Source organism: Flavobacterium aquidurense (assembly GCF_001404985.1).
Lineage (GTDB): Bacteria > Bacteroidota > Bacteroidia > Flavobacteriales > Flavobacteriaceae > Flavobacterium > Flavobacterium aquidurense_B.
In genome coordinates, this window is sequence record NZ_JRLF01000006.1 from 1 (window position 1) to 57,671 (window position 57,671).

General features: G+C 31.2%; 48 protein-coding genes (1 of these 48 running past the window's edge). 27 read left to right on the top strand and 21 right to left on the bottom strand.

All coding sequences use genetic code 11. The annotated features are described in order from the left end of the window. Positions 1-384: 384 nt before the first annotated feature. The gene (locus RC62_RS01590) at positions 385-819 is read left to right on the top strand and encodes a 3-methyl-2-oxobutanoate hydroxymethyltransferase (RefSeq protein WP_055091950.1); all 435 of its coding nucleotides are present in this window, start codon (positions 385-387) and stop codon (positions 817-819) included. A 3-nt stretch (positions 820-822) separates the two neighbouring features. On the opposite strand, the gene RC62_RS01595 is transcribed toward RC62_RS01590, so the two are convergent. Together RC62_RS01595 and RC62_RS01600 are read right to left on the bottom strand one after the other, a co-directional pair. Next, entirely contained in the window at positions 823-1,467 is a 645-nt protein-coding gene (locus tag RC62_RS01595; RefSeq protein ID WP_055091952.1) for an endonuclease III domain-containing protein, read from the bottom strand. A 45-nt stretch (positions 1,468-1,512) separates the two neighbouring features. Then, the gene (locus RC62_RS01600) at positions 1,513-2,379 is read right to left on the bottom strand and encodes an alpha/beta hydrolase (RefSeq protein ID WP_055091954.1); all 867 of its coding nucleotides are present in this window, start codon (positions 2,377-2,379) and stop codon (positions 1,513-1,515) included. 136 nt (positions 2,380-2,515) lie between these two features. Here RC62_RS01600 and RC62_RS01605 point away from each other — a divergent pair, with 136 nt between their 5' ends. The 6 genes from RC62_RS01605 (at position 2,516) to RC62_RS01630 (ending at position 12,154) form a co-directional block, all read left to right on the top strand. After that, entirely contained in the window at positions 2,516-3,943 is a 1,428-nt protein-coding gene (locus RC62_RS01605; RefSeq protein WP_055091956.1) for a glycogen synthase, read from the top strand. Next, entirely contained in the window at positions 3,933-5,213 is a 1,281-nt protein-coding gene (locus tag RC62_RS01610) for a glucose-1-phosphate adenylyltransferase (RefSeq protein ID WP_055091957.1), read from the top strand. The genes RC62_RS01605 and RC62_RS01610 overlap by 11 nt, the downstream gene beginning before the upstream one ends. A 36-nt stretch (positions 5,214-5,249) precedes the next feature. Beyond that, complete coding sequence (gene glgB, locus RC62_RS01615; RefSeq protein ID WP_055091959.1) at positions 5,250-7,154, top strand: 1,4-alpha-glucan branching protein GlgB; 1,905 nt, start codon at positions 5,250-5,252, stop codon at positions 7,152-7,154. 201 nt (positions 7,155-7,355) lie between these two features. Continuing rightward, positions 7,356-9,755 (top strand): glycoside hydrolase family 31 protein, encoded by a 2,400-nt coding sequence (locus RC62_RS01620; protein WP_055091961.1) that lies wholly within the window; start codon positions 7,356-7,358, stop codon positions 9,753-9,755. A gap of 85 nt (positions 9,756-9,840) precedes the next feature. Next, complete coding sequence (locus tag RC62_RS01625) at positions 9,841-10,653, top strand: M48 family metallopeptidase (protein WP_055091963.1); 813 nt, start codon at positions 9,841-9,843, stop codon at positions 10,651-10,653. Positions 10,654-10,834: 181 nt separating this feature from the next. Continuing rightward, positions 10,835-12,154 (top strand): MFS transporter, encoded by a 1,320-nt coding sequence (locus RC62_RS01630; protein ID WP_055091965.1) that lies wholly within the window; start codon positions 10,835-10,837, stop codon positions 12,152-12,154. A gap of 111 nt (positions 12,155-12,265) precedes the next feature. Here RC62_RS01630 and RC62_RS01635 read toward each other — a convergent pair whose 3' ends face one another. From RC62_RS01635 to RC62_RS01650, 4 genes are read right to left on the bottom strand one after another with little or no spacing between them, the layout of a single operon-like run. Beyond that, positions 12,266-12,994: a head GIN domain-containing protein gene (locus RC62_RS01635; protein ID WP_055091967.1), complete on the bottom strand. Its 729-nt coding sequence runs from the start codon at positions 12,992-12,994 to the stop codon at positions 12,266-12,268. A 41-nt stretch (positions 12,995-13,035) separates the two neighbouring features. Further along, complete coding sequence (locus tag RC62_RS01640) at positions 13,036-14,097, bottom strand: hypothetical protein (RefSeq protein ID WP_055091969.1); 1,062 nt, start codon at positions 14,095-14,097, stop codon at positions 13,036-13,038. Then, positions 14,081-14,620: a hypothetical protein gene (locus RC62_RS01645; protein ID WP_055091971.1), complete on the bottom strand. Its 540-nt coding sequence runs from the start codon at positions 14,618-14,620 to the stop codon at positions 14,081-14,083. Before RC62_RS01645 ends, RC62_RS01640 begins: the two co-directional genes overlap by 17 nt. Next, positions 14,617-15,171, bottom strand: coding sequence for an RNA polymerase sigma factor (locus RC62_RS01650; RefSeq protein WP_055091972.1), 555 nt, complete (start codon positions 15,169-15,171; stop codon positions 14,617-14,619). Before RC62_RS01650 ends, RC62_RS01645 begins: the two co-directional genes overlap by 4 nt. A 286-nt stretch (positions 15,172-15,457) precedes the next feature. Here RC62_RS01650 and lon point away from each other — a divergent pair, with 286 nt between their 5' ends. The 7 genes from lon to RC62_RS01685 all read left to right on the top strand — a co-directional run bounded on the left by lon (position 15,458) and on the right by RC62_RS01685 (position 23,465). Further along, positions 15,458-17,911 carry an endopeptidase La gene (gene lon / locus RC62_RS01655; protein WP_055091974.1) on the top strand — a complete coding sequence of 818 codons (2,454 nt, stop codon included), beginning with the start codon at positions 15,458-15,460 and terminating at the stop codon, positions 17,909-17,911. A 217-nt stretch (positions 17,912-18,128) separates the two neighbouring features. After that, positions 18,129-19,148, top strand: a complete 1,020-nt coding sequence (gene porQ, locus RC62_RS01660) for a type IX secretion system protein PorQ (RefSeq protein WP_055091977.1) — start codon at positions 18,129-18,131, stop codon at positions 19,146-19,148. Positions 19,149-19,152: 4 nt separating this feature from the next. Beyond that, a complete protein-coding gene (locus RC62_RS01665) occupies positions 19,153-19,755 on the top strand; it encodes a murein L,D-transpeptidase catalytic domain-containing protein (RefSeq protein WP_055091979.1) in 603 nt (200 codons plus the stop codon). A 112-nt stretch (positions 19,756-19,867) separates the two neighbouring features. Next, positions 19,868-20,467 carry a murein L,D-transpeptidase catalytic domain-containing protein gene (locus RC62_RS01670; RefSeq protein WP_055091982.1) on the top strand — a complete coding sequence of 200 codons (600 nt, stop codon included), beginning with the start codon at positions 19,868-19,870 and terminating at the stop codon, positions 20,465-20,467. A gap of 36 nt (positions 20,468-20,503) precedes the next feature. Next, on the top strand, positions 20,504-21,196 hold the full coding sequence (gene cmk / locus RC62_RS01675) for a (d)CMP kinase (protein ID WP_055091985.1): 693 nt from the start codon (positions 20,504-20,506) through the stop codon (positions 21,194-21,196). A gap of 70 nt (positions 21,197-21,266) precedes the next feature. Further along, positions 21,267-22,643 carry a nucleoside permease gene (locus RC62_RS01680; RefSeq protein WP_055091987.1) on the top strand — a complete coding sequence of 459 codons (1,377 nt, stop codon included), beginning with the start codon at positions 21,267-21,269 and terminating at the stop codon, positions 22,641-22,643. Positions 22,644-22,745: 102 nt separating this feature from the next. After that, positions 22,746-23,465, top strand: coding sequence for a hypothetical protein (locus tag RC62_RS01685; protein ID WP_055091989.1), 720 nt, complete (start codon positions 22,746-22,748; stop codon positions 23,463-23,465). Between the two features lies 1 nt (position 23,466). Here RC62_RS01685 and RC62_RS01690 read toward each other — a convergent pair whose 3' ends face one another. Continuing rightward, positions 23,467-24,396, bottom strand: coding sequence for a DUF6708 domain-containing protein (locus tag RC62_RS01690; protein ID WP_055091991.1), 930 nt, complete (start codon positions 24,394-24,396; stop codon positions 23,467-23,469). A gap of 429 nt (positions 24,397-24,825) precedes the next feature. Between RC62_RS01690 and RC62_RS01695 the strand changes: the two genes are divergently transcribed. The 5 genes from RC62_RS01695 (at position 24,826) to RC62_RS01715 (ending at position 37,193) form a co-directional block, all read left to right on the top strand. After that, a complete protein-coding gene (locus RC62_RS01695; RefSeq protein WP_055091994.1) occupies positions 24,826-25,626 on the top strand; it encodes a hypothetical protein in 801 nt (266 codons plus the stop codon). Between the two features lie 352 nt (positions 25,627-25,978). Continuing rightward, positions 25,979-27,757 (top strand): 30S ribosomal protein S1, encoded by a 1,779-nt coding sequence (rpsA, locus tag RC62_RS01700; RefSeq protein ID WP_041518144.1) that lies wholly within the window; start codon positions 25,979-25,981, stop codon positions 27,755-27,757. A gap of 236 nt (positions 27,758-27,993) precedes the next feature. Next, a complete protein-coding gene (locus tag RC62_RS01705) occupies positions 27,994-31,578 on the top strand; it encodes a T9SS type A sorting domain-containing protein (protein WP_245176763.1) in 3,585 nt (1,194 codons plus the stop codon). A 137-nt stretch (positions 31,579-31,715) separates the two neighbouring features. Then, complete coding sequence (locus RC62_RS01710; RefSeq protein WP_055091997.1) at positions 31,716-34,304, top strand: T9SS type A sorting domain-containing protein; 2,589 nt, start codon at positions 31,716-31,718, stop codon at positions 34,302-34,304. Between the two features lie 141 nt (positions 34,305-34,445). Next, complete coding sequence (locus RC62_RS01715; protein WP_055091999.1) at positions 34,446-37,193, top strand: leucine-rich repeat domain-containing protein; 2,748 nt, start codon at positions 34,446-34,448, stop codon at positions 37,191-37,193. 211 nt (positions 37,194-37,404) lie between these two features. On the opposite strand, the gene RC62_RS01720 is transcribed toward RC62_RS01715, so the two are convergent. Then, a complete protein-coding gene (locus tag RC62_RS01720) occupies positions 37,405-37,929 on the bottom strand; it encodes an ExbD/TolR family protein (RefSeq protein WP_055092002.1) in 525 nt (174 codons plus the stop codon). A gap of 30 nt (positions 37,930-37,959) precedes the next feature. After that, the gene (locus RC62_RS01725; protein ID WP_055092004.1) at positions 37,960-38,484 is read right to left on the bottom strand and encodes an ExbD/TolR family protein; all 525 of its coding nucleotides are present in this window, start codon (positions 38,482-38,484) and stop codon (positions 37,960-37,962) included. Positions 38,485-38,697: 213 nt separating this feature from the next. On the opposite strand from RC62_RS01725, the gene RC62_RS01730 reads away from it, so the two are divergent. After that, entirely contained in the window at positions 38,698-39,252 is a 555-nt protein-coding gene (locus RC62_RS01730; RefSeq protein WP_055092006.1) for a fasciclin domain-containing protein, read from the top strand. 76 nt (positions 39,253-39,328) lie between these two features. Here the strand turns inward: RC62_RS01730 and RC62_RS01735 are convergent, their stop codons facing one another. The 8 genes from RC62_RS01735 to RC62_RS01770 all read right to left on the bottom strand — a co-directional run bounded on the left by RC62_RS01735 (position 39,329) and on the right by RC62_RS01770 (position 47,565). After that, entirely contained in the window at positions 39,329-40,174 is an 846-nt protein-coding gene (locus tag RC62_RS01735) for an EamA family transporter (protein WP_055092008.1), read from the bottom strand. A gap of 103 nt (positions 40,175-40,277) precedes the next feature. Beyond that, positions 40,278-40,418 carry a hypothetical protein gene (locus RC62_RS01740; protein ID WP_055092010.1) on the bottom strand — a complete coding sequence of 47 codons (141 nt, stop codon included), beginning with the start codon at positions 40,416-40,418 and terminating at the stop codon, positions 40,278-40,280. Between the two features lie 144 nt (positions 40,419-40,562). Then, on the bottom strand, positions 40,563-42,011 hold the full coding sequence (locus tag RC62_RS01745; protein WP_055092012.1) for a serine hydrolase domain-containing protein: 1,449 nt from the start codon (positions 42,009-42,011) through the stop codon (positions 40,563-40,565). A 19-nt stretch (positions 42,012-42,030) separates the two neighbouring features. After that, positions 42,031-43,815 (bottom strand): M56 family metallopeptidase, encoded by a 1,785-nt coding sequence (locus RC62_RS01750; RefSeq protein ID WP_055092014.1) that lies wholly within the window; start codon positions 43,813-43,815, stop codon positions 42,031-42,033. A 5-nt stretch (positions 43,816-43,820) separates the two neighbouring features. After that, positions 43,821-44,189, bottom strand: coding sequence for a BlaI/MecI/CopY family transcriptional regulator (locus RC62_RS01755; protein WP_055092016.1), 369 nt, complete (start codon positions 44,187-44,189; stop codon positions 43,821-43,823). A 29-nt stretch (positions 44,190-44,218) separates the two neighbouring features. After that, the gene (locus RC62_RS01760) at positions 44,219-45,799 is read right to left on the bottom strand and encodes a M56 family metallopeptidase (RefSeq protein WP_055092018.1); all 1,581 of its coding nucleotides are present in this window, start codon (positions 45,797-45,799) and stop codon (positions 44,219-44,221) included. A 5-nt stretch (positions 45,800-45,804) separates the two neighbouring features. After that, positions 45,805-46,173 (bottom strand): BlaI/MecI/CopY family transcriptional regulator, encoded by a 369-nt coding sequence (locus RC62_RS01765; RefSeq protein ID WP_055092021.1) that lies wholly within the window; start codon positions 46,171-46,173, stop codon positions 45,805-45,807. 174 nt (positions 46,174-46,347) lie between these two features. Beyond that, positions 46,348-47,565: an MDR family MFS transporter gene (locus tag RC62_RS01770; RefSeq protein ID WP_055092913.1), complete on the bottom strand. Its 1,218-nt coding sequence runs from the start codon at positions 47,563-47,565 to the stop codon at positions 46,348-46,350. A gap of 97 nt (positions 47,566-47,662) precedes the next feature. Between RC62_RS01770 and RC62_RS01775 the strand changes: the two genes are divergently transcribed. The 7 genes from RC62_RS01775 (at position 47,663) to RC62_RS01805 (ending at position 52,537) form a co-directional block, all read left to right on the top strand. Then, positions 47,663-48,262: a DUF1684 domain-containing protein gene (locus RC62_RS01775; protein ID WP_055092024.1), complete on the top strand. Its 600-nt coding sequence runs from the start codon at positions 47,663-47,665 to the stop codon at positions 48,260-48,262. Beyond that, a complete protein-coding gene (locus RC62_RS01780) occupies positions 48,262-48,909 on the top strand; it encodes a TatD family hydrolase (RefSeq protein WP_055092026.1) in 648 nt (215 codons plus the stop codon). Before RC62_RS01775 ends, RC62_RS01780 begins: the two co-directional genes overlap by 1 nt. An 89-nt stretch (positions 48,910-48,998) precedes the next feature. Next, positions 48,999-49,715, top strand: a complete 717-nt coding sequence (locus RC62_RS01785) for a ThiF family adenylyltransferase (protein ID WP_055092028.1) — start codon at positions 48,999-49,001, stop codon at positions 49,713-49,715. Between the two features lie 113 nt (positions 49,716-49,828). After that, a complete protein-coding gene (locus RC62_RS01790) occupies positions 49,829-50,491 on the top strand; it encodes an HAD family hydrolase (protein ID WP_055092031.1) in 663 nt (220 codons plus the stop codon). A 70-nt stretch (positions 50,492-50,561) separates the two neighbouring features. After that, a complete protein-coding gene (locus RC62_RS01795; RefSeq protein WP_055092034.1) occupies positions 50,562-51,404 on the top strand; it encodes a DUF2911 domain-containing protein in 843 nt (280 codons plus the stop codon). 192 nt (positions 51,405-51,596) lie between these two features. Then, the gene (locus RC62_RS01800; protein ID WP_055092036.1) at positions 51,597-52,121 is read left to right on the top strand and encodes a TetR/AcrR family transcriptional regulator; all 525 of its coding nucleotides are present in this window, start codon (positions 51,597-51,599) and stop codon (positions 52,119-52,121) included. 2 nt (positions 52,122-52,123) lie between these two features. Continuing rightward, positions 52,124-52,537, top strand: coding sequence for a nuclear transport factor 2 family protein (locus RC62_RS01805; RefSeq protein WP_055092038.1), 414 nt, complete (start codon positions 52,124-52,126; stop codon positions 52,535-52,537). Here RC62_RS01805 and RC62_RS01810 read toward each other — a convergent pair whose 3' ends face one another. The 4 genes from RC62_RS01810 to RC62_RS01830 form a co-directional block, all read right to left on the bottom strand. Further along, complete coding sequence (locus RC62_RS01810) at positions 52,538-53,167, bottom strand: MCP four helix bundle domain-containing protein (RefSeq protein ID WP_055092040.1); 630 nt, start codon at positions 53,165-53,167, stop codon at positions 52,538-52,540. It abuts the gene before it with no gap. 284 nt (positions 53,168-53,451) lie between these two features. Next, on the bottom strand, positions 53,452-53,817 hold the full coding sequence (locus RC62_RS23225; RefSeq protein WP_055092044.1) for a DUF805 domain-containing protein: 366 nt from the start codon (positions 53,815-53,817) through the stop codon (positions 53,452-53,454). 31 nt (positions 53,818-53,848) lie between these two features. Then, complete coding sequence (locus tag RC62_RS01825; RefSeq protein ID WP_055092046.1) at positions 53,849-55,573, bottom strand: sodium:solute symporter; 1,725 nt, start codon at positions 55,571-55,573, stop codon at positions 53,849-53,851. Positions 55,574-55,696: 123 nt separating this feature from the next. Then, positions 55,697-57,671, bottom strand: the 3' portion of a protein-coding gene (locus tag RC62_RS01830) for a PIG-L family deacetylase (protein ID WP_055092048.1). The gene runs 557 nt beyond the window's last position; only the last 1,975 of its 2,532 coding nucleotides appear in the window; its start codon lies off the right edge, out of view; the stop codon is at positions 55,697-55,699.

Consider the following 57,671-nt stretch of genomic DNA (forward strand, 5'->3'; position numbering starts at 1 on the left):
TGTTTCGAAAGAATCAGGGTTTTTTGTTTTTACAAAAAACCGCAATTATACCGCAATGCGGTAACTATCGAAAACGAATTTGCTTTAAAAAATCCCCATCACCTAAATGATGGGGATTTTTTAGGTTATAATAGTTCCGATTTTCAATTGTTAGATTAAAGAAGTACAAACCAAAATAAACCCCTTGTTTACCTGGAATTGCGTTAGGGATGGAAGCGATATCCTTTTGCGGTCCATAAACCCCTGGCGAAGCCTTACCGAAAACCCCTTCCGCAAAAGATTTAGCGGACAGCCCGACCCGGAGGGGAACGCCAAAATCATTATATGGTATTAAAGAATTTTTTATATTAAAATATTGCTTATTTTTAACTCCAATTTTTTAGTATGAAAAATATAATTTTGTTAGGATTGTTATTATTTGCCTTACTTTGTAATGCACAGAAACAAGATGTTCAGAAAACTGTAGAGATTTTTTTTGAAGGATTTCATCAAAAAGATACCACTAAAATACAATCTGTTTGTTCTTCTACAATTATTTTGCAATCTATTAGTGAGAGTATAACAAAAGGAAATAAATTATTAGGGGAAAGTGCAAAAGAATTTTATAAATCGATTGCTTCAATTCCATCAACTATGAAATTTCAGGAGAAAATCTTAAGTTATAATATTCAAATTGATGGTTCAATGGCTCATGTCTGGGCTCCTTATGAATTTTACTTAAATGATAAGCGTAGTCATTCCGGAGTAAATACTTTTATCTTATTTAAAGAAAAAGATATTTGGAAGATTATTTACTTAATTGACACCAGAAGAAAATAATTTTTAAATAACTTGCGTGAGATAATAATGGCAAATATCTGCCAATAAGCATTCTTCACATTTTGGTTTTGGTCTACATGTTTCCCTTCCTAAAAATGAGATAGCAATTCCAATTTCAGACCAAATTGATTTTGGAAGTACTTGCATAAGATCTTTTTCAACTTTATTTCCGTCTTTGCTCTCTTTTACTATTCCAATTCTTGGTGCAACTCTAATCACATGTAAATCAGCAATAATTCCTTCAGCCGGTTTACCAGTTTCTCTTAAAATAACATTTGCTGATTTTCTGCCAATTCCTTTTAGAGCTGTTAAACCTTGCATGGTTAAAGGAATATCTTCATCATTTTTAATAGTTTGAGCAATTTCTAACAACCATCCTGCTTTTGTTGGATAATTACGAACTTTACTAATATAAGGTTTAAAGGTTTCAAGATCAGTTTTAGATAAACGTTTAAGGGTCGGAAATTTTTCAAACAAAGCCGGAGAAATTGTATTGATATTAGCATCTGAATCCTGAGCAGATAAAACAACCATAACCAATAGCTGATAAGTATTTTTATATTCTAACGGATGGCTTTTTCCTTTATATTTTTTTAAAATGGGTTTTAATTTAATTTCCCAATTTGATGTTTCTCCAAATAAATCCATTATTATCTCATTTTAAATTAATTACAATAGCTAACTGCCACAAAATTAAGTGCTTTTAATGAAATCAATTGTCTTTTTTATTACATTTTGATTTCCTAAAATTTTCCTGTGTCCTAATTCATCTGTTAAAAATAAAGTTCCATTTTTTAGGTGTTTATGGATGTGAATACCTGCTTTCACAGGGACTTCAGGATCATTATTATCGTGAATAACAAGCACTGGAATCTGAATTTTTTGAGCTGCTTTATATGCGGAAAAATCATTCATTTTTAGTTGGTATTTATTCTCAAAATAATCACGTAATCTATTACTGATTTCAGGCTTTAGCTCTAATTTAGAAACAAATTCATCAAGAATATCCTGAACTATATCTCCACTTCCAATAATAACTGCATTTTTCACCTTTAGGCCATCTTTAATTGCATTCAAAACCGACATTCCACCTAATGAATGTCCAATCGCAGTTTCAAATGGACCATATTGTTTTTCGATTTCTAAAATTGAAGCTATAAATTCAGACATAATAGTAGTTTTTCCTTCTGATTTTCCGTGTGCAGGGGCATCAAAACTTACAGTTGAATATCCATTCTTCAAAAGTTCTTCGGCGATTTTAAACAATTGTGTTCCACGACCTGACCATCCGTGAACCAATAAAATTTTATGTGCACTTTTTCCATATTCATATGTATTAACACTTTTATTAATTGAAGGAACAAAAATCTTTTTTTGAATACTTTTTTGCTCCATTTCCAACTCTCTTTTGGGAACCTTATGTTTTATTGGAGTTGTGAAAAGTTTTACAGCAAATGAAGTGGCTAATTTAATAGAGATAAAAGCGAGTACTTTACTGTATAATATAATAATTGATGGAATTTTTAAAGATTGCGTAGGATTAGTTGTCTTTTTTGCCATATCAATAAATTTTTTCTGGAGCCTTAATTTTGCTTATTTTTTCCTAAATTTAGGAAACATAAAAGTAGCATATTAATGAATGCTTACTTAAAAATATTTTACAAATTGGTTTAATAATTCGTTTATAAATTTCTACATGGAAATATTTCATATAAGTGCAGAGTGTTATCCTATGGCCAAGGTGGGTGGTTTGGCCGACGTGGTGGGTGCATTGCCAAAATACCAGACAAATGCAGGTCATCAGGTTCGTGTTGTTGTTCCTTGTTATGACACTTTATTTAAAAAAGAAAATGACTTTGTATGTGTTCATACGGGAAGTGTAAAACTAGGAAACTTTGATTTTCCTTTTAGTGTATTAAAAGAAGCGACTAATAAGTTAGGTTATGAATTATATCTGATAGAAATTAATGAATTGTTTAATCGCCCTAATGTTTATGGGTACGAAGATGACATAGAGCGTTTTGTGTCTTTTCAGATCGCAACTTTAGATTGGATTTCGACTCGGACTACAGTTCCAAATATTATTAATTGTCACGATCATCATACTGGATTGATTCCTTTTCTGGTTAAATATGGATATAAATATGAGAATTTAAGAAATATAAGGACTGTAATTACTATTCATAACGGTTTGTACCAAGGTTGGTTTGGATTTGATAAATTGCATTATTTACCAGAATTTGATTTGATTCATGTCGGGTTTTTAGAATGGGATAATTCTATTAACTCATTGGCTGTTGGCATTAAATGCGCACATGCAGTTACTACTGTTTCTCCTAGTTATTTAGAAGAAATTAATTTTTCGGCAAATGGTCTCGAATCATTATTTAATTCTGTGAGAGATAAATCTAAAGGTATTTTAAATGGGATTGATATTGAAGTTTGGGATTCGTCTAAAGATATAATGATTGCTGAAAACTACAATAGAGAAACTTTAGAAATAGGAAAACAAAAGAATAAGGAGAAAATTTGCGAGCAATTTGAATTAGATCCATCTAAACCTTTATTTAGTTTTATTGGTCGCTTATTTGAAGAAAAAGGAGGTGATCTATTGCCTCAGGCTTCAGCGTTGGCTTTATCTGAAAATTTTGAAAACATAAACATTCTGATTTTAGGATCAGGAAATAAGGTTATAGAAGAACAGTTACTTCAGTTAAGAAATGATTACAACGGAAATTATAACGTTTTTATTGGTTATAATGAAGAATTAGCACATTTGATTTATGCAGGATCAGATTATATTTTAATGCCATCAAGAGTTGAACCTTGTGGATTGAATCAGATGTATGCATTGCGTTATGGGACAGTTCCTATAGTTAGAAGAACTGGTGGTTTACGTGATACAGTAATTGATTTTGGTGATAATGGAAACGGAATTTGTCATGATCAGGCTTCCGTTGGCGATATTTGCTATTCTATAAATCGTGCTGTGAAATTGTACAATGATAAAATAAATTTTAATGAAATAAGAAAAAAAGGAATGTCTATTGACCATTCCTGGGAGAGAGTTTGTCAAGAATATATTGAAATATACAACCTAATAATTGAGAAAAATGAAATTTAAAAAGAAAAATGTAGTTGCTATTATTTTAGGAGGAGGACAAGGATCACGTTTGTTTCCATTAACAGAAACCAGATCAAAACCAGCTGTACCAATTGGAGGAAAATATAGATTGGTAGATATTCCTATTTCAAATTGTATCAATTCAGATATCTTTAAAATATTTGTTTTGACACAATTTAACTCAGCATCTTTAAATGCACATATTAAAAACACTTTTAATTTTAGTATTTTCAGTCAGTCCTTTGTTGATATTTTAGCAGCAGAACAGACTCCGGATAATCCAACCTGGTTTCAGGGGACAGCGGATGCTGTTCGTCAATGTATGTCACATTTTTTAAAACACGATTTTGATCATGCTCTGATTCTTTCTGGAGATCAGCTGTATCAAATGGATTTTAATGAAATGCTGGAAGCTCATATTGCTGCAGATGCAGAAATTTCTATTGCAACCTTACCCGTAAATGCTAAAGATGCACCTGAATTTGGAATATTAAAAACATGTCATGAAAGTTATGTAGAAGCTTTTATTGAGAAACCCGATGCATCATTACTGCCAGAATGGGAATCTGAAGTGAGTGAGCATATGCAGGAGAAAGGTAAAAAATATCTGGCTTCAATGGGAATTTATATTTTTAATCGTCAGTTACTGGAGGATTTAATGGCTGATCCGGAAACAAAAGATTTTGGAAAAGAAATTATTCCGCAGGCTGTTGGAAAACACAAAATTTTGAGTTACCAATATGAAGGATACTGGACTGATATAGGGAATATTGAATCCTTTTTTGAAGCAAATATTGGCTTGACAGCTGATATACCTGAATTTAATTTGTTTGATAATGACAACAAAATTTTTACAAGGCCAAGATTATTACCCCCTTCAAAATTTAGAAATTCGATTATAAATCAGTCATTAATTTCTGAAGGATGTATTATTAATGCTAAAGAAATTAAGAGTTCTGTAATTGGTATTCGTTCCAGAATTGGTGAAGGTACTGTGCTTGAAAATTGTTATGTAATGGGTAACGATTTTTATCAGGATTTGGATGAAATGAATCATGAAAGTACGATTAATAAGATTCATGTAGGAATAGGTGAAAATTGTTTTATAACAAATGCCTTAATTGATAAAAATGTTCGAATTGGAAATAACGTTCACATCAATGGAGGGAAACATTTAGATAATTTTACAAATGAATTATATAGCATAAAAGACGGTATTGTAGTTATCAAAAAAGGAGTTGTACTGTCTGATAATTTTAGAATTGAATAATATATTTAAATTAATTTGTTGCCTTAAAAACCAAATATGAATAAAGTTATCACGCATTCTCTATTTACTGATTTTGATATTGATTTATTCAAAGCAGGGAAACACTTCAAATTATATGAAAAATTAGGCGCACATCTTACTGAAGTGAACGGAGTAAAAGGTGTTTATTTTGCGGTTTGGGCTCCAACTGCTGAATCAGTTTCAGTTGTTGGTGATTTTAACTATTGGATTCAAGGCGAACATTTGCTACAAGTGAGATGGGATTCTTCCGGAATTTGGGAAGGATTTATTCCGGGTGTCGAAAAAGGGGCACTTTATAAATATAAAATTCAATCAAATATAAGCGGAATTGTAACTGAAAAAGCAGATCCTTTTTCTTTATATTGCGAGAAACCACCTCACACAGCTTCGGTTGTTTGGGACTTGGATTATAGCTGGAAAGATAAAAATTGGATGCAATCCCGACAGGAGAAAAATGGTCTTGATAGACCTTATTCAGTCTATGAAGTTCATTTAGGTTCCTGGAAACGTGGTGAAAACAATCGTTTTTTGACTTACTTAGAACTAGCTGATGATTTAGTCAATTATGTAAAAGAAACCGGGTTTACGCACGTAGAATTTATGCCAATTATGGAATATCCTTACGATCCATCATGGGGATATCAGCTAACAGGATACTTTGCACCAACTTCCCGTTTTGGAAAACCGCAGGATTTTATGGTTCTGGTTGATAAATTACATCAGGCTGGAATTGGCGTCATTTTAGACTGGGTTCCGTCACATTTTCCTGATGATGCGCATGGTTTAGGTTTTTTTGACGGATCACATTTATATGAGCATCCGGACCGCAGAAAAGGATATCATCCGGATTGGAAAAGTCTTGTTTTTAATTATGGGCGTAATGAAGTTCGGGCTTTTTTAATTAGTAATGCTGTTTTCTGGTTACACCATTATCATGTTGACGGTCTCCGTGTTGATGCTGTTGCGTCGATGTTGTATCTTGATTATTCCAGAGAAGAGGGAGAATGGGAACCAAATATTTATGGAGGTAGAGAAAATCTTGACACGATTAGTTTTCTTAAAGAGTTTAATGAAGTAATTTATGCTAATTTTAATGGAGTTCAAACTATTGCTGAAGAAAGTACTTCTTTTTCTATGGTTTCCAGACCAACTTTTACTGGTGGTTTAGGCTTTGGAATGAAATGGATGATGGGCTGGATGCATGATACTTTAAAATATTTTCAGAAAGAAACAGTTTATAGAAAATACCATCAAAATGATTTGACTTTTTCGATGACATATGCTTTTACTGAAAATTTTATGTTGCCGTTTTCGCATGATGAAGTAGTTTACGGAAAAAAATCTATTGCCAACAAAATGCCTGGAGATGAATGGCAGAAATTTGCCAATTTAAGATTATTGTATGGCTATATGTTTACACATCCCGGAACGAAGTTACTTTTTATGGGTTCTGAGTTTGGACAAAGCGATGAATGGAATTTTGAGAAAAGTTTAGACTGGCATTTATTGCAATATGATTATCATTCAGGAATTAAAAAGACAATTACAGATTTAAATCAATTGTATAAATCTCATCCTGCATTGTATGAAAAACAATTTACAGGAGACGGTTTTGAATGGATTAATTATTCAGATCATCAGAATGCTGTCTTGTCTTATATCAGAAAAGGAAATAATTATAAAGAGGATTTAGTTATCGTTTGCAATTTCACGCAAGTTGTACGAGAGAATTATAGAATAGGAATTCCACAAAAAGGTAAATTGCAAGAGATTTTCAATAGTGACGCCACGATCTACGGAGGAAGTGGACTTGGAAATTCTAAAGCTTTAAAAATAGAAGAAATACAGTATGATGGACGAGAATATTCAGTTGAATTGATATTACCGCCTCTAAGTGTGGCTGTTTATTGTTTTGTATAAAAAAGAAATGTTTTTTACTAATACCAATTTATCAATTTAACGTTTTTAAATTATTGAATTGTCTGTTTTTTGAGATCAATTTTAACACTCATTCAGAAAAAACGTTTTCGTGAATAAACCTTATATTGATATAGCTTTATGTGGTTTTTTTGTATGTTTGAAAAGAGAGATTAACGTCATTATAATTAATTCATTAGCGATATGATTACAAATACATCATTAGAATACAAAGGCGATTTATATCCATCAAAAATCGTCTCATATGAACATGAAGGCGATTCGATTTTTTTTAATACTGATAATAAAGTAATCTTAAAAGTCACTATTCTAAGGGACAGTTTGATTCGGTTTCGCTTTACAACAAAAGGTTATTTTAGTAATGATTTTTCATATGCAATTGATAAAACCCAGCTTCACGGTTATAATTTTTTAGAACTTACAGAAGAGGAAACTTATTTTCAGATTAGAACCAGTAAAGTAAAATGCAAAATTCAAAAAGCAGATCTTCGTTTGTCAATTTATGATTTAAACGATCTTTTAATTCTTGAAGATGAACTTGGCTTTCACTGGGAAGAAAGCTATGAATATGGTGGAAACATTGTAAAAATGAGTAAATCATCAAAAGATGGTGAATGTTTTTATGGTCTTGGAGATAAGGCAACTCAAATGAACCTTAAAGGCAAAAGACTGGAAAATTTTGCTACTGATCAATATGCTTACCAAAAAGATCAGGAACCTCTATATAAAGTCGTTCCATTTTATATTGGACTTCATAATAAACAATCTTATGGGATTTTCTTTGATAATACTTTTAGAACATTTTTTGATTTTTGCCAGGAAAGAAGAAATGTCGCCAGCTTTTGGGCCGAAGGCGGTGAAATGAATTACTACTTTATTTATGGACCGCAAATGCAGGATGTGGTTACTACATATACAGATCTTACAGGAAAGCCAGAATTACCGCCATTATGGGTCTTAGGATACCACCAATGCAAATGGAGCTATTATCCGGAGAGTAAAGTAAAAGAGATCACTTCAAAATTTAGAGAATTAAAGATTCCTTGTGATGCCATTTATTTGGATATTGATTATATGGAAGGTTTTCGATGTTTTACCTGGAATAAACAATATTTTCCAGATCCAAAACAAATGGTGGCAGATTTGGCAGAAGATGGCTTTAAAACGGTTGTAATTATTGATCCGGGAATTAAAATTGATAAAGATTACTGGGTATATCAGGAAGCTCTTGAAAAAGATTATTTCTGTAAACGAGCAGACGGACCTTATATGAAAGGTAAAGTCTGGCCGGGAGAATGTAACTTTCCAGATTATACAAATCCTTTAGTAAGAGAATGGTGGGCAGGATTATTTAAAGAATTAATTTCAGATATTGGAGTTAAAGGAGTCTGGAATGATATGAATGAGCCTGCAGTTATGGAAGTTCCTAATAAAACTTTTCCAATGGATGTTCGTCACGTTTACGACGGAAATCCTTGTAGTCACAGGAAAGCGCATAATATTTATGGTACACAAATGGCGAGAGCTACTTATCATGGTGTAAAACGTTTTACCTATCCTAAACGCCCTTTTGTCATCACGAGATCAGCGTATTCAGGGGCTCAGCGTTATACTTCATCCTGGACAGGAGATAATGTAGCCACCTGGGAACATTTATGGATTGCCAACATACAGGTACAGCGAATGAGTATTTCCGGAATGGGATTTACAGGTTCTGATATTGGTGGCTTTGCAGAACAGCCTACAGGCGAGTTATATGCACGATGGATCCAGTTAGGTGTTTTTCATCCATTTTGCAGAACACATTCTTCAGGAGATCATGGTAATCAGGAACCTTGGGCTTTTGACGAAGAAGTCATAAATATTACCCGAAAATTTGTAAGCCTTCGCTATCAATTATTACCTTACTTGTACACTATGTTCTGGCAATATATTGAGGAAGGAATTCCTATGTTAAAACCATTGGTTTATTACGATCAGGATGATACACAAACGCACTATCGCAATGATGAGTTTATCTTTGGAAATCAAATTTTGGTATGTCCAATTCTTGAACCCAACGCTGTAGGAAGACGTATGTATATCCCAAGAGGTGAGTGGTATAACTACTGGACAAATGAACTTGCTATAGGAGGAAGAGAAGTATGGATTGATACAAAATTTGATGAGATCCCGGTTTTTGTAAAAGCGGGTGCCATAATACCAAAATATCCTGTTCAGCAATATGTAGGAGAACTTGAATTTGATGAATTGACCCTTGATTTATACTTTAAAAACGGCAAAGAAAAATCGGTAGTTTATGAAGATGCACAAGATGGCTACGACTATAAAAAAGGACGTTACAGCTTTCTGTCTTTTAGAACGATTGGTAAAGAAAAAGAGCTAATTGTTCAGCTTCATAAAGAAGGAAAATATGATACACCTTACAGTAAATATAAAATTAATTTAATTGGGCTGCCTTTTAAAGTTACTGAAATCGAAATTGATAATGAAAAAATAGAATTTGATAAAATAGCTTTTGAAGAAAATCATTTCTTAATTGTTGATAAAGAGTTTAATGAACTTCATATTATTGGCGAATAAGTAAATTCTGATAGTTTTTTAAAGAATTATATAAAATATAAAATAATTATAATTGTATTTTTGTGTGTGTTAAAAATTTAAAATCATGAAAAAACATTTATTCTTAGGGATTTTGACTGCTGTTTTACTTGCTGGTTGTGCAACAAACCCTGTTACAGGAAAGAAAAATTTGAACTTTGTTTCGAACAGCGAATTATTTCCTTCGTCTTTTCAACAATATAATGCTTTTATAGCAGAAAATAAAGTTATAACAGGTACTGCTGATGCAAAAAGAGTAGAAACCGTAGGATCTCGAATTAAAGCTGCTGCCGTAAAATATTTGACTTATCTGGGCCAATCTCAATATTTAAGTGATTACAGATGGGAATATAAATTAGTTGAAAATAAAGAAGTTAATGCATGGTGCATGCCTGGAGGTAAAATTGTGGTGTACTCAGGGATTTTACCTGTAACACAGGATGAAGCAGGTTTAGCAACAGTTATGGGGCATGAAGTATCACACGCATTAGCCAATCATGGCGCACAAAGAATGAGCGCTGCACAATTACAACAAATTGGAGGTGCCGCATTAGACGCTGCAACAAGTACTAAATCTGAAACAACCAGACAAATATTTTCACAAGCTTACGGATTAGGTTCAGAAGTAGGAGTAATGCTTCCGTTTAGCAGAAGTAATGAAACTGAAGCTGATAAAATTGGATTAACGCTTATGGCAATTGCAGGATATAATCCAGATGATGCAGTTGCATTCTGGAGCAGAATGTCGGCTAAATCCGGAGGAGCAGGAACACCTGAATTTATGAGTACGCACCCATCAGATGCTACAAGAATTGCCAATATTAAATCATTAATTCCTGAAGCAAAAGCAATGGCTTTAAAAGTTGGTGTTATTCGCTAAAAATATTTTTACTTTGAGTTAATTCAAAGGTAATTTTAAAAGCTATCCTTTTTAGGGTAGCTTTTTTTATGAAAATACTAGTTTTAAAAGTTCATAATTTATTAATATACGATTTGTCAAATTTGTATTTGATTATGATAAAAAATAGATAAATTCGTAGCCTGTTAACAAAAACATTTCTATGAAAGATTTACAAAAAGGAGATAAAAAATTACTAAATGCCTGGGCATTTTATGATTGGGCAAATTCAGTTTATACACTTACTATTGCATCGGCAGTATTTCCGATTTTTTATGAAGCTTTATTTTCAGAGCGTGATCATTACATTGATGTTTTTGGAATGCATTTAAAAAATTCGGCTTTAATTAGTTTTATTACAGCTATTGCATTTTTGGTTGTATCTTTTATATCTCCATTTTTATCAGGGATTGCTGATTATGTTGGAAATAAAAAATCATTCATGAAATTTTTCTGTTATATGGGAGCTTTGTCCTGTATGGGGTTATATTGGTTTGATCTTGATAATATTTATATTGGTTTGATGTTTTACTTTTTTGGTTTATTAGGATATTGGGGAAGTTTAGTTTTCTATAATTCTTATTTACCGGATATTGCATTTGAAGAGCAACAGGATAAAATAAGTGCCAAAGGATATTCATTAGGATACATAGGAAGTGTAATTTTATTAGTCATCAATTTAGCGATGATTATGAAACCAAAACTTTTTGGAATTGCCGGTACAGATAGCGAAGCAGCAATGAAAGCAATGCGATATTCATTTGTGATGGTAGGAGCCTGGTGGATATTATTTAGCCAGTATACATATTACTATTTACCAAAAGGAAGAAAAGAGACAGGTGAAAAGCTAACAAAATCTGTTATATTTAATGGGTTCAATGAATTGAAGAAAGTTTGGGCTTTATTGCAGGAAAACATTCCATTGAAACGTTATTTAGGAGGTTTTTTTGTTTCAAGTATGGCAGTACAAACCGTACTACTTGTTGCTACATATTTTGGAGCTCAGGAAATTCAATGGGCAAGTAAGGAAGAAGGTACTATTGGATTAATTGTCTCTATTTTACTGATACAATTAATAGCTGTTGCTGGTGCGGTAATAACTTCAAGAGCATCTGCAAAATTTGGAAATATCCCAACTTTGATTGTAATTAACGGTATATGGGTAGTGTTTTGCGCAATTGTTTACTTTATTTATTTACCAATTCATTTTTACATTGCAGCCACTATCGCAGGATTTGTAATGGGAGGAATTCAGGCTTTATCACGTTCTACATATTCAAAACTATTGCCAGAAACAGAAGATACAGCTTCATTTTTTAGTTTTTATGATGTAGCTGAAAAAATCGGAATTGTAATAGGAATGTGTGTTTACGGTATTATCGATCAGATTACTGGCAGTTCACGTTCAGCAATTGTAATTTTAGGAATCTTCTTTGTAACAGCGATTATACTTTTAAGAAGAGTACCAAAAAAGGCACTTTAAATTAATAAAGTGCCTTTTCGGGGATTTAATTTGTCGCGAATATGACAAACTTATTTGATTGATGATCTTAATTTTTTAGAGTTCTTATTCTAACTAATTATTTTATTCTAATTATGCTTTTGATATACTGCCGGATCCTGAAACTTTTACATCACGTTTTTCAGGATTTCCTGTGTATTTGATATCACCGGAACCGGCAATTCTCGCTGTTAATCTTTCAATACAATTAATACGGCTGTTTCCGGATCCTGAAACGTTTACATCAGCATTTTTTGCTTTTAAATTTGTAGTATCAATATTCCCTGATCCTGCAAGTTTCGTTGTTAAACTATCAGAGGTTCCTTTTAAACGTATATTACCTGAACCGCTTAGATTTAATTCTAAGGTATTAGAATCTACATCTAAATTAAAGTTTCCTGAACCAGCTAGTTTTGCTGAAAATTTATCAGTTTTAATAGCGTCTTTAGACATGATATTTCCCGAACCGGATAAATTTACTTCTGATATTTTTTGAAACGGAACGGTAATTTCAATTTTTTTACCAATACTGGGTCTTATATTGCTGCCTTTTTCTACATAGATTTTCAGGATATTATTTTCTACTTCGACCTTTACGGCAGCAACGAGGTTCTCTTCTCCTTTAACGATAATTTTACCTTCTTTGCCTGCTACTAAATCTACATCAAATGAGCCGGATACTTTTATTACATCATAGTCTGATGTGGTTCTTGTTTCAGAAACTACATTACCGTTTCCTTTAATTTTATCTGGAGATTGTGCATTTGAGATAAAGCTTATTAATAGGGCACTTAAAATGAATGTTTTAATTGATTTTTTCATTGTTTTGATTGATTTAAAATTGATTTTTGATTGATTTTGTATTATTGCTTTTTAGTTAATATGACATTTCCGTAACTGGAATTGATTACTATTTTATTCTGTCCTTTTTTCTTATTATATCCGCTTATTTTTTTCGTGTTACTTTTAACTTCGCTAACTAAGACATCTAAAGAATTATCATTTTTAATGCTTCCATATCTCGTGTTTATATCAAAATCAAAAGAGTAATTTGTATTATATCCTAATGAGATATTTGTATATCCAGTGTTTAGATTGACATTTTTTGGTTTTTCATTCAATGATTCCACATTGATTTTAGAATAGGTAGCATCAATATTTAAATCTTTAGAAATTTCTGCAATAGAGATTGTCAGGTAATTACCGGTACCAACGAGAGAGTTTATTTTTTGAAATTTAAAAGTTCCGTAACTCCCTTGATATTTTATATTTTGCCCTTCCTGTAATGTTACATTTGTATAGTTTGCATCAAGATTTAAGTTTCCAGACTCGTTTATTTTTATACTTGAATAACGTGCTTCAATATTTCCGCTCTTTATATAATCAATCGTAGAATTTTGACTGTATCCAATATCAATTCGATTACTGGATCCATTTAATTTACCAATAATAATTTTACCATATTTACAGGCAATATCACTAGAAGATTCCAGATTTAAAGTAGTTATATTTCCGTACTTATTATTAAGTTTGACAGATCCGTTTTTTGGAATTTTAATAACATAGTTAATTTCGAAGCTATTACTGCTTCCTTTGCTTTTCAACGATGAGCTCGCAATATTGGTTACTGCAGAAACCATTGCTTTCAAGGCAGTAATATTTACATCAATACTATTCAGTTTTTCGTTTACCCAATCTTCATTTGCACCTGAAACCTTAATGGTAATATCCAGGTCAATTTTATCCTCATCCCAGGTACTTACAGTAATGTTTCCGTATTTGTTATCAATATCAATGCCTGCGTTTGAATTAACGATGTAGGTTTTTTTAATATTTTTTTGTTTTGAAATGTAAGTGTCATCATTTGAAAATCCTAAAAAAGGAATCAAAATGAATAGAATTATTATGTTATAATGTTTTTTCATCAGTAGTATTTTTAAATTTTTCGTTTTCTTCAATTCGCTGCAAAACCGTTTGTAAAAAAGATATTCGGGTTTGAAGGTTGCTAATCATAGCATAAATAATTTGTTTGTTTTCACCATTTTTTTGAACTTCCTTGAGTATTTTTTCATAATCTGCATCAAAAACTTTCATTTGTTTTAAGGCATCATTTATAATTTGTTGGTTTTCTGGTGAACTTTTTTCTTTTAACTTAACCAGTTCATTGTCAATTAGAATACTAAATATAGAATCAGTTCTTTTTGTTTCTTTAGATGCAAATTTGAATTCTTTAGGCTTTTCATTATAAGTATTAAAAAATATTGATGCTCCCAACAATACTACTATTGAAGCAGCAATTGCCCAAACCGCATAGTTTTTTTTCTTTGGCTGTTTTTTATTCAACTTGTTTAAGAAATCAAGCTGATGGTCAGAATTCATTTCTTTAACATCCCACTGATTTTCAAATCTTTCAAATAATTGATCTAAATCGTCATTTTCCTTTTTCATAATTCCTCTAATTTTTTTCTTAAACTTTCTTTAGCCCTGCTTAATGTTGTTCTGCAATTCGCATAACTAATATTCAAAATTTCGCTAATCTCTTCCTGATCATAACCTTCTATATAAAAGAGAGTCAAAACCATACGATAATTGTCTTTCAGACTTAAAATCGTATCCAAAACTTGTTTTACTTTAAGTGAATTGAAATCTATATTTTCAGAAAAAAAGTTGTCATTTTCTTCTATTTTATATAATGTTTTACTCAAATCTTCGACCTGAAAAGCATTATTTTTTTTATAAAAGTCAATACTATAATTGACGATTATTTTTTTTAACCACGCTCCAAAGGCAACTTCTTGTTTGTAATCGTTAATTTTTGTAAAAGCCTTAAGGAATCCTTCCTGCATGACGTCTTGTGCAAAATGTTCATCCTTAACAATACGGTACGCCACATTGTACATTGCTTTACTGTAACGATTGTAAACTTCGAATTGGGCCTTTTGGTTATTCTCTTTACAAAGCGCGATTAATTCTTCGATATTTTGGTTTGTGATACTCAAGTAATGGTTGCTAGTTTTTTATAATGACTTTGCTTTTTTTGATATGTTACACTTTTGATAAAAATAATTGTATTTTTTTTAAAAATAGTTCTCTTTACCGTGTTATTTAGTTTTTGGGAGTGAATTTCAAAACTTTCTTTTTTGGTTTTGGCATAATGATTGTCTATTTTTACCGCCTATCTTATAAATGAAACACTTAGTCTAGTTTTATATAAAAGCACTATATCTAAGGTTTGATTTGCAGTTAGGATTAAAAATTTAATGACAAAACGACTTATATACTATTATGTCAAACCATAAAATACTCACAATTGACAATCTGTCACTTCAAGAATTTGATTCGGAAGCAGAATTGATTCCATTATTAACTCCGGAAGACGAGGAGGAAATGAACAATGAAGAGCTTCCTCTTTCGTTACCAATTTTGCCTTTACGTAATACGGTTTTATTTCCCGGAGTTGTTATTCCAATTTCTGCCGGAAGAGATAAATCGATTAAATTAATAAACGATGCTAATGCCGGCGGAAAAATCATTGGAGTAGTTTCTCAAATTAATGAAGAAGACGAAGATCCATCAAAAGATGATATTCATAAAATAGGAACTGTAGCAAGAATTCTACGTGTTTTAAAAATGCCTGACGGAAACGTTACGGTAATTTTACAAGGAAAAAAACGTTTTGAAATAGACGAAGTCGTTTCAGAAGAACCTTACATTACTGCAACAATTAAAGAAGTTTCAGAAGAACGTCCGGAAGAAAATGATACAGAGTTTACGGCTATTTTAGATTCTGTAAAAGAATTGGCAATTCAGATTATTAAGGAGAGTCCAAACATTCCTTCTGAAGCTACTTTTGCGATTAAAAATATTGAAAGCCAGTCGTTTTTGATCAATTTTGTTTCTTCTAATATGAATTTATCGGTAAAAGAGAAGCAAGGTTTGTTATCGATAAACGGATTAAAAGAAAGAGCGCTTGAAACCTTGCGTTACATGAACGTAGAGCTGCAAAAATTAGAATTGAAAAATGACATTCAGTCAAAAGTTCGTTTTGATTTAGACCAGCAACAACGGGAGTATTTTCTTCACCAGCAAATGAAAACCATTCAGGAAGAATTGGGAGGTGTTTCGCAAGAGGAAGAAATGGACGAAATGGGACTGAAAGCGAAAACTAAAAAATGGGATGAAAAAACGCAAAAACATTTCGAAAAAGAATTGTCAAAAATGCGTAGAATGAACCCGCAATCACCTGATTTTGGAATTCAGCGTAACTATTTAGAATTATTTTTAGAATTGCCCTGGGGTGAATATTCTAAAGATAAATTCGATTTAAAACACGCTCAGAAAATATTAGATAAAGATCATTTTGGACTTGAAGAAGTTAAGAAAAGAATGATCGAACACCTGGCTGTTTTAAAACTTCGTAATGATATGAAATCGCCAATTATATGTTTGACAGGGCCTCCGGGAGTTGGTAAAACATCTATTGGGCGTTCAGTTGCCGAAGCTTTAGGGCGTGAATATGTACGCATTTCGTTAGGTGGTTTACGTGACGAAGCAGAAATTCGCGGACACAGAAAAACGTATATTGGTGCAATGCCGGGAAGAATTATCCAAAGTTTAAAGAAAGCCGGAACTTCGAATCCAGTTTTTATTTTAGATGAAATCGATAAACTTTCAAGCGGAAATAGCGGAGATCCATCTTCTGCATTATTAGAAGTTTTAGATCCGGAACAAAACAATGCTTTTTATGACAATTTCCTCGAAATGGGATATGATTTGTCTAAAGTAATGTTTATTGCAACATCTAATAATATGTCTACCATTCAGCCTGCTTTGCGTGACAGAATGGAAGTGATTAAAATGTCAGGATATACGATTGAAGAAAAAGTAGAAATTGCAAAAAGACATCTTTTTCCAAAACAATTGGAAGCGCATGGATTAACAGCTAAGGATTTGACAATTGGTAAAAAACAATTAGAGAAAATCGTAGAAGGATATACACGCGAATCCGGTGTTCGTAACTTAGAAACTAAAATTGCTCAGGTTATTCGTAATGCAGCAAAATCAGTTGCGATGGAAGAGGAGTATAATAAAAAAGTTACTGATGAAGATATCATCAAAGTTTTGGGTGTACCGAGATTAGAACGCGATAAATATGAAAATAATGATGTTGCCGGAGTTGTTACAGGTTTAGCCTGGACAAGTGTTGGTGGAGATATATTATTTATTGAATCCTTAATATCTGAAGGAAAAGGTTCATTGACCATTACTGGAAATTTAGGTAATGTGATGAAAGAATCGGCTACAATTGCTTTAGAATACATTAAGGCAAATGCTAAAAAGTTAGGCTTAGGTGTTGAATTGTTCCAAAAATATAATATTCACTTACACGTTCCTGAAGGTGCAACACCAAAAGACGGTCCAAGTGCAGGTATAGCAATGTTGACTTCTTTGGTTTCTTTACTGACTCAAAAGAAAGTTAAGAAAAGCCTGGCTATGACTGGTGAAATTACACTTCGTGGAAAAGTTTTACCAGTTGGAGGTATAAAAGAAAAAATCTTAGCAGCAAAAAGAGCTAATATTAAAGAGATTATTTTATGTCATGAAAATAAAAGTGATATCGATGAAATTAAAGCTGAATATTTAGAAGGTTTGACTTTTCATTATGTGAAAGAAATGAGCGAAGTTCTTGCTTTGGCTTTGACTGATCAAAATGCTAAAAATGCAAAAGTCCTTAAATAAACTTAATTAAGTTCTAATATTTAAATTCCAAATTCAATCTTAAATTTAAGATCAGAATTTGGAATTTTTAATTTAATTTATATTGTTTTTTTAAAATTTGAACCTTAAAAATTTGGTATAATTATTGATTTTCAAATAGTTAATAAAATTATTTTATAAGTTATATAATTTTATATTTGTATTTGCGTTATTCCCATATAGGAATCGCCCCAAAAGCATGTTAAAACGATTTGTTTTACTTTTTTTTATTTTAGTTTGTTCGATTTCTTTCGGACAAATTGGAGGACGTTACACCTATCAGTTTCTTAATTTAACGACTTCACCAAGGCAGGCAGCGTTAGGAGGGAAGACGATAACAATTTATGATGAAGACGTCAATCAAGCGATGTCTAATCCAGCAGCTTTAAATGAAGACATGGACAATCACCTGGCGATGAATTATGGTAGTTACTACGGAGAAGCTTCTTATGGAACAGCTTCTTATGCATATACTTACGACAGGCACGTACAAACTTTTTATGCTGGAGTAAGTTATGTAAACTACGGTTCATTTGAAGGTTATGATGAAAACGGTCAGGCTACTTCAGATTTTACCGGGAGCGAGGGCGCATTATCATTGGGGTATGCTTATAATATTCCTTACACAGACATACATGTAGGAGCAAATGCCAAGTTAATAACTTCAACTTTAGAAAGTTATAATTCGATTGGTGGAGCAATTGATGTGGGAATTATGTATGAAATTCAAAAAAATAATGTAAATTTGGCCCTGGTATTTAGAAATATTGGTACACAATTTACTACTTATTCAGGAATACAAGAGAATTTGCCCTTTGAAATCATTGCCGGTGTTTCGCAAGAATTAGAACATGTACCTATTCGTTGGCATCTTACTTTAGAGAATTTGCAACAATGGAATATTTCTTTTTCGAATCCCGTTCGCAGCGAAACCAACATTGACGGGTCAACAAGTGAGGAAAAAGTTTCGTTCGTAAATAATGCTTTGAGGCATGTTATTTTTGGTGTTGAACTTTTCCCTCAGAAAGCATTTAATTTGCGTTTAGGATATAATTTTAGAAGAGCTGAAGAATTAAGAATTGATGAACAACGTAATTTTTCAGGAATTTCATTAGGATTTGGTTTAAAAATAAATAAGTTAAAGTTTAATTATTCGTATTCGAGATATACATTGGCAGCTAATACAAGTCTTTTTGGTCTAATTTTAAATTTTCAATAATTATATGAAAATATTTAGTTTATTGTTGTTTATGACTTTAGGTGTTTTAACGGGTTCAAAACACTATTACAAAAATGAAACTACTATTACCAGTCTAGAAATAGAAAGGATAAATACTAGAGTAAGCGAAATAAGAAACATGATTAGTATTGATCCTAAATACAATACTAAAATTGCTTTTTTTGTTGACATGAGAATACCTTCAGGTAAAAATCGTTTTTTTGTTTATGACTTAGTAAACAATAAAATATTAGATCAGGGATTAGTAGCACACGGTTCAGGATCTGAAACCGGTGTTAAAGGAAGCTTGAAATTCAGTAACACGCCAAACTCTAATTGTACGGCATTAGGAAGATACGCTATCGGTAAATGTTATAAAGGCGGATTTGGAAAAGCGTATAGATTAAGCGGTTTAGATGAAACTAATAGCAATGCCTTATCTAGAGCTATCGTTTTACATTACTATTCAGCTGTACCTTATGATGAACAAGATTATTATATCAGTAATAGTCATGGTTGTCCAATGGTCAACGAGCAATTCTTCAAGAGAATAGAAAAGTATATTGATACTTCAAAATCAAATATTATTCTGGATATCTATTACTAGAATCCTTTATTGCTTACAATTTTTTATTTCAATTTCCGTTGGTTTATTTATCAATGGCTACTTCAATTTTGTTTTTAATTTATAATTTAGTTTTTTAATCCGTTGCATTAGTATGAAGAAGATATTTTTTGTTTTTCTTTTAATACTGATTGTTGGCTTTGGATATAGAATCGTTTTTAGTACGGAAACTTTTTTATCAAATAATAAAAGTATTGATATTGCACAAATCAATGCAGTAAAAAAGTTGATAAACAGTAATTCAAAATACAATAATAGAATAGCTTTTTTTATTGATATGAAAATACCTTCTGGTCAGAATCGTTTTTTTGTTTATAATTTAAAGCTAAATAAAATTATTGACAGTGGATTGGTTGCTCATGGCTCTGGTTCTGAGACCAAAATAAAAGGGAAACTAAAATTTAGCAATGTCCCAAATTCATTAAGTACTTCACTGGGTAAATATTCAATTGGAAACCATTATAAAGGTAAGTTTGGAAAAGCTTACAAATTGTACGGATTAGATACAACTAATAGCAATGCCTTTATTCGGGATATTGTGTTTCATTATTATTTTGATGTTCCATATAAAGAACAGGATAACTATATTTGCAACAGTTATGGCTGTCCTATGGTAAACAAAAGATATTTTGACCGAATGGTTGCAATAATAGATAACTCAAAATCAAATATTGTGATGAGTATTTATTATTAAAAACCTTAATTGTATTAAACTTTAAACTATAAAAAATTGAAAAAAATAACCATTGCAATTGATGGGTTCTCATCAACAGGAAAAAGCACTTTGGCAAAACAATTAGCAAAAGAGCTGCAATATGTTTATGTAGACACCGGAGCAATGTATCGTGCAGTTGCCTATTTTGCAATGCAAAATGAGTTTATAAAAGCTGATTTTTTTGACAAAAAAGCACTAATTGAAGTTTTGCCTAATATTCAGTTAGAATTTAAATTCAATCCTGATTTGGGTTTTGCCGAAATGTACTTAAATGGTGAAAATGTTGAAAAACAAATTAGAACTATTGAGGTTTCTAACTTTGTAAGTAAAGTGGCCGAAGTTTCTGAGGTACGTTCTAAATTAGTTGAACAACAACAGGAAATGGGAAAAAACAAAGCTATTGTTATGGATGGAAGAGATATAGGAACGGTTGTTTTTCCGAATGCAGAGCTTAAAATTTTCATGACTGCCAGTGCAGAAACCCGCGCTCAAAGACGTTTTGATGAACTGCAGCAAAAAGGCGATAATGTATCGTATGAAGACGTTTTAAAAAATGTTGTCGAAAGAGATCATATAGATACACACCGTGAAGATTCTCCTTTAGTGATTGCAGATGATGCTATAGAAATAGATAATTCTTACTTAAGTAGAGAAGAACAGTTCGCTGCCGTTTTAGAATTAGTAAATGATGTTGTAAAAACGAATTAAATTTTTGTAGATATTTATTTTAATGGTAGTTTTACCGCTTCATTTATTATTTTAAAGACAATTTCATCATATGGGAATTAAAAACAGGTTGATTATAATGAGCTTTCTTCAATTTTTTGTTTGGGGAGCCTGGCTTATAACAATTGGAAATTATTGGTTTGGAACAAAAAATTGGGAAGGAACCCAGTTTGGTCTTGTTTTCGGAACCATGGGAATTGCTTCTTTATTTATGCCTACTCTTACCGGAATCATTGCCGACAGATGGGTAAATGCTGAAAAATTATATGGCTTGTTACATATATTTTATGCAGCAGTTTTATTTGGTATTGCACAAGTGACTACACCGGATAATTTTATATACGTAATGTTTGCAGCAATGTGTTGTTATATGCCAACAATTGCATTAAGTAATTCAATTTCGTATACTTCGCTAAAACTGAATAACAAAAATATAGTAAAAGATTTTCCGCCTATTCGTGTTTGGGGAACTATTGGTTTTATCGCCGCTATGTGGATTACTAATTTAAGTGGAAGTAAAGCAACTGAATATCAGTTTTATATTGCCGGAGTTGGTGCGTTAATTCTTGGAATTTATGCTTTTACATTACCAAAATGTAAGCCACAACGTTTGACAAAAGAAGATGCTACATTAACAGAAACTTTAGGCTTAGAAGCTTTTAAATTATTTGGAAATTATAAAATGGCTTTGTTTTTCGTATTTTCTATGTTTTTAGGAGGTGCATTGCAATTAACAAATGCTTATGGAGACGTGTTCTTAGATGAGTTTAAACATTTTCCTAAATATGCTGATTCTTTCGTAATCAAATATTCGACTATTATTATGTCGATTTCTCAAGTATCAGAAACTTTATTCATTTTAGCAATTCCGTTTTTCTTACGACGTTTTGGAATCAAACAAGTAATGCTTATTAGTATGCTTGCCTGGGTATTACGTTTTGGATTATTTGCTTTTGGAGATCCGGTAGGAGGTTTATGGATGATTATTTTGTCTTGTATAGTATACGGGATGGCATTTGACTTCTTTAATATTTCAGGTTCTTTATTTGTAGAAAGCAATACAGATTCTAAGATACGTTCCTCTGCTCAGGGATTATTTATGATGATGACAAATGGAGTAGGAGCAGTTTTAGGAAGTTTAACTTCAGGTTGGGCAATTGATCGTTTTTTTACAAAATCATTTCATAATACGACGGAGTTGGCTGGGTTTTTACAAACAGATGCTACAAATTCTAAAATGTTAGATTTTGTAAAAGGTCAGGGAAATTCAATTTCTACTGATGGGATTTTTACAAATCCAATTTTAATGAAAGACTGGCATACGATCTGGTTGTCTTTTGCAGCTTATGCTTTGGTTATCGCAATTGCTTTTGCAGTTTTGTTCAAACATAAACATGATCCTAAGGAAATAGAAAATTTGAGTCATTAAGATTTTACAAATTATATTTAAAACCCGCTTTCTATTTATCGAAAACGGGTTTTTCTTTTTCTGTTTATATGTATATTTGATTATTCATCTTTAGGTAATACTATGCAAAATCAACAAAAATCAATTCCACCTTTTAAGGCTGTCAGTTCAAAACCAATATTATGGCTGAATTTTGTCTTTGGTTTATTTTGGGTGTGTTTTGTCCTTTTTTTCCTTGCAGGAATTGTCTTTTTACTTTTTAGCTCTTCTGAAGATATGGGATTAGATGTAATAGCTTCTGTTTTTTTATTTCTTATATTTTTTATCGCTTTATCAGGAATAGTTATATTCTTAATTTGTTCAAGAAAAAAAATGTATACTAAAACTATAATTGATGAGAAAGGAATTCGTTATTTAAACACATTTAATAACAATATTGTCAAAGATTTACCATGGAATAGTTTTGCTAAAAGAGAAATGCTTGAGCATGTTTTTGAAGCCCCAAAATATGATGTTAGTTCGAACACACCAATGAAGTCGCTTTTTGATCAGTTTTATTGGCCTGTTTTGATTGATAATAAAGTAAAAATTCATGATGATGCTTTTTTAGGAAGGCATTTTTTTACTATGTTTTACGCGAATCGATTAGAGTTAATTAGAACATTTTTATTAGGAGTTAAACATTATAGACCTGATATTACTGTAGATCCCATTATTTTTACGAATCATTATATTAATACTGAAAACTATAGCATTGACTATAGTCAACGCAGAAATACTGGAATTATAGCAGGATTACTTTTTGTAATTATATTAGCGGGTGCATATTATTTAATAGTCTAAATTATCTATATCCTTCAGGATTTTTTCTTGAATCCAATATGTAAGGATCACTAAATTTAATTTTGCATTCATCTTCAATATCCTTGGCCCATACAGGTACTTTGCTTGTCCAGCGGTGAATAAAACGACCTATGAAAACTAATGCCAGAAACGGAGTTATTATTGTTTTTAAAACGGGCATTGATGCATATTCTGATGTTAATGCTATCCAGCCCTGATGAATGGTTTCGCGTTTGTCTGCAATGGGCAGATAATATTTCAAACCAGGTGCTTTGATTACTGCCGGAACACCATTTTCCATGTAGAGACGAATAAATTCCCAGTATTTTAAACAATATCTTTCAATGACTGATGAATATCCTAAATTGAACATTTCCTTTACTGTTTGAGGATCTTTCATCACCAATCCGTAAATAGTATATGAACTATACCTTCCTCCAGTAAATTGTATGGTAAAATAAATTTCTTCCCACGGAATTGTTAGAACCGTATCATCACCACGAAATATATAAACCATTCGATTTTTGCGATTAAAACGTATCGGGTAATGCGTGTAACGAAACCACTCACCAATTGTACAATAAAAAGCGATGGAACCAATAATAAACAATATTACAATCACAATAATAGAGAGGGTTGCCCAAAGCATTTCGGATTCGTCATGTCTATCCCAATTGGGGTCTGAGTACATCGAAATTGTTTCAAATAGAATGAAAACAATAATATATAGAAAAGGAACAAAACTAAGAATCCCAACCAAACTCAAAATGCCACGTTTTGTGTACATATAGTCAACCGTTTCCAGATAAGTAGAGTTCATTCGAATTACTCTGCCATAAGCGTTAGGAGTTCCAAGAGCTTTATCGATGAGTAAACAATTAAAGCGTTCCTGATCTTTTAATTTGCGCTCCTTTTTTATTGTTGTAAACATGGTTTAGAGGGAAAGGTTTATTTGGGGTTTTTAAAGGCCTGCAAAATTAATTTATCTAAATTCTTTGTTATGTCTCTATAAGACATAAATAAATCTGGAAATATTAGAATAAGACAATTGCTAGGCTTTTATTAGCGAAGAATTTTTTATGAAAGTTTGAAATTTTTGGAATTTGCGGAAACCGGATACGGAAATTCATACTTAAACCCGACAGGTTTTTAAAACCTGTCGGGTTTATTCTGATTACGGATTAAATCTTCGTCAAAGTTTCAGATTTAAATATAAAGATAGCTTCACATAGTAAAAAGGGCTTCGACTTCGCTCAGCCTGACAAGTAGGGTTGTTGAAAACGATAAAATTTCTAATCTTGTTTTTTATAGGTTTTTATTTACAATTTAAAGATTGTACATTTGCCTATAAAATTGCAATATGTTATCTCGCTACAAAAATTCTCTTCCTCCGTTTCATGCCGTACGTTCAACTACAAATAGAACCTGGGATTTTATTGTGGGATTTAGTATTATAACTTTTATGATACTATTAGCAGGGATTATAATTTATTCGATAAACGAATTATTTATAGTAGCTGCCGAAAACAAAAAAGGCATTTCAGGGATTATTATTTTAATGATAGTAGTTTCTGTTATTTTGGCTTTGTTGATATATAAAGTTATTTACAAAAGAAATGAACGTTTTACCACCACAATAATTGATGAAAAAGGGATACACTATTTCAACAGATTTAATAATACTGTTGTAAATGAGATTTTATGGGACAATTTTGTAAAAAGTGACTTAGGAAAAAAGACAGGGCTTTCTACAGCCGAATTTGATATAGATTGTCTTTCATATGATTCCAGAGGTAGGAAATCAAATGGAGCAGGAATAATTAAGTATTTTTGGAAAGTTGCGGTAAATGAAAAAGAATTTATTCATACCGAATTTTTTAGCGCCAGTTATTTTTTAAATAGTTCTTATATTAATCGAAAAGATTTGATTCGTGCTTTTTTATTAGGACTGGCTCATTATAGGCCAGATCTTACTATAAATCCCTGGATTTTTATTGCAAATTTTATTGACAGGAAAGATTATACGATTTACCCCAATACTACTTTTTGGAATATTGTTTTTGGTTTTGTTTTTGTAGTGATTTTGATAATTAGTGCTTACTTGTTATATCTGGTATATCATAGATTATCCATATTCACCTTTCCAAAAAGAGGCTTTTGAAAAAGTATTTCATGATTTGTTTTAAAAGAAAAATTGAAAAAATCTTAAAATTACTTTATTTCTAATCTAGCCCCGATAGAGCGGATATCCTTTTTCTGGCTCCTTTAGCCGGGAAAAGATAAGAGCGAAAGCGGGAGTAAGGGTCTTGAAAAACCTAAAATTTTCTGCTCCGGATCAACTTGCTGATAATCATTTAGAATTGTTTTGCTATTACAAAAAAATGTATTAATTTTGCAAACCTTTTGGCAGAGAAGAGTTTCCATTAGGTATCAACTATTTATGTAAAACAACTTCTGTTTTTTCTATCGCTTTAAGAAACTCAAGAAAAACAGAATACAAATTTTTTATCAGCATGTCTGAACAATTAAAATCACAAGAAGAGTTTTTAGCAAATTTTAACTGGCATAACTTCCAAGAAGGAATTGATGCAGTTGATGAGAAAAACTTACAAGAGTTTGAAGAACTAGTATCTAAAACTTTCATCGCTACAGATCAAGAAGAAGTAGTTGAAGGAGTTGTTGTTAGAATTACAGATAGAGACGTTATCGTTGATATCAATGCTAAATCTGAAGGTGTTATTTCTTTAAACGAGTTCCGTTACAACCCAAACTTAAAAGTAGGTGACAAAGTAGAAGTATTAATCGACATCCGTGAGGACAAAACAGGTCAATTAGTATTATCTCACAGAAAAGCACGTACTATTAAATCATGGGATAGAGTTATTTCTGCAAACGAAACAGGAGAAATCGTTAATGGTTTTGTAAAATGCAGAACTAAAGGTGGTATGATCGTTGACGTTTTTGGAATTGAAGCTTTCTTACCTGGATCTCAAATTGACGTTAAGCCAATTAGAGACTACGATGTATATGTAAACAAAATGATGGAATTCAAAGTGGTAAAAATTAACCACGAATTCAAAAACGTTGTTGTATCTCATAAAGCGCTTATCGAAGCTGATATCGAAGTACAGAAAAAAGAAATCATCGGTCAATTACAAAAAGGACAAGTATTAGAAGGTGTTGTTAAAAACATTACTTCTTATGGTGTGTTCATTGACTTAGGTGGTGTTGACGGATTAATTCACATTACTGACCTTTCTTGGAGTAGAATCAACCACCCAAGTGAAGTTCTTGAATTAGACCAAAAATTAAACGTTGTAATCCTTGATTTCGATGATGAGAAAACAAGAATTCAATTAGGATTGAAACAATTAAACGCTCACCCATGGGATGCTTTAGATGCTAATTTAACTATTGGTGATAAAGTAAAAGGTAAAGTAGTTGTAATCGCTGATTACGGTGCATTTATCGAAGTTGCTGAAGGTGTTGAAGGTTTAATCCACGTTTCTGAAATGTCATGGTCTACTCATTTACGTTCTGCTCAGGATTTCGTAAAAGTTGGAGATGTTGTTGAAGCTGTTATCTTAACTTTAGATAGAGATGACCGTAAAATGTCATTAGGTATCAAACAATTGACTCAAGATCCATGGACTGATATTACTTCTAAATACCCAGTAGGTTCTAAACATACAGGTATCGTTAGAAACTTTACAAACTTTGGTATTTTCGTAGAATTAGAAGAAGGAATTGATGGATTAATCTACATTTCTGACCTTTCTTGGACTAAGAAAATCAAACACCCATCTGAATTTGTAAATGTTGGTGAGAAACTTGATGTAGTTGTATTAGAATTAGATGTTGAAGGACGTAAATTATCTTTAGGTCACAAACAAACTACTGCTAATCCTTGGGATCAATACGAAGATTCTTTCGCTGTAGGAACTATCCACAATGGTGAAATTTCTGAAATCGTTGACAAAGGAGCTACTGTAGAATTCGGAGATGATATCGTTGCTTTCATTCCTACTCGTCACCTTGAAAAAGAAGACGGAAAGAAATTGAAAAAAGGTGATACTGCTGATTTCAAAGTAATCGAATTCAACAAAGAATTCAAAAGAGTAGTTGCTTCTCACACTGCTATCTTCCGTGAAGAAGAAGAGAAAAATGTGAAAGCTGCAACTGAAAATACTTCATCTAACTCATCTACAAATGCACCAGCTGCAACTTTAGGAGATAACAATGATGTATTAGCTGCATTGAAAGCTAAAATGGAAAAAACTGAGAAAAAATAATTCTTACGTTTTTCTAAATATAGAAAGTCCCACAGCAATGTGGGACTTTTTTTTGCCTTATATTTTTAATTTTAAGAAAATTTAACAAATAAAGTTGTGTTATTGTCTTAAAAAGTTATTTTTGTATGAAAATATGACATATGAAGAAACTTTACATTTTAGTTACAGCTTTATGCTTTTTTAACGGTTTGAGTGCGCAGGTTATTAATTTTCCTGATGCAGTTTTAAAAAATATTTTGATTTCTACAAATTGTGTCGACAATAATAATGATGGTATAGCCGATAGTGATGCTGATACAAATAATGATAATGAGATTGATTATAATGAAGCTAGTGTAATTAACAATCTATATTTGGATGGAAATATTAGCTCTTTAGAAGGTCTTGAGTCTAATAATTTTTCAGGATTGAAAAATTTGAGTATTAAAAATACTTCTTTAGCTAAAATAAGCCTTTCCTATTTTGGTTCATTAAAGATTTTAAAAATAAATAATAATTCACAATTAAAATCTTTGCTTTTAACTTATCTGACTTCTTTATCAACTCTTGATTGTTCTAATAATCAATTGAATTTTATAAAAAGAGATAATACCAATAATATCGCTAACGTTAATTGTAGTTATAATAATTTGACTACACTATATTTTTCAGATACAAACGCATTAACTAATTTAAACTGTTCAAATAATAACATTTCAACTTTATTTTTAAATCGTCTATATAACGTTTTTAGTTCTCTGGAGTTTAATAATAATTTAAATTTAAACTCTATTTGTGCATATCAAAGTGATATTTCATTAATTCAAAATAAATTAGCAGAATATGGAATTTCTAATGTTACAGTAGTAAATTCTTGTGCTTTACCTCCATGTGCAGCAGGAGCCATATGTTTTGATGATGAAAATTTTAAAAATTCTATTTTAGGTAATACAACTATTGATTTAAACTTTGATGGTGAAATTCAATTTTCTGAAGCATTACAAGTAACTAAAATGAGTATAGCTTCAAATGTGAAGTCAATTAATACAATTAAGTATTTTACCAACTTAAAAAGTTTAACTATTGTTAGCACTCAAATTGTAGAAACAATAGATTTAACCAGTTTGGTTAATTTAGAAGATTTGACTGTAGAATGGAACAGTAGTTTTTCAACATTAAAAATAGATAATTTAGTTAACTTAAAGACTTTAAATATTAATAATAATCATAATTTGTCTGGTTTGTATGCAAATGGACTTACAAATCTTAGCAGTGTTAAATGTAATATAAATCAATATTTATCTGTTTTTCAAATGAAAAACGCCTCTAATTTATTAACTATTGATTGCTCAAACAATGCTATTACATCTTTAGATTTATTAAACGGTACAAATATAAAATCCATTAAATGCAGTAATAATAACATAACTTATTTAAACACTGGCTCTACAACAAATTTAATTGATTTAAATTTTTCCGGAAATAAAATTACCACTTTTACTTTTTTACCATTTGTAAATTTGCAAACGCTTAATTTTTCTGCAAATCCAATATCAATTTTTGATTTAACAGGGTTAAATAATTTACAAAAATTGGAATGTCAAAGTGCAAAGCTTTCAAAAGTAGATGTTTCCTATTTGCCTAATCTAAAAGAATTAAATTGTGGATATAATAATATTTTAACTGATATTTTTATTAAAAATAATAATCCTAATCAAGATTTGACAGCGTTAAACATAATTGGAAATTTAAATCTTAAACATATTTGTGCAGATATTATAGATTTTAATGTTATTCAAAAAAGCATAGATTTAAGTGGTTTAAATAATGTTTTATTAGATTCTAGTTGTAGCTGCGTAGGGGCTTGCAGTGATGCAATTATTAATATTCCAGATCCAATTTTTAAAGCAAAATTATTATCTGCAACTAATCAAAATTATGTGGCAAGGAATTTATCTGGTTCTTATTTTAAAATTGATGCTAATAATGATAAAGAAATACAATTAAGCGAAGCATTTAATGTTTATTCTTTGACGTTGAATGAAAGTAATATTTCTTCTTTGCTTGGAATTGAGTATTTTGTAAATGTGGGAGTATTAGATTGTTATTTCAATAAGATTAAATTGCTTAATGTTAGTAATTTATCAAAATTAGCTTATATTCAATGTCAGGGAAATGGTTTAACTTCATTAAATATAAGTGGTTTAACAAAAATTCAACGACTTATTTGTTCTTCAAATAGTTTAACATCTTTGGATCTTAGCAATTTAACCGAATTAACGCATCTTGACTGTTCAGCAAACCAATTGTCATCATTAATGATAAAAAATGGAATAGATGAAGACCGACTTTATATTACTCCAAATCCTAATTTAAAATACATTTGTGCTGACGAATCTCAAATCGCAGCTATACAGTCACAACTTTTAGCAGGAAATATTAAAGATTGTAATGTTAATTCGTATTGTACATTTAAACCAGGAGGTAAGTTTTATGCAATTAAAGGAAATAATAGATTAGATTTAAATAATAATGGATGTGACAATGGAGATATTAAATTTCAAAATATGAAAGTTAATATTGCAAATCAAACTATAACAAACAGTTCTGCATCTGATGAAAATGGTGATTACAATTATTATGTTAAATCGGGATCTTATGATGTTACTCCAATACTAGAAAACCCAGCGTATTTTAATGTTTATCCAATAACAGTTAAAGTTACTTTTCCAACAGAATCAAGTCCATTTACTCAAGATTTTTGTATTACAGCAAACGGTGTTCATCCAGATTTAGAAGTTGTTTTATTACCATTAGAACCTGCGAGACCGGGTTTTAATGCTACATATAAAATTATCTATAAAAATAAAGGAAATACTACGCAATCTGGTTCAGTAAATTTAAGTTTTGATGATGTTGTTTTAGATTTCGTTATTGCAAAACCTGTACCGGCGACTAATTCCTTTAATAATTTATCTTGGAATTTTGTTAATTTATTGCCATATGAAACTCGCGAAATTAAATTTACTGTAAATGCAAATTCTCCAACAGAAAAACCAGCATTAAATATTGGAGATATATTAAAATTTAAAACAACAATAGCAGGCGCTGTAACAGACGAAACTCCAATTGATAATACATTTACTTTAAATCAAACTGTTGTTGGTTCTTATGATCCAAATGATAAAACTTGTCTAGAAGGAACTGTTATCACGCCGAGTTTAATAGGCGAGTATGTACATTACATGATCCGCTTTGAGAATACAGGAACCTATGCTGCACAAAACATCGTTGTAAAAGACATGATTGATTTATCTAAATTTGATATTTCAAGTTTAATTCCAACCAGTTCAAGCCATTCCTTTGTAATTAAAATATCTGAAGGAAATAAAGTAGAATTCATTTTCGAAAACATCAATCTTCCTTTTGATGATGCAAATAATGATGGTTATATTGCTTTTAAAATCAAAACAAAACCAACACTAAAAGTGGGAGATACGTTTGAAAACGAGGCAAATATTTATTTTGATTATAATTTTCCAATTTTAACCAATAAAGCTACTTCAAAATTTGAAACTACATTAGGAACGCAGGATTTCGTGTTTTCTAATTATTTTACTTTGTATCCAAATCCTTCAAGCGATATTTTAAATATCAATGCTACAAAAGATATTGAGATAAAATCGTTAACTATTTATGACATTCTGGGGCAAGTTGTTATTGCAGTTCCTAATGCGCAAACAGTTTCTAACATTGATGTATCGAAGCTTAAAACTGGTAATTACTTTATAAAAATAAAGTCAGATAAAGGAAGTTCAAGTATAAAGTTTATCAAGAAATAATTTTAATATATTTAAAATATAAAGTCCCACTTACCGTGGGACTTTTTTATGCTTTATAGTTTTAGTTTTAACAAAATTTAACAAAAAAAGTTGTATTATTCTCTTAAAAAGTTATTTTTGTAGTAAAATTAATCTATATGAAGAAAATCTACTTTTTAGTTCCTATTCTGTTCTTTTTTAATGTTTTAAGTGCCCAGGTTATTAGTATTCCTGATATTAATCTTAAAATGAAGTTGATATCTATGAATATTGACAAAAACTCAAATTTCGAAATTGAAATTAGTGAAGCATTAAATGTGCCTTTTTTAGATCTTAGCAACTCGAATATAAATTCTTTGCGAGGTTTAGAAAATTTCACCAATCTGGAGTATTTAAATTGCAGTAATAATCCAATACTCAATGGGATTGATTTTAATGTATTAAAAAAACTTACTTACCTGAATTATTCTTTTATTCAAAGCACGACTTATTTTAATATTGAAAATTCAAATCTTACTACATTAGTACTTGATGGATCAACAAATTTAAAAGAGCTTTATGTTACAGGTAATAAGAATCTAACTTCATTAAGTACAGTTGGCGCAATAAATCTAACAGATCTTTTTTGTACTAATAACAAACTAACATCAATAAATGTAGCTGGATTAGTTAGTCTTAAAAATTTGCAATGCAACAGCAATCAATTGCAAACACTGGACGCAAGTGGTTTACCAAATCTTAAAGGTCTGGGTTGTGGCGGAAATTTATTAACGTCATTGAACGTTACCGGATCAACAAGTATTACGAGTTTATCATGTCAAATGAATAAATTGCCTAATTTAAATGTGAGCGGTTTAGTTAATTTAGTTAGTTTACTTTGCTATTCTAATCAATTAACAGGACTGAACGTGAACGGATTAGTAAAATTAAATGAGCTTTATTGTGACGGAAATTTTATTCCTTCATTGAATTTAGCCGGTTTAGTAAGTCTTGATTGGCTAAATTGTACTAATAATCAATTAACAGAATTAAATGTAAGTGGCTTAACCAATCTTAAAGGCATAAAATGTGGTTATAATAAATTATCATCTTTAGATTTATCAGGCTTAACTAGTTTAACAAACTTGGAATGTTATTACAACGAGTTTAAAACATTAGATTTAAGTGATTTAAAAAATATTGAGCAATTTAGCTGTTATCAAAATCAGCTTACATCATTATTGATTAGAAACGGAAGCAATGAAGGAAAACTACTTGACTTTTCACAAAACCCTAATCTGGAATATGTTTGTGCTGACGAGAGTCAGATAGATCAAGTACAGCAATTAGTTACAAAATACGGTTATACCAATTGTAATGTAAATGCATATTGTTCGTTTAAACCAGTTGGAACGTATTATACTTTTCAGGGAATTAATAAAGTAGATGCTAATAATAACGGTTGTGATATTTTAGATTCTAGTGCTCCAAATTTAAAATTTAATTTATCTGATGGTACAAACACTGCAAGTTTTATATCCAATGCAAACGGAAATCATTCTATTTCTTTTCCAGCCGGTACTCATACCATAACACCGGTTTTAGAGAATCCAGCATATTTTAATATTTCTCCATCGAATGTAAGTGTTACTTTTCCAACACAGGCAAGTCCTGTGAATCAGGATTTTTGCATAACAGCAAATGGTGTTCATTCTGATTTAGAGATTTCAATTTTGCAAATTGTTCCGGGAAGACCAGGATTTAATTCTGTTTTCAAAATTATTTATAAAAACAAAGGAAATACAACGCAATCTGGCGTTGTAAATCTAGCTTTTCATGATTCAGTTTTAGATTTAATTACTGCAAATCCGGTTGTTGCCACTCAAACAACAAATAGTTTGTCATGGAATTTTACATCCTTGAAACCTTTTGAATCTAAAGAAATTAATGTCACCTTTAAATTAAATGCTCCAACAGAAGTTCCTGCGCTAAATATCGGAAATATTGTGTCGTATCTCGCAACCATAACATCTGCAAATACAGATGAAAATGCATCAGATAATACATTTACTTTTGATCAAACCGTTGTAGGTTCTTATGATCCAAATGATAAAACTTGTCTTGAAGGTTCTGTTATTACGTCAAATTTAATAGGCGAGTATGTTCATTATATCATTCGTTTTGAAAATACCGGAACTTATCAAGCAGAAAATATTGTGGTAAAGGACTTAATTGATTTAGCTAAGTTTGATATTTCAACTTTAGTTCCAACAAGCTCAAGTCATTCATTTGTAACTAAAATTTCAGATGGAAACAAAGTAGAATTCATTTTTGAGAATATCAATCTTCCTTTTGACGATGCCAATAATGATGGTTATATTGCCTTTAAAATAAAAACAAATCCAACATTAAAAGCAGGAGACACGTTTACAAACCAAGCAAATATTTATTTTGATTATAATTTTCCAATTTTAACTAATAAAGCTACTTCAAAATTCGAAACTACATTAAAAACCTCTGATTTCGAGTTTTCTAATTATTTTACTTTGTATCCAAATCCTGTAAGTGATATTTTGAATTTCAATACAAAAGAGGATATAACAATACAATCTTTAGCGATTTATGATATTTTAGGACAAGTTGTAATAGCAGTTCCTAATGCAAAATCAGCTACCAATATTGACGTTTCAAAACTGAGAACCGGAAATTACTTTATAAAAGTAAAATCAGATAAAGGAAGCTCAAGTATCAAATTTATCAAAAAATAATTCTTAGATTTTCTTAAAATAGAAAAAGTCCCACAACATGTGGGACTTTTTTTTGATGTATATGTTTAATTTTAAGAATATTTAACAAATAAAGTCGTGTTATTATGTTTAAAAGTTATTTTTGTAGTAAAATCTATATATATGAAGAAAATCTACTTTTTAGTTCTTGCTTTAAGCTTTTTTAATGGTTTGTATGCGCAAATAATTAGTATTCCAGATACTAATTTTAAAGATAAATTGTTATCATCGGCACTTTATTCAGATATTGCAAAAGATCTCAATGGCAATAAGATAAAAATTGATTCTAATGGCAATGGCGAAATTGAAATTAGTGAAGCTGAAAAGATAAGTGAACTTTATTTAAACGAAAATGTAGTCATTAAAAGAATAGCTTCATTAACTGGTATTTTATATTTTAAAAATTTAAAGAAAATAACATTAGAATATGGTAATCTTTCTACACTTGATTTAGCTGGATTAGATAATCTGGAAACTTTATCAATTGAAGGAAACCAACAACTAAAGTCTATTAACTTAAGTGGTTTAAATAATCTTAAAATATTAGATCTATATGGCTGCAAGCTTACGACGCTAGATTTAAGTACTTTGTCCAATCTTGAAAATCTTGATTGCACTGGTTGTAGATTAACCAATATTGACGTAAGTGATTCATTTAATTTGAAAACACTAAATTGTAGTTACAATTTATTTACCTCATTAAGTATTGCTGGTCTAAGTAAACTCAATAATCTCGTTTGCAGTAATAATCCTATCACTGATTTGAATTTACAAGGATTAGATAATCTACAATTTCTAGAATGTGATTATACTAATTTAACAACTCTAACTTTGAATGGTTTTCCAAAATTAGAGAATGTTCTAAGTAGATGGGGAACATTAACATCAATAAAGATATCAAATTTGCCAAATCTGAAAAGGTTGGAATGTTTTTATAATAACATTACTGATTTTGATGTTACCAATACAAGTAAACTTGAATGGTTAAGTTGCGGCAATAATAATATCAGTAATTTGGATATTAGTGCTTTTAACGAGTTAAAATTTTCAAATTGTGAAACCAATAAAATTAGTTCATTAGAAACTAATAATTTGTCAAAATTAGAAGTCCTATATTGCGGTATAAATAAATTTACCAGTCTTGATGTTCAATCTTCGCCTAATCTTCAAACTTTATCTTGTTCTAATAATCAGATTAAAATATTAAATTTAGAAAATTTGCCAAAGCTTCTAGAGGTAAATTGCAGTTACAATCAAATTGAGGCGTTGGATTTTAATAGCGCTAAAAAGATTTCACAAATTACGTGTAATAATAATAATCTGGTCTATTTATTTGTAAAAAATGGTAAACAGGAAGGATTAGGTTTATATGACAGTTTTAGTTATTATAACAATCCTAATTTAAAATACATTTGCGCAGATGATACTGATATAGAACAAATAGAATATTATTTAGCAAATAATAATATGCCTAAAGTCAATTTAAATACATATTGTTCTTTTACGCCAGGAGGGGATTTTTACACTATTCAGGCATTAAATAAATTTGATCAAAATAATGATGGATGTGATTTAAATGATGTAGTAGTTTATGATATAAAATATAATGTAACAAGTAATTTAAAAACTGGGGTTCTGGTTTCTAATAACTCAAAAATTCCTTCTATTGAACTTCAACAAGGAAATTATAAAATAATACCAGTTCTGCAATATCCAGAATATTTTAATATATCACCAAAAGAAATAACGGTTTCTTTTCCCAACGATGCAAGTCCGCGTGTAGAAAATTTTTGTATTACTGCTGTTGACAGTCGCAACGATTTAGAGATTATTTTAGTTCCGGGGATAGCAGCTGAGCCGGGCTTTGAAAGTACCTATAATATTGTTTATAAAAATAATGGAAACACAACTCAGTCTGGTTTTATTACAGTTAAATTTGATGACACCGTTTTGCACTATGTTTCTTCAGATAAAGATTTAATATCTAAATCCGGTAATGAATTAAAATGGGATTTTAATAATTTAAAACCTTTTGAAAGCGGTAATATTACTTTTACCTTATATTTAAACAGACCAACAGATAAACCGGCGGCCAACATAGGAGATATTTTAAAATTTAGTACAAATATTTCTTCACTAAGTTTGGATGAAACTCCATTAAATAATCTATTTGAATTAAAACAAACCGTTGTGGGTTCTTATGATCCAAATGATAAAACTTGTCTGGAAGGTACAATTATAACACCAAATTTAATAGGCGAGTATGTGCATTATATGATCCGCTTTGAAAACACAGGAACCTCTCGCGCAAGAAATATTGTAGTAAAAGACATGATTGATTTAGCTAAATTTGATATTTCGACTTTAGTTCCAATAAGCTCAAGTCATTCATTTGTAACTAAAATTTCAGATGGAAACAAAGTAGAATTCATTTTTGAGAATATCAATCTTCCTTTTGACGATGCTAATAATGATGGTTATATTGCTTTTAAAATCAAAACAAAACCAACACTAAAAGTGGGAGATACGTTTGCAAACGAGGCAAATATTTATTTTGATTATAATTTTCCAATTTTAACCAATAAAGCTACTTCAAAATTTGAAACTACATTAGAAACGTCTGATTTTGAGTTTTCTAATTATTTCACATTGTATCCAAATCCTGCAAGTGACATTTTAAATTTCAATACAAAACAAGATATAACAATACAATCTTTAGTGATTTATGATATTTTAGGTCAATTGGTAATTGCAGTTCCTAATGCAAAATCAGCCACTAATATTGACGTTTCAAAACTTAGAACCGGAAATTACTTTATAAAAGTAAAATCAGATAAAGGAAGTTCAAGTATCAAATTTATCAAAAGATAATTCTTAGGTTTTCTTAAAATAAAAAAAGTCCCACATTGCTGTGGGACTTTTTTTATGACTGTTTTTAAAACAAGGATTGTTTAATTTGATGATTTTATTATAATTTTAAGGAGCTATTTCCTGCTGTCCGCTGTATCTTTTTCCTGCTAAAGAAGCAAGAAAAAGGATGCCGCTTCCATCAGGGCTAGGGATGATCGTTTTTAAGAGAAATTTATTTAGAGGCTAGTAATTTTGATTCTTCCGGAGTAAATTCATTTACAATAGCAAACGCATCAATATTAGCAATTCGCATTTCGTCTAAAATGTCAACCAAATTTTTAAAGTTGCTTTTTTTACTTGGCTTTATAATTATTATTGGACCATTCTTTGGTTTTCCAATATTGGTTGAGTATTTCAAAATAGACATCTTTTTATTTACTAATTCTTTTCGTATACCTTCTAGGCTATAATTAATTTCTTTTGGAGTTTCAACTGGATATGATAATAAACCTGAATAGGTTATAATTTTATTGTTGCCATCAAGTAAAATTGTATAAATTCGATTTTCATCAACACATCCTATTGGACCACAACTTGGGTCTCTATCAGGTAAAGCTAAGTCCATTCCTTTCGGTTTTGCTAATTCAATTGTGACCATAAAAAATATAATTAATAAGAAAGAAACACTTACCATAGCGGTTAAATCAACTCTTGTGCTTAGCTTTTTACTTCTCACTTTTTTGGGTAGATTTTCCATATAAAATTAAATTATATTAGTAAAAGGATATTATTGGGCTGCTATTAACTTTGATTCTTCTGGTGTAAAATCATTAATAATAGTATAAGTATCAATTTTTGCAATAGCCATTTCATCCAGAATGTCGATCAGGTTTTTATAATTACTTTCCTTACCAGGTTTAATAATTACGGTAATTCCTCTTCCTGTTTTTCCTAATTTAGCAGAATACTCAAGCATATTTTTGTTTCTTAAAAACAGTTCTTTTCTAATACCATCTTTTGCATAACTGGTTTCCTTAGGAGAAATCATTGGGTTTTCTACATATCCCATATATGAAACTAACTTATCATTTTTACCTAATAGAATTGTCACTGAACGATTTTCCTTAAAACAACCTCCCCAGCCACATGTTATATCATTATCAGGCAAACTTAAATCAACAGCTTTTGGTTTTGATAACTCTATCGTTACCATGAAAAATATAATCAATAAAAAAGAGACACTTACCATAGCGGTTAAATCAACTCTTGTACTTAGTTTTTTACTTCTGACTTTTTTAGGTAGATTTTCCATAAGAATGAATTTAGATTTACTAAAGTTAACAATAAATTTAACATATAGAGGAGACTAAAATTAAAATTATTTGAAAATAAATTTTACGATTAAACGCTTGTTTTTCAGTCCTATTTGAGGATATTTCAGTTTTTTTTAATCTTTTTTAGAAATTTAATAAAACCAAATCGAAAGTTACCCCGTAAATGAGCTTATAACTTAAAATATTTAATCATGAAAACTAGAAAATTTTTAGCCGCAGCAATCTTAGCATTAGGATTTGGATTTACATCATTTGCACAAAAAACTGTAATGGTTGGTGGAGCAGCAATGTACCCAAATAAAAATATTATTGAAAATGCGGTAAATTCAAAAGACCACACTACACTTGTAGCTGCTGTAAAAGCTGCAGACTTAGTAGAAACATTACAAGGTAAAGGACCATTTACCGTTTTTGCCCCAACAAATGCAGCATTTGCTAAATTGCCAGCAGGAACTGTTGAAACGTTATTGAAACCTGAAAACAAAAAAATGTTACAAACGATCTTGACCTATCATGTTATTGCAGGTAAGTTAAATGCATCTGATATTGCTAAAGCAATTAAAGACGGAAAAGGAAAAGCGACTTTTAAAACTGTTAGCGGTGGTACTTTGACTGCTTGGATGAAAGGAAAAGATTTATACATCAGTGACGAAAGCGGAAGCAAAGCTAAAGTTACTATTGCAGATGTAAATCAATCTAATGGTGTAATTCACGTGGTTGATACTGTTTTATTACCAAAAAAATAATAAAACAAAGTTCACGATCAAAAAAAGTCCCGTATAATGCGGGACTTTTTTTATGCTTTATAAAGAATGATAAAATCTATCGTTTAGCTGTCAAAGTCGATCCGGCAGAAGCAATAACAACACAAACTACTGCTAAAATTTCGGTAAAAATTAATTTTTCCTGCAAAAATATAAAGGCACAAATTGATGCTGCAGCTGGTTCTAAACTCATCAATATACTAAAGGTACGTGGCGGAAGCTGTCCTAACGCTTTCATTTCTAATGTAAACGGGATAGCACTGGATAAAAGTGCCAAAGCGATTCCCATACCAAAAAGTTTTGGAGTAAGATTAGCCAATCCGTTTTCGTAAAAACCAAAAGGAAGAATTAAAACCGCAGCAAATAACATTCCGGTTGATACTGCCTGACCACCATTCATAATTTGAGAAATCTTACCTCCCAAAACAATATAAGCAGCCCAAAATCCACCTGCTAAAAGTGCAAAAACAACACCTAAGATATCTACACGGTCATTTGTCCAGGGAGCTATTAAAGCAATTCCCACAGCTGCAAGCAGAACCCAACAATAATCAATTAAACGTTTTGAACCAATAATTGCAACTAATAGCGGACCAATAAATTCAAGGGTAACGGCTAATCCAATTGGGATTCTTTCTATCGCCAGATAAAAAATCAAATTCATTGCACCTAACGACAAACCATAAGGCGCCACTATCTTCCATTGTTGCGGAGTAATTGCTTTAAGATTTGGTCGATATGCTACTAATAAAATTAATGCAGATACTCCAATTCGTATCGAAGCTGTTCCTGCTGCTCCAATTGCAGGAAATAAACTTTTAGCAATTGCTGCCCCACATTGTACACTAATAATGGCAAGAAGTACCGCATAAATAGGAGGTATGTTGAATTCTTTATTTTTCATATGAAATAATTGATGAGATAAGAAATGTAATAAGAAAAAAGAGGTTCTCATTTCTTAACAAGATTGTTGAAACTGAAATCAACTATTTGGCTGCAAAATAATTTTATTCTAAAGCACGCTTGGTTACATAAGCACGATAACCAATAATAGCCATTTGCCATTTTTTTGCTTTTGAAATATCCAGACCTTGTTTGGTGAAACTTGGTAAAAGGAGTTTGTTTATTTTGGCTAAAATTTTATACATGGCAGGTTAATTTTTCTCAAAGATATAAAAAAAAGACTTTGCGTTTGGGCAAAGTCTTTTTTGGGTGTATTCGAAATATATAAGTAGATATATTGGAATTTAGAATAAGGTAATAATCCGCATAATGAATCGATTCTGAATGTTCTATGATTTTTTAGCTAATATTTTTTCAATTTTTTCTAACATTTCTGTAGCATTTTTATTATCAGGAGATAATTTTAGTGCTTTCTGGTAACTCTCTTTTGCATTTTCGAATTGATTGTCTCTAAAATACCCATCTGCCAGACTATCAAATGCATTTCCGGATTTTGGATTTTCTTTTGTGTTTAATTCCAAAACTTTAATTCCATCATTTAGCCTTCCATGATCCATCAAGGTATAACCAATAACATTTAATCGATATTCAAAATCCCAATCCGGATGATTCTTTTTTATGTCTGAATAATTTTGCTCAGCTTTATTGATATCAAATTTCAAAAAATTCTGATTTATTTTTTCACCGGCAAGATAGTAATCATCTTTAAGTGTTTGGTCTACAATTGCGGCAACATGGTTTATTACCTGACTCTGAACATACAAACCCGAATATTTATGTCCGTTTGATAAAAATATAACCGTTAAGTTATTATTAGGGAATTTTCTAAAAGCGGTTTCATTTCCTCCCGTAAAACCATATGACAAAATTTTGTTTACTGGAACAATTTCCCAGCCATATGCAAAACGATCGGTGTTATTAGTAAATTTAAAAGGTTCCCACATAGAGTATTTAGTTTCTTTTTTGAGATAAACATCTTGATCCAGATTTTGATTCCATCGAATAAATTCCGGTAAAGAAATATTTAAACCATTTGCTGAGTGCGAATCAAACCCAAAATCTGAGGTACTTTTTATGTATTTTTTATTTTCGGTATTATAATTATATCTAAAAGCACTATTAGGTACGGCTTTACCGAAGTTTGATGAAAAATAAACCCCGGATTTTATATCCGGAAATTGATTTTTTAAAATATAATCATCAAAAGTTAATCCAGTGATTTTTTCAATGATTTTAGCAAGAAATAAATAATTGGTTTGATTGTACCTGTATTCATTTCCCGTTGCAAATTCCATTGGCTTTTTAGATAATATTTTGATTTTTTCATCATATGGTAATGTATTTGGGATATCCTCAAACATTACAATATTGGGTAAACCGGAAGAATGGGATAATAAATTTTTAACTTTAACGACCTCCCATTCTTTAGGCAGATTATTTAGATATTTAGAAATAGAATCTTCGAATGATAGTTTTCCTTGCTCTATAAGTTGAAAAACACCCACATTAGTAATTAATTTTGTAGTAGAGAAAACTTTAAAAGCAGTGTTTTTATCCACTGCTTTATTTTGTTCAAGAGATGCTTCTCCGTAATATTTCTCATAAATAACTTTTCCGTCTTTGATAACAGCTAATGCTACACCCGGAATTTCATTTATAGCTATTACTTCTTTAATATAGTTATCGATTTTTTGTTCGATTAATTTTTCCTCCTTTTTTTGACTAAAAGTTAAATTAAAAACGAGTAATAATAATGTTATAAGAAATGATTTTTTCATTTAAAAGTTTTAGAATTAATTAAGACTTTTTACTTTCTTTCTCTATTCTCTTCATTTCTTTTTCACGAAGCTTCATTTCTTTTTCCTGAAGTTTCATATCTCTCTCGTAAAGCTTCATGTCTTTTTCATATTGCTTCATGTTAAGATTATATTCTCTGGAATCCTTACCATATTTTTGTTCCATGTCTTGAGAATATTTATCCATCTCAACATTAAATTTCTCCATGGCAATTTCATATTTCTCCATTTCTTTTTCGAATATAGCTTCTCTTTGAGCCATAATTTCTTCTACTTGCTTTTCAAAAGCTGACATATCTGGTTCAAATGCTTCCATTTTTTTCTCAAATTCAGCCATTTCTTTTTCAAATTTTGCCATTGCAACTTTATCTTTATGATTTGAAGGAGCAACAGGAGGTTTTGGCATTTTCGACATATCAACAGGAGGAGCCTCAGGCATTGGTCCGCCAGGAAACGAAGGAGGGGTTGGAGGAGTAGGAGGAACTACAGGCAATACACTTACATTAGTGTTATTTGTTTCGTTTACCTCTACCATACGATCTCCTATTACCATAGGTTTATCAATTGCGCCATCTGTAACAACGTCGATTTTTTTAGAACCATTATCTTTTGTTGTAATAACAATTCCGCAGCTTTTTATAGGATTATCTCCTTCTATCTGAATGGTTTGAGCTTCTCCGGTTCCTTTTTGAATATCAACTTTAATTGCTGTTAGCTCATTTTTAGAGTTTCTTTTCACATTTGATACTTCCATATCAATATTATGTTCTCTTTTTAATTTTTCAGCAATTTCTTTCAGCTCCTTATCGGTTGTATTTTTCTGAAATTTTAAAACATAAATTTGATCTGTTTTCTCAACAGCTTCCTGATTTTCTTTTCTCTCTTTTTCCTGTGCAATTGTTTTTATCTGAAATAAGAACACAAATGCTACAAGTGCCGGAATAACAGCATAATACTTCCAGTAGTTTCGTTTTTTTGATTGATTTTTGTTTAACATGACGATTCGTTTTTTGATTAATGATTGATAAAAATGATTGGTGATTGCAACACAGCTTTCATGTGTTGTTATTTTTAAAAGCGTGTATTGGTACGCTTTTTTGTCTGATATTTTTTTGGCTGCTTCATTATCTGCAATAAATTCCAGATTTTGAAGAATAGCTTTTTTGTACAGCCAAATAATAGGATTGAACCAGAAAAGCACACAAAATACTCTTGCCACTAAGACATCAATGGTATGATTTTGATCGCTGTGTACCTTTTCGTGTTCTATAATATTCTCTAATTCTTGAGGCGTATACATTGATGAGTTATACACGATATAATCAAAATAAGAAAATGGAGCGATATTTTCTTTAATATCAACAAATTTAAAGTCAGCTTGCTGTTGTACTTTTTTACCTTTTAAAACCGAATTCAGACTGTAAAAATCTATTGCGAATTTGATAAGCAAGGCAAGAAAACCAATGGTATAAATGGCAAGCATCACATAATTCCAATTAATTTCGAAGGTTTCATTTTCAACAATATGCGGGACATATCCTTGTGAATACTTTACAATTGAATTTGAAACTAAATTAGAAACTGAATTTTGAATCGGGGCAGGCTCAATCCATACAATTTTAGTGTAAACCAGAAATGGTAAAACTAATGACGTAACTAAACCAGCCAATAAAAACCATCTGCTGCTATTAAAGAAAGTTTCTTTGCGCAATAAGAAATAGTAGGCACAATAAAACATTGCTAACAATCCGCTTGATTTTGCGATAAAAATGAAAAGTGTTTCCATAATGATTATTTTTCTTCTTTTGGTTTTTCGATCATGGCCAATATTTCACGTAATTCTGCTGCCGAAATTTTTTCTTCTTTGGCAAAAAATGAAACCATATTTTTATAAGAACTATTAAAATAGTTGTCGATTGCAGTATTCATATACTTTTTGCTGTAAGCTTCTAAAGTAATGATCGGGTAATACTGATGCGTGTTTCCAAAAGCATTATGCGCTACAAAACCTTTCTCCTCAAGATTACGCACAATAGTAGACAACGTATTATAATGCGGTTGATCTTCTATAATCTCTGCCTGGATTTCTTTTACAAAAGCTTTTTTAAGCTTCCATAAAATCTGCATGATTTCTTCTTCTTTATTGGTTAACTTTTGCATTTTCTGGTTTTTGAAATTTAAACAACAGTTTATTTACGGGTTTCGATTATAATAACGCCATTTTTTCCTTTATCTCCATATTTGGCTATTGCCATTTCTCCTTTTAAAACATTCATAGTTTTAATATCGCCAGATTTATAGTCTTCAAAGCTAAAAGTGGAAGGCATTTCAACTCCGTCAATGATTACAAGTTTTGGTTCATTTAAATTAATTTTTCCGGAATTTGAAACAATAATTTGACTATTTCCGTCACTTGTTATTATTTTTGTAGTTGCATTGTCCTCTGAGTTTGTCGTTATAATAACCCCAGAATTTGTGTTGCTATTAGTATTAGTTTTTGTACTAATATTAGAATTAGTGTTATCATTAGTATTTAATTTAGTTTTTTGTTTTTTTTCGATTACTATTTTTGAATCCTTACTTGTTTCATCAGCCGTTTGAATACCAACTTTTTTGCTGCCATCCTTATCTGTTGTAACAATAATTCCGAAATCTTTTATAGTTTGATTTCCGGCTGTCTGAATAGATTGTGCTTGTTGATTTCCATTTTTAATGTCAATTTTAATTGAAGTTAAATCGTTTTCAGCATTTCTTTTGATTTCAGAAGTTTCAAAGTCAATATTATGAATTGATTTTAATTTTTCTTTAATTTCTTTTAGCTCTTCATCAGTAGAACTTTTTTTGATTTTGTAAACATCTACAGATTTAATTTCTCCTGAAATTTCTTTTACAGGCATTTGTTTTTCTTTTGCTTCAGTTTTAATTTGAAATAAAAGTACAAAAGCGACAAGTACTGGGATTACAATGCAAAATTTCCATAGATTTCTTTTTTTTGATTGATTTTTGTTTAACATGATGATTCGTTTTTTGATTAATGATTGATAAAAATGATTGGTGATTGCAACACAATTTTCATGTGTTGTTATTTTTAAAAGCGTATACTGATATGCTTTTTTATCGGATATTTTTTGTGCAGCCTCATTATCTGCAATGAATTCAAGATTTTGCTGAATCGCTTTTTTATACAGCCACATTATTGGGTTAAACCAAAACAATACACAAAAAACTCTTGACACAAGAACATCTATAGTGTGATTTTGCTCGCTGTGTACTTTTTCATGCTCAATAATACTTTCTAATTCTGATGTTGTATACAGTGATGAGTTGTATACGATATAATCAAAATAAGAAAATGGGGCAATGTTTTCGTTAACATCGACAAATTTAAAATCAGCTTGTTGTTTTACTTTTTTTCCTTTTAAAACGGAATTTAAACTATAAAAATCAACAGCAAATTTTATTAATAAGGACAAGAAACCAATACTGTAAATGGCAATTAAGGCAAAAAACCAATCAAAAATAAAATTTGCTTGTTGACTAGTTTGCGCTGCAAAAATTTGATTATTATTACTTGAAAGAGGGCTGGCATCAACCCATACAATTTTAGTATAAACTATAAATGGTAAAATTACTGAGGTAAACAAACCAGCCAATAAAAACCATCTGTTACTATTAAAAAAAGTCTCTTTGCGCAATAAAAAATAATAAGCACAATAAAATGATAATAGTAGTGCGCCTGATTTAAGTATAAAGGTAAAAAGTGCTTCCATGATGCTTATTTTTCTACATTTGGATTTTCAATCATAGCCAGGATTTCACGTAATTCTGCAGCCGAAATTTTTTCTTCTTTAGCAAAAAATGAAACCATATTTTTATACGAACTATTAAAATAGTTGTCGATTGCAGTTTTCATATACTTTTTGCTGTACGCTTCTAAAGTAATGATAGGATAATATTGATGCGTGTTTCCAAAAGCATTATGTGCTACAAAACCTTTCTCTTCAAGATTACGCACAATAGTCGATAACGTATTATAATGTGGCTGATCTTCTGTAATCTCTGCCTGAACCTCTTTTACGAATGCTTTTTTAAGTTTCCATAAAATGTGCATGATTTCCTCTTCCTTGTTCGTTAACTTTTGCATGTTTTCTAATTTTAATTCAAACCTACAACTATTTTTCTAGTTACGCAACTATAAAAATAGTTATTTAACTAAAAAATACGTTTCATTAGTGTTTAAGCATAGAAAAACACTGTGTTTTTAGATGGAAACACAGGTCAAAATAAATTAAGAAACTAAATATAAAAAGGTAATATCTTAAGAAATTTTCTCTTCAAGCAAAGCCTTTCTGATCCAGAAGCAGCAAAGTGTTGCAAAAACTCCTATAGAAGCCATAAAAAACCAATTGATCTGGTATCCAAGGCGGGAAATTATTTCGAAACCCACTTTTGAGCTAATGATATGAGCCAGACTAAAACTCATTGTATAAAGAGCCATATAACGACCTTCCTGACCACGTGGCGCACGACTTAGTGCGAAAGCATTTGAAAAAGGGAAAGTAAGAATCTCACCAATCGAAATGCAAATCATACTAATTACAAGAACTCCTGCCCAGATATTAATTAGTAATAAAAAGAAACTCAATGCCATAATAAATGATCCAAGAATAATAATCCTGATTTTAGGAAAACCTCTTCTTTCCATAAAACCAACTGTTGGCATTTCGAGTGCAAAAATCAGAAGTCCGTTTAGAGTCATTAACAGACCAGTTTGAAATTCACTCAAACCAAATTTTTCATTATGATATAAAGGTAAAGTTGTAAAAAGCTGGAAGAAAATCATAGCGGTTACAAAGCTTACAAATAAGAAAACCCAAAAGATTTTATCATGAAAAACCGATTTTATTTCGGCAGCACTTTCCGTTTTATCTCCATGTTCTACTTTCTTTTTTTCTTTAACCAATAAAGCAAAAATAGAAATCGAAATAATGCATGAAGCGCCATCTACCCAGAATAAACCTGAATATCCAATTCCCATAATGATCAAACCTCCTAAAGCTGGTCCGGCTGCAAAACCAAGGTTTACTGCTAATCGAACTAAAGTTAAGGCGCGGGTTCTGTTTTCCGGCCTGGCATAAGCGCCAAGAGAAACAAACATTGCAGGTCTAAACATATCTGCAATAGTCATTAAAACAAACATAGCAATGCATAATGACCAGAATGTAGTAATATATTGTATAAAGAAAAGAGAAACACCGCTGGTAAATAAGCTGAAAACCATGATTTTGTAAAAACCAATTTTGTCAGAAAGTTTTCCGCCCAGCCAGGAACCTAACATTGAGCCTAAACCAAAAGCTACCATGATCCAACCTACCTGATTATAAGTGAACTGTAGATCTTCTTTTAAGTATTTTGATAAAAAAGGCAGCACCATCGTTCCGGCACGATTGATAAAAGTAACAATTGTAAGTATCCAAATTTCTCTTGAAAATCCTTTAAAATTATTAATGTAGTGACTAAAAGCGTTCTTGAGCATTATGAATAAATTATTTGCAACAAAGTTAAGAAACTTTGTAGAGATCATGGGTTGGTGCTTTGTTACTTTTAAACTATTTTTGCTCAAAATTTAGAAGATGAAAAATAGTATCGCTTTTCTTATATTACTGTTGGCAAATTTTTGCTTTGGCCAGAATAAATTTGATCAGAATGAAGCTGAAAAATTTCAAAAGAAAATAAATTCAGAATATGCTGATCCTAAAGAGAGTCCGTTGATGGAAGAAGATTTGAAAACTTTTAAAAGTTTGGATTTTTATCCCATAAATGGAAAATATTTTGTGAACGCAAAATTTGAGAAAGCAAAAAATGAAAAAGTTTTCGAAATGAAAACTACAGGAACCAGAACGCCAAAGTACATAAAATATGGTACACTATATTTTACAATAGATGGCGTTGCCCTTAAGCTGAATGTATATCGAAATATTGAACTTTCGAAAAATAAGGAATACAAAGATCATTTGTTTTTACCATTTTCAGATTTAACTTCCGGTAAGGAGAGTTATATAGGAGGAAGGTACATTGATTTAAAAATACCAAAAGGAAATACGATCGCAGTCGATTTTAATCAGGCATATAATCCGTATTGTGCTTATAATCATAAGTATTCTTGTCCGCTTATTCCGTTAGAAAATGACTTGAATGTAGAGATTAAAGCGGGGGTTAAAACGTTTCATTAATGGAATTTTTTAATTTTCATACGCATCAGTTTACAAATCAGTCGAATATACTGGAGTTGGTAAATCAATATCCAAATTCGTTTGATGCTTCGATTGCGTATTATTCGATCGGGATTCATCCCTGGTATATTCAGGAAGATCGAATTGATCAAGACTTGAAAATTATTGAAGAAAAACTTCAAACACAAAATTGCCTTGCGATTGGTGAATGTGGTTTAGACAAACGCATTGAGATTCGGTTAGAGCAGCAAATTATAGTTTTTGAAAAACAATTAGCTCTGGCCGAAAAATATAAAAAACCTGTAGTGATACATTGCGTGGCTGCCTTTCAGGAAGTAATTGCAATAAAAAAGAAAATGAATATTTCAGTTCCCATGATTATTCACGGTTTTTCAAAAAAGAGTCAAATCGCACAACAGCTTATTGCAGCAGGATTTTATCTGTCTTTTGGAAAATATTTACTGAAAAATCCAGAATTGAAAACTGTTTTTCAAGATGTTCCAAACAATCGTTTTTTTCTGGAAACCGATACAATCGAAGAAAGTATTCAACAGGTTTATGATGTAGCATCAGAATATAAAAATATAACTATCAAAGAATTGCAAGAGGTTATCGCAAGTAATTTTGCATCAGTATTTGAGAAGTAAAAAAATGAAAAGTAAAAGGTGAAAATTCTAGATTTAGAACCTGAAACCTGAAACAAATTTTAAATTAAACAAAAGAAACAAAATAAGATATGGCAGAGTGGACAGAAAGAGCCGAGCTTTTATTTACAAAAGAAGGATTACAAAATTTACAAAACTCTAATGTTTTGGTTGTAGGTTTAGGCGGAGTGGGATCATTTGCGGCTGAGTTTTTGGCAAGAGCCGGAGTGGGGAATATGACTATTGTAGACGGAGATGTGGTTGATATAACGAATATTAACAGACAATTACCTGCTTTGCATTCAACAGTAGGCCAGCCAAAAATTACAATTGTTGGAGATCGCTTAATGGATATTAATCCTGAATTGAAACTGACTCGTGTACAGGAATTTTTATCTCCGGAAAGAGCTTTTGAAATCGTTTCTCCAGAGTTTGATTATGTTTTGGATTGTATTGATAGCATTACGCCAAAATTAAACCTGATTATTGCAGCCAAACGCAAAAGAGTAAAAATTATAAGCAGTATGGGCGCTGGAGGAAAAATGCTGGCTTCTAAAGTAAAAGTAACAGATATCTCTAAAACAATAAACTGCTATTTCTCTAAAGCAATCCGAAAACGTTTAAAAGCAGAAAAAATAAACAAACTAAAAGTAGTTTTCTCTTCTGAAATTCAAGACGAAAAAAGTTTAAAACTAACCGACGGTAAAAACTTCAAAAAGTCATTTTACGGAACCAACAGCTACATGCCAGGTTTATTTGGCTTACACATAGCCGAAACCGTGATCAGACATTTGTTGAAAAAAGAGTAGCTAAGATGCTAAGGCTCTAAGTTACTAAGAACCTTAAATAAAAGACGCACTGCTGTGTGTCTCTACAGAAAACCTTTGAACCTTTGTTCCTCAGAACCTTTGAACCTGAAAAAATGATAAAAACAGTAATTTTTGATATGGATGGTGTAATTGTAGACACTGAACCTGTTCACCGTTATGCCTATTACAAACAATTTTCTGAATTAAATATTGAAGTAACTCAAGAAATGTATACTTCGTTTACGGGATTCTCGACCCGAAATACTTTTCAAACCCTTAAAGGATTTTTTCCTGCAATCGAGCATGAAGTAGAAGATTTGATTCAAAGAAAGAGAAGTATTTTTAATGATGCTTTCGATACTAAAGCAGATTTATATTTACTGGAAGGAGTTGAAGATTTAATTAAAGATTTGTATGCTAACGGAATACAGTTAATTTTAGCTTCTTCCGCTTCAAAAGTAACAATCGAGCGTGTGTTTACAAGATTTAATTTGCATCAATATTTTACAGATGTTGTTAGTGGTGAAGATTTCCCGCAATCAAAACCAAATCCGGCAATTTTTGTTCATGCAGCTTCACTATCTGTAGCTCCAAAACACGAATGTATTATTATTGAAGACAGTACAAATGGGGTTAGAGCCGCAAAAGCAGCCGGAATTTATTGTGTAGGATATAACAGTCATCATTCTATCATGCAGGATTTGTCAGAAGCTGATATTATAATCAATCATTTTAACGAATTAGACGCACAAAAAATATCACAGTTAAAGGGTTGAATTATAGAAAATTTAACATCTGTTCGATAATTGAATTTGTAAATTTGGACAAACAAAACAAAACTCAAAAATGAAAAAACTACTTATTGCATTAGCCATAATTTTGGCTCCTCTTGCTACAGAAGCACAAATAAAGACCCCACAGGCGAGTCCTAAAGGATATATCAAACAAACTGTTGGATTAACAGATGTTGAAGTTACCTATTCAAGACCTGGTGCCAGAGGCAGAGCAGTTTTTGGAAATTTGGTTCCGTTTGGTAAACTATGGAGAACCGGAGCTAACGAAAATACAATCATTAATTTTAGTGACGATGTAGTAATCGATGGTAAAACATTGAAAAAAGGGAAATATGCAATATATACGATTCCAAAAATAGAGAGCTGGGAAGTGATTTTTTACCTTTCTACTGACAACTGGGGATTACCTGAAAACTGGAGTGATTCTTATGTTGCTTTAAGAACTACTGTAAAAGAAGATGCTTTACCAACTCCCGTAGAGACGTTTACAATTGGTATTAATGGCTTGGATCCTAATTTTGGATACTTAGAAATGGCTTGGGAAAACTCTCATGTAGCTTTAAAATTTGAAGTTCCAACTGCTAAAAATGCTATTGCCAGCATTGAAAAAACTTTAAACGGGCCAACTGCAAATGATTATTTTGCTGCTGCTACCTATTTGTTTCAATCAAACGGAAACATTGATACAGCCAGAACTTACGTAGATAAATCTTTAGATATGAGTACTGAAAAACCATATTTCATTTTAAGATTAAAATCACAAATCCAGGCAAAACAAGGCGACAAAAAAGGAGCTGTTGAAACTGCAAAAGCATCACTTGCTGCTGCTGAAGCTGCTAACAATCAGGATTACGTGAAGTTAAATAAAGATAGTATTGCTGAGTGGAGCAGATAATAATTCCTTAGAATTATTAAATTACAATTTTGAAAATCCAAATCCCAATATTAATTGGAATTTGGATTTTTTTTGGTTTATGTTGCATAATCTTTGGCAAAATATTGTGGGTAATATTTTTTAAATAAAATAGACAGACTTGTCTGTTTGTTTTGTTTTTATTTCTACATTTGTACTTCAAATTCATTACAAATGCAACCAAAAGAAAGAATCTTAGATACAGTTTCAGGTTTATTCCATAAGCAGGGATATAATGCTACAGGTATAAATCAGATTATTGAAGACGCAAAAGTGGCGAAAGCTAGTTTCTATCAGCATTTTAAATCTAAAGAAGATTTATGTGTGGCTTTTTTGAATCAGCGTCATGATTTTTGGTTCGGAGAACTGGAGAAATTTGTTTTAAGTGAAAAAGATCCAAAATCAAAGGTTGTGGCTTCTTTTGATTTTTTGATATTTATGAATCAGAAAGAGAATTTTAGAGGGTGTAGTTTTTTAAACATACTTTCTGAAATTCCTTGGGATAATATAAAAGTGTTAAATGTAATTCAGAGTCATAAATCTGATCTTAGAAATTATTTTAAGGACTTGATTAATAATGAACTCACAGCAGATCATGTTTATTTACTTTTTGAAAGCTGCATTATCGAAAGTCAGTTATTTAAATCAAACGATCTTATAGAACAATCAAAAAAAATCATTCAAACTTTAATTTTATAAAAATGGAACAGAAATTACCCTTGCCACCTTTCACGTATGAATCGGCATTAGAAAAAATTCAATTAGCAGAAGACGCCTGGAATAGTCAGGATCCGGAGAGAGTCGCAAAAGCTTATACAGTAGACAGCGAATGGAGAAATAGAGACCAATTTGTAAACGGAAGAGAAGAAATTATTCGTTTCCTGACTAAAAAATGGGAAAAAGAAAAAAACTATAAACTAAAAAAAGAATACTGGGCACATACTGATAACAGAATCGCCGTTAGATTTGAATATGAATATCAAAACGCCGAAGGAAATTGGTTTAGAGCTTACGGAAACGAAAACTGGGAGTTTGATGTAAACGGTTTAATGCAAAAAAGATTTGCGAGTATAAATGATCTTGCCATTGAGGAAGAAGATCGAAAACTGATATAATTAATTCATACTTGGCGGTTCGGGAATTTTGATAGTTCTCTTAATTTTCTTTACAATTAGTAAATAAAAAGTAATTCCGCCCAGGATAATAAGCAATGCAATTTGCAATTGTCCCAGACTATTGTTTTTACTGTACATCGCATTTGCACTTGCTAATTTTGCTTTCCCTTCCTGAATCTGAATCTGGGATAAAGATTCTAATGTTTTTAAAGCTTCTGTGCTTGAAACAACAATTTGATTCCAGTTTTTGTTTTCGACTTGTTTGTTGATCTCTTTGCAGGAGCTTAAAAAAATGTCAAAATATTGCTTTTCCTTATTTGTTAAAACTGTTTTTGAGTATAAATCATCAATATTATGAATCACGTCTAAAGTATGAATGATCTCATCTTTTTTTATATTGTCGCTTAAATCCAGTTTTTCGGCTTCGGCTTTTATAAAATGAAGTTCCTTAGAATATTGAAAAATATAATGAGCAACAACCAAACGGTCTTTATAAATCGCATTAATATTTTCGTTTACGTTTTTTGAATTTTGAAGCGTATTAAAATTACCCAGCAAAATGATAAGCATTACAATCAACAAAATAAAAGCAGCCTTTGTTTTATTGCTGTATTTCTTTAAGTCCTTCATAATGATGCTTATTTTGCTAATTTATAAATAGTTACTTTCTCAAAGATATAGCTTTTGAAGTAGAATCAAAATGTTTGAATCATTACAATCTTTCAATTTTAAACTTTGACAAAGAGATTTTGAACGATAATAAAAAACAGAAGATATTTTGTAATTTGAATTTTCGGGAGCTATTTCCAGCCCCCGAAGTCTCGGGGCGATTGTATCTTTTCCTTGCTAAAGGAGCAAGAAAAAGGATACTGCTTCTATCTGGGCTAGCGAATCTCGTTTTAGAAGAAAATCTTTTAAAGAGAGTTTTGTTTTATTAATTGCGTGATCTGCTTATTTTGTTTTTTTACCAATAGTAAAAAAAATATGAAAGCTATATTAAGTATAGGAATGAAATTAAAAATAATAAAAGTAGGATTTGCGTTCAACTCTCTCAGTCTTCTTGTTGTGACAGCTTGCATAGGAACAAAAGTAAATAAAACGATGAGACAGCTATAAAATATATTAAGAATTTTTTCATTGCTCAAATTTATGTTACGGTATAAATCTAAAGCTAAAAGAGTCAGTAAAATATTTACTAAACAATAGATGCCATATTCGACTCTTCCTGATTTGGTAGTAAAAGAAGAATAAAAAAATAAAATATTTTTTAAATTTTTCACACAATGTTCTTATTTGATTAAACAAAAAAACTTACTCTAAAACAACTTCATCATTATCTTGTTCTTTTTTAAAAAACAGAAACTGCATTAACAGTGACAGTACAATTGTCAGCATTGCTCCAATAAAATTAAGCCATAAATAACCTAGTTTTTCTTGTTTGTAAATCATAAAGTAATAGATGAAAAATATAGTCATTTGACTAATTATAGCACTGTAAAACATGGCTTTTGCTTTTACACGACGAAGGTAAAAACCAACTAAAAAGATTCCTAAAACAGTTCCGTAGAAAATAGACCCAATGATATTTACCAACTGAATTAAATTTTCAAACAAAGTACCTACACAGGCAAAAAGTATCGCGACAACTCCCCAGAATAAGGTAAAGAATTTTGTTGCGTTTAGATAATGCTTCTCTGATTTTTCGGTTTTTAGATTTCGTTTATAAATATCAATTGCCGTTGTAGATGCCAATGCATTTAATCCTGAAGCCGTTGATGACATTGCAGCCGAAAGAATTACTGCCAATAATAAACCTATAAGCCCTTTGGGTAAATAATGCAGGATAAAGTGAAAAAAAACATAATCCTTATCGTTGGTTTCGCTATTGCTGTCTGCTTTTAAAATGATTTCTTTTGCACGATCACGCAGGTCTTTTTCTTTATTAGAAAATGTTACCAGTTCTTTTCGTAAAATAGGATTGTCAAAGTCCTGATTGAGCTGATCGATGTACAATAAATTAATTACTTTTTTATCTTCTGAAAGTGTGCTGAGTTTTTTCTCTAAAGCATGATATTCTTCTTTATAAGCTGATTTTTCAATGACAATCTTATTATTCGGATTAAAGTTTAACGGAACAGGATTGAACTGAAAAAACACGAAAACCATAACTCCCGTTAACAAAATAAAGAATTGCATTGGCACTTTTAAAAGTCCGTTCATGATTAAACCCATTTGGCTTTCACGAACTGATTTTCCGGATAAATAACGTCCAACCTGAGACTGATCAGTTCCAAAATAGGCAAGGGCAAGAAAAAAACCACCGGTAATACCGCTCCAGAAAGTATATTTTTCTTCAGGATTAAAAGAGAAATCTACAATATTCATTTTATCATTTGCCCCTGCAATATGCAATGCGCTTGTAAAAGTCATATCATTGGGCAAGTAATGCAAAATCAGGAAAAATGTAATAAACATTCCGGACATAATCACAAACATTTGTTGTTTCTGGGTTACGTTTACCGCCTTTGTTCCGCCTGAAAAAGTATAAATAATTACCAGAACACCAATCATAATGTTCATTAAAGTCAAATTCCATCCTAAAAGTGCCGACAGAATAATTGCCGGAGCATAAATGGTAAGACCAGTTCCTAAACCTCTCTGGACCAAGAATAAAATTGCTGCCAGAGAACGTGTTTTAAGATCAAATCGTTTCTCTAAAAATTCATAAGCCGTGAAGACTTTATTTTTATGATATAACGGAATAAAGGTCAAACAAATAACAATCATAGCAATTGGCAATCCAAAATAGAATTGCACAAAACCCATTCCGTCATGATAAGCTTGTCCCGGAGTAGATAAAAAGGTAATCGCACTGGCTTGTGTCGCCATAACCGAAAGTCCAACAGTATACCATGGAGTTTCATTATTTCCTAAAATAAAATCCTCGACGTTTTTACTTCCTTTAGTTTTCCAGGATCCGTACCCAACAATAAATAAAAGTGTAACAACAAGTACGATCCAATCAAATAGTTGCATAGGTTATGAGTATAATTGCATGATTAAGAAAAAAATCACAATATAAATTGCGTTGGCCACCAAAACGTATGTGTAGCTTTTTTTCCATTTCTTTGTTTTTTTAGCTTCCATAATCTGAATATTTTATTTCTTAATTTCTTGTTTTGGAGCTTCAACCGGCTGTTTTAAAGAGATCATATTCGATAATAATCGATAAGCTCCGGCAACGCCTTCCGGTAATTCTCTAAAAAAGCTCAAACCGGTGTAAATATAATATCCTTTTCCATAAGGCGCCACCAATAAGGCACCATTCTTTGGAGATTCACCTTTATCATGCGATGATATAATAGGAGTGAAGGCAGGATCGTATTGATCCGGATAATATAGACCCTGTTCTTGTGTCCAGCCTTCAAAATCTTTTGAGCTGATTTTGTTTGGTGTGTTTAAAACAGGATGAGTGGGTGCCAGAAAAGTAACTTTTGCATTTTCTTCGGTTACGCGATCATTTGATATTTTTAATGGATATGGAGCAATTTGATCTGTTACAGTTTTACCATAGGTATTATATTGCACAATCATATTTTTTCCGCTTTTTACAAAATTAAAAAGGATGTTTTGTTTGTTTGCCAAAGCATTTACAGTGTTGTAGGCACGAACTCCGGTCATAACCACATTAAATGAATCGAGTTTTTCAGGCGTAATTTCTTCAGGTTTTATGATTGTAACTTTATATCCCATTTGGGCAAGGCTTTCCGGAACTTCATCACCAGCGCCCATAATGTAAGCAATGGCATCTCCGTTTGTTTTTAAATCAATGCGAATGCATTTTGATTCAGCCGGCTTTAATACCATTTGTTTAGTTATGTGGCTGTAATCAATAATAGTCTCATCTTTGTCAAAACGTTTGCTGCCCACTATTGCTATGCTTTTTGCAACAGCTTCTTCTGGGTTTACAGGCGGCGTAACTTCAAAATAAAAGATTTGTTCGTTTCCTTTTTTCTCTAAAACAAAAGGAATTTCTCTGGGAGAAACGCTCCAGCTTTTAGGCAATTCTAATTGTAAATTCCCTTTAATTCCGTCTTTTCCAGCGCGTACTTTTACAGGGATCATTTTACTTTTTGTACTTCCAAAAATTAATACTTTTTCTAAGATCGACGTCGTTACTTCAGGTACAATATCCAGAAAATTGTACATTTCACCTTTTACGCCATCATTGTATTTATAAACAACGGTACGCTCAAAAGGAATTTGAATGCCATTTATCGTGATATTAAAAAGTACTTTTACTTGTCTGATAATATCCGGAATTCCAATATTTTCCTGATTTGAAACCGTGTACATTCCAACGCTTGCCTTTTCTTTTAACCAATAAGGCTGCGTATATTCAATATTATCAGGCAATTGAATTTGTACATTTATTTTTAGATCATTATTATTTTTTAATACAATATTCTGAGTGGTGTTTTTATTATCAGGCAATGAAGTTACACTTGTCAATTGCATATCAACAGGAGATCTGTTAATGGCTTCCAGACTTAATTTAATAGTACTTCCCGGAGTTGCTTCCTGCTCGCTCGCAACAGCTTCAAGATATAATCCGGAACAAGATGCAATTATATTTTTTATTGCAGCAGACTTTAAAGATTTCCAATGATCATCTTCAAGCGCTTCGATCATTGAATACGCTTTTACCAAATCTGCAATACTGGCTGCCGGATTGCTAAAATCATATTTTGAGATAATAGTGGTAATTAAATCTCCAATTGGTTTTCCGTTTTTAACTCGGTTCCATGAAGTATCAATTCCATCAAATAAATTATCGCGTTCCTTAGGATTGTCCCCATTTATAAGTTCCAGATATTCGGTTTCCTGACCTCTTGCACCTGTACTCCCAAAACCTTGCGATTGATGGCGGCTTCTGCTTAAAGCAGCAATTTCCTGATTCGATTTTCCAATTCCGTTATAATAAACACCAGTTTCTAATTTGGTAAATTTTGATTTATTAGCGGCGTCAAATTTTTCCTGACTTCCGTAAAACCACCATGATGGATTAAAAAACTGACGTTTTACCTGCCATGGTTTAACATATTTTAATTGGTCGGGATATATTTTTGGATCG

Bases quoted from the DNA above. Each gene is read 5' to 3' on its own strand.
- RC62_RS01775 (WP_055092024.1), top strand. From the start codon at position 47,663: ATGAAAAATAGTATCGCTTTTCTTATATTACTGTTGGCAAATTTTTGC.
- RC62_RS01635 (WP_055091967.1), bottom strand. From the start codon at position 12,994: ATGAAAAAATCAATTAAAACATTCATTTTAAGTGCCCTATTAATAAGC.
- RC62_RS01735 (WP_055092008.1), bottom strand. From the start codon at position 40,174: ATGAAAAATAAAGAATTCAACATACCTCCTATTTATGCGGTACTTCTT.
- RC62_RS01680 (WP_055091987.1), top strand. From the start codon at position 21,267: ATGGGAATTAAAAACAGGTTGATTATAATGAGCTTTCTTCAATTTTTT.
- RC62_RS01590 (WP_055091950.1), top strand. From the start codon at position 385: ATGAAAAATATAATTTTGTTAGGATTGTTATTATTTGCCTTACTTTGT.
- RC62_RS01810 (WP_055092040.1), bottom strand. From the start codon at position 53,167: ATGAAGGACTTAAAGAAATACAGCAATAAAACAAAGGCTGCTTTTATT.
- RC62_RS01785 (WP_055092028.1), top strand. From the start codon at position 48,999: ATGGCAGAGTGGACAGAAAGAGCCGAGCTTTTATTTACAAAAGAAGGA.
- rpsA (WP_041518144.1), top strand. From the start codon at position 25,979: ATGTCTGAACAATTAAAATCACAAGAAGAGTTTTTAGCAAATTTTAAC.
- RC62_RS01750 (WP_055092014.1), bottom strand. From the start codon at position 43,815: ATGGAAACACTTTTCATTTTTATCGCAAAATCAAGCGGATTGTTAGCA.
- RC62_RS01620 (WP_055091961.1), top strand. From the start codon at position 7,356: ATGATTACAAATACATCATTAGAATACAAAGGCGATTTATATCCATCA.
- RC62_RS01760 (WP_055092018.1), bottom strand. From the start codon at position 45,799: ATGGAAGCACTTTTTACCTTTATACTTAAATCAGGCGCACTACTATTA.
- RC62_RS01765 (WP_055092021.1), bottom strand. From the start codon at position 46,173: ATGCAAAAGTTAACGAACAAGGAAGAGGAAATCATGCACATTTTATGG.
- RC62_RS01665 (WP_055091979.1), top strand. From the start codon at position 19,153: ATGAAAATATTTAGTTTATTGTTGTTTATGACTTTAGGTGTTTTAACG.
- RC62_RS01670 (WP_055091982.1), top strand. From the start codon at position 19,868: ATGAAGAAGATATTTTTTGTTTTTCTTTTAATACTGATTGTTGGCTTT.
- RC62_RS01645 (WP_055091971.1), bottom strand. From the start codon at position 14,620: ATGAAAAAGGAAAATGACGATTTAGATCAATTATTTGAAAGATTTGAA.
- RC62_RS01640 (WP_055091969.1), bottom strand. From the start codon at position 14,097: ATGAAAAAACATTATAACATAATAATTCTATTCATTTTGATTCCTTTT.
- RC62_RS01690 (WP_055091991.1), bottom strand. From the start codon at position 24,396: ATGTTTACAACAATAAAAAAGGAGCGCAAATTAAAAGATCAGGAACGC.
- RC62_RS01710 (WP_055091997.1), top strand. From the start codon at position 31,716: ATGAAGAAAATCTACTTTTTAGTTCCTATTCTGTTCTTTTTTAATGTT.
- RC62_RS01685 (WP_055091989.1), top strand. From the start codon at position 22,746: ATGCAAAATCAACAAAAATCAATTCCACCTTTTAAGGCTGTCAGTTCA.
- RC62_RS01610 (WP_055091957.1), top strand. From the start codon at position 3,933: ATGAAATTTAAAAAGAAAAATGTAGTTGCTATTATTTTAGGAGGAGGA.
- RC62_RS01790 (WP_055092031.1), top strand. From the start codon at position 49,829: ATGATAAAAACAGTAATTTTTGATATGGATGGTGTAATTGTAGACACT.
- RC62_RS01695 (WP_055091994.1), top strand. From the start codon at position 24,826: ATGTTATCTCGCTACAAAAATTCTCTTCCTCCGTTTCATGCCGTACGT.
- RC62_RS01755 (WP_055092016.1), bottom strand. From the start codon at position 44,189: ATGCAAAAGTTAACCAATAAAGAAGAAGAAATCATGCAGATTTTATGG.
- RC62_RS01770 (WP_055092913.1), bottom strand. From the start codon at position 47,565: ATGCTCAAGAACGCTTTTAGTCACTACATTAATAATTTTAAAGGATTT.
- RC62_RS01780 (WP_055092026.1), top strand. From the start codon at position 48,262: ATGGAATTTTTTAATTTTCATACGCATCAGTTTACAAATCAGTCGAAT.
- RC62_RS01800 (WP_055092036.1), top strand. From the start codon at position 51,597: ATGCAACCAAAAGAAAGAATCTTAGATACAGTTTCAGGTTTATTCCAT.
- porQ (WP_055091977.1), top strand. From the start codon at position 18,129: ATGTTAAAACGATTTGTTTTACTTTTTTTTATTTTAGTTTGTTCGATT.
- RC62_RS01740 (WP_055092010.1), bottom strand. From the start codon at position 40,418: ATGTATAAAATTTTAGCCAAAATAAACAAACTCCTTTTACCAAGTTTC.
- RC62_RS01595 (WP_055091952.1), bottom strand. From the start codon at position 1,467: ATGGATTTATTTGGAGAAACATCAAATTGGGAAATTAAATTAAAACCC.
- RC62_RS01715 (WP_055091999.1), top strand. From the start codon at position 34,446: ATGAAGAAAATCTACTTTTTAGTTCTTGCTTTAAGCTTTTTTAATGGT.
- RC62_RS01625 (WP_055091963.1), top strand. From the start codon at position 9,841: ATGAAAAAACATTTATTCTTAGGGATTTTGACTGCTGTTTTACTTGCT.
- lon (WP_055091974.1), top strand. From the start codon at position 15,458: ATGTCAAACCATAAAATACTCACAATTGACAATCTGTCACTTCAAGAA.
- RC62_RS01795 (WP_055092034.1), top strand. From the start codon at position 50,562: ATGAAAAAACTACTTATTGCATTAGCCATAATTTTGGCTCCTCTTGCT.
- RC62_RS01805 (WP_055092038.1), top strand. From the start codon at position 52,124: ATGGAACAGAAATTACCCTTGCCACCTTTCACGTATGAATCGGCATTA.
- RC62_RS01600 (WP_055091954.1), bottom strand. From the start codon at position 2,379: ATGGCAAAAAAGACAACTAATCCTACGCAATCTTTAAAAATTCCATCA.
- RC62_RS01745 (WP_055092012.1), bottom strand. From the start codon at position 42,011: ATGAAAAAATCATTTCTTATAACATTATTATTACTCGTTTTTAATTTA.
- RC62_RS01605 (WP_055091956.1), top strand. From the start codon at position 2,516: ATGGAAATATTTCATATAAGTGCAGAGTGTTATCCTATGGCCAAGGTG.
- RC62_RS01825 (WP_055092046.1), bottom strand. From the start codon at position 55,573: ATGCAACTATTTGATTGGATCGTACTTGTTGTTACACTTTTATTTATT.
- glgB (WP_055091959.1), top strand. From the start codon at position 5,250: ATGAATAAAGTTATCACGCATTCTCTATTTACTGATTTTGATATTGAT.
- RC62_RS01630 (WP_055091965.1), top strand. From the start codon at position 10,835: ATGAAAGATTTACAAAAAGGAGATAAAAAATTACTAAATGCCTGGGCA.
- RC62_RS01725 (WP_055092004.1), bottom strand. From the start codon at position 38,484: ATGGAAAATCTACCTAAAAAAGTCAGAAGTAAAAAACTAAGTACAAGA.
- RC62_RS01720 (WP_055092002.1), bottom strand. From the start codon at position 37,929: ATGGAAAATCTACCCAAAAAAGTGAGAAGTAAAAAGCTAAGCACAAGA.
- RC62_RS01730 (WP_055092006.1), top strand. From the start codon at position 38,698: ATGAAAACTAGAAAATTTTTAGCCGCAGCAATCTTAGCATTAGGATTT.